This is a genomic window from Coleofasciculus sp. D1-CHI-01, from assembly GCF_040218875.1.
Classification (GTDB): Bacteria; Cyanobacteriota; Cyanobacteriia; order Cyanobacteriales; family Coleofasciculaceae; genus Coleofasciculus.
Genome location: NZ_JAVJQP010000056.1, coordinates 1 through 57,671, shown reverse-complemented (window position 1 = coordinate 57,671; position 57,671 = coordinate 1). Strand labels below are relative to the sequence as shown.

The window sequence follows — 57,671 nt, the reverse complement described above, 5'->3', positions numbered from 1 at the left end:
AGTTAGAGAGTCTCGTATCGTCTCAATATCTTCCTGTTTAAACCCTGATTGAATTGGATTGATGGTAGTCTCAATATTTTGGAAAGAATTGATACTATTTTGAGCCTGTTCTAAATTAGAGATAGCTTGCACTAAATCAGATGTGGATAGACGCTCTGCCTTATCTTTGCGATTTTCAGCAATTTTCGCGATAGCCGAAGCTGCATTAGTACGAACGAGTTCATGCTCACTTTGTAAGGCTTCAGTCAAGCTGGGAAAAGCCAGCGAACCCATTTGACTGAGAGCAAAAGTCGCACTATAACGAGCCGATGCGTTTTCATGTTTAAGAGTTTCGATTAAGCTAGGAATAGCAGGTGAACCAATTTTGATTAAGGCAAAGGTTGCTCTGAGGCAAACCACTTCATCTTGCTCTGTTTTTAAGGCTGTAATTAACGCTGGAATAGCCGTTTCTGAACCCATTTTCCCCAAAGCTGAAGCCGCTTGACTACGCTTGCGCCAATCGTCTTCATTCTTTAACTGTTCAATATATAAGGAAGTCTCTTTATCAACAGATTCTTGTCCCCATCCCTGACTCACACTCAGCAGCGGAAATGAAAGGCTGATACAGCCAATTATGATGAAGGTAAAACAATTTCGTTTAGCTTGTGTCAGCATAGCATTGATTAAAGTTCGTTCGTAGTTGCGCTTTAGCGCTATCCGTTCCGCTTAATTCAGGGATTGATCATAATCTGGAATTCGCCGAGTGCTGTAAGTTAGAGGAAGTGCATTTTGATTTTCTATTCTTTCGGTTAACCATTCAGATTGCTCACTGAGGGAAATTGACATTGTACCCTCAGGAGACACTTGATAAACCCATTCAACACCAGGGCAAATCTCCGACTCCATCTTCGGGACTGACTGGGGCCATTTTCCAGTTTTGGCAGCTAGTGCTTTGACCTCCAATATTTTTTGAGTTAATTCTAAGTCGAGCATATAATGGGTTGCTATACGAGGTTGATTTAAAAAGTTTGGTGCTATTATTTGACTGGGAATGTTCCACCAGGCTGGAGTTGTATCAACTGTTGCTGATTCGACTGAATCCGACAAACATATATTCTGTTGCTTATATTCTGCAAAAAGTTTCCTTTGTATATTATACGTATCAACTGCAGAAAAGCGACGATAAGGTTTTAAAATAGGTGATTTGAGTAGTAACCCCAATAATATCTCTTCCGTTATCCACACCTCTTCAGGTGGATATAAATGTAAATTTTGCATGAAATTGAATCCATGGATAAATTCTGTTTCTAGAGAAGTTAACAGTGATTTATGGTAGTCATGTTCTAGCAAACGCTGCTGCCAGTATACGGGAAGATGTTCAACATTTCTGATTACACCTGTACTATATCTACCCGTAATTAAGACAACCAATTGACTAATAAAATAATAGTCGTTACGAAGTGATTGATTGAGTCTCCAGGATACCTCTAGCATTTCTTCGACTTGTTTGACTTGACCACGGTTATTTTTTTCTAAGACATCCAGTAAAATCACGTTTTGTAAATCAACCAAACTCAAAGAACTGGGCAAACCAAACGTATGATCACCCTCCACTATTGGAGTCATATCTCTCTCCCACTGTGGAACTTCATTATTTAAGGTATGCTGACTAATCGCTTCTATTTTCTTCTGATTATTCATCAAATATTGCCTTAATTTATCGGGTATTGGAGCAACATTATCATTGGGTTTGCTGATTTGAGCATTCAAATAATCTCCTAGTTCTTCCCTAATTTCTTCAAAAGCCTGTCGGTCACTTTCAGAAATAGTAAAATCTGGATGAGACTGGGTATAGGCGTCGATAGGAAACTCAGTCGTACCCCCTCCAGATATTCCCAATTTTGCCACCAAAGCTCGCAACTTCAACGCCGAATCATTGAGTTCAGTATCCGGAAACCGTTCGGCAAATTCCTGGATGTCTTGTTCAATTTCCTTTTCTTGTTGAGAAGCGAGGAAATTACCGCCAATCATCCAAATCGCTAATAAGACACTTACACTCGGTACAAACCAGCGAAGTGACTTGAGGAGAAAAGTTAAACTATGAACCGACCACTGTCTTAATTTAGTTGATGACATACCAATAACTCGGAACAGCCCTTGTTCTATACGTTTGGTTCCCGGAATAGGAGTAAATAATAGTTTAACAATTTTTTCTCGCATGGTTTTATTGCTCTGTGCATCTGTAATTAAGCTGTCATGCATTTAAATTGGGTATTAGTAGTAAGCAAGATGCAAAGCCTGCGGCATGGCTTCGCTAAACGCACTACGGCAAAGATTGCGCCATTATTGATATTAAGGTTTAAATGCCGAACAACTTAACGTATCTACACCACCTATCGTGGCAAAGGTGCGTTACGCTACACTCTCCCAACCCTACACATAGAAGACTGAGAGGCTTTGCGTAAGTCCTAACTTAATCATACCTATTTTAAGTCCTGGCTAATGCATTAAACTGTTTTTTTGTCAAATTTGTCCCTTTGCGAGTTTTGACAATTGGGTAATGTAATATATTTGTAGAGTTTAACTTTTCCCGCTGCTAGAGAGGATAAAAATACGCATTTTCAAGGCGTTTAAGCGATGGGGTTAAAAAAATTGCTACAAAAAATACCCAATACAACATTACCGTAACAACATACTACAACCTTAAACCCCCGTCAACTCAGGATTTGCCAGTGACTTTTTCTGCCAGCCCTCAATCCGGTTATCTTGAGAATATTAAAACTAAAACCTAAAATTGAAAAGTTTTCCTTATTGAACCAGACTTAATCAGCACCAAGCTTGACTGAAAGCAAAGACAGCGCCACCACAAGCCAAATTATCGGGGGTTGGTGGAATTGTGCGATCGCATCTCAAGATAGGTCTAACTTTTCACGGGAAGTCTAGAAACCTGAGTCGGGGCGGGCGCAAGTCACATCCGGTTGCAACCAAAAATATAGTCGTGAAACCCGCCCCTACAGATTTGAATTAAGCCAAGGGAATAAGGCGAGTGAGCGCATTAACCAACGGGTAGTTACTAGAAAGGGCGATCGCGTCTCTCTTGGCTTGATGATGATGGGTTTAGATAGGAGGTCTTTATGGTAAAATTAAAAAATCTTCTATCCCTAGCGACTCAAAAGGGAGAAACCGATGAGATTTATCAGCCCTAAAGTCGATTACGCCTTTAAAAAAATATTCGGTTCTGAACAGAGCAAGGAGATATTAATCAGCTTTCTCAATGCGATTATTTATGCCGGGGAGCCAGTCATTAAATCTTTAACCATCATCAATCCCTACAATCCAGGTCAGGTACTCAGTTTAAAAGACACGTATTTAGATGTGAAAGCCGTTTTAGCCGATGGCTCGATTGTCGTCATCGAAATGCAAATTGCATCTATGGCGGCGTTTAATAAACGAGTGGCTTATAACCTGGCAAAATCCTATAGCAACCAGTTGGTCAAAGGAGAAGACTACCCACTGTTGAATCCAGCGATCGCGGTAACCATTACCGACTTTATTCTGTTTACAGAAACCGAAGCGGTGATCAATAAGTTTCGGTTTAAAGAAGAAACGGAAAACTTTGAATGTATTGGTGGTGAATTGCGATTGATTTTTGTTGAATTACCAAAATTCAAGAAAACCTTATCTGAGTTAAATAGTTTGACAGACAAGTGGATTTACTTTTTGAAAGAAGCGGCTATATTGGAAGAAATCCCCAATAGTTTAGGAGAAGTTTCAGAGATAAAACTCGCTTTAAATCTAGCTAGTCAAGCGAACATGACAGTCGAAGAATTTGAAGTGATAGATAGACGAGGGATGATCTTACAAGATGAGAAGGGACGAATAACTTATGCGGAAGAACAAGGACGTATTAAAGAAGCGATCGCTCTAGTAATGCGTCAACTGAAAAAACGTTTTGGCGAAATTCCGGCGGCAATAAGTCCCAAAATTGAAGACTTGTCTTTGTCAGAGTTGGAAACGTTAACAGAGGATATTTTTGATTTCAACAGTCTCGATGATTTGTTGAGTTGGCTGGAGACAAGCAGGTAATCAGTCCGGATCGCCCCAAGCCATAAACTGTTCGTTCGCGATCGCAGGATTCGGCATTAGCCGTTTATGATCGAATAGGGTCGATCGACTTAGCTGTACAGAACAACGCGATCGCGACAAATCTGACTACCACCGACTGAGTGTAAGTATGATTGACTTTACAGTTTGGGATCAACTCCTACGCCAATACGTTGATAAAAATGGTCGCGTCAATTATCAGGATTGGTCACAGCAGTCATACCAAACCCTGATGAATTGGCTATGGACTGTAGAACAACTCGATCCCAAATCTATCTCCAATCCCGATGAACAATTAGCGCTATGGATTAACCTTTACAATGCTTCTGTTATCGCTTCCGTCTTGGCACGATACCCGATGAAATCCATCCTACCCCGGATTTTCGGTATCCCTAACTGGTTAGCCTTTCTCTGGTTCTTCACCCATCCTTTGCCACCCAATCGCCGTTACAGCCTCAACCAAATTGAACATAAAATTCTCCGCCGCGAGTTCAACGAACCCCGCATCCATTTTGCCTTGGTTTGTGCAGCGATTGGCTGTCCTTTGCTGCGTCCAGGTGCGTATTGGGCAGAATCGGTACGCAACCAATTAGAGGAAGACGCCAGCCGCTTTATTAATAATCCTGATAAAGTTCGATACGATCAATCGAATCAAACCCTTTATTGTAGTCGCATCTTCAAATGGTACGGGGAGGATTTTCTCAAAATTGCTGACTCTATCCCTGATTATATCCGCGCTTACCTGAAAACTGAGCGTGCGATCGCGTCTAATACTCCTATTATTTATCTGGACTACGACTGGACACTTAACGATCAGCGAATATCCTCGTAAAATTTCTTTAAATAAGATGCGGGCATCCCTAACCCCCACAAGACACCCACATAAACGTAAATCGCTGTCGCTTTCAGTGATCCCCAACGTGCCACGCGGCGATCAGAACTCTGAACCACCCGATTCACCAAACGAATTCGTCCTCGCTTGACTAACTTCAGACACAAATCCGCCTCTTCCATAATCGGTAACGTGCAATCAAATCCACCACATTCCCAGAAATCGAGGCGGCGAACAAACATCACTTGATCCCCAAACAACAGGCGCAATCCTCGACTAAATAAATGAGGTCGAAACAGTAGAGGCGCGTAGTAGGTTTTCAGGTAATTATGCAACGATATTCCCCAGCGCGTCGTTCTTGAACCCGCCATCAGGGAGATAAATCCGCCACAGACAACAGTGGGGTCAATTAAAGTCTGTTGAATGAGTGATATTAAATCATCTGGCACTAATGTGTCAGCATGAAGAAAACAGAGAATCTCTCCCTTTGCCTGTTGTGCGCCTTGGTTCATCTGGATCGAACGTCCAGCGTCCTGAGAGAGGATAACCTGTACTCCGGCGGATGACGCGATCGCGACTGTCTCGTCTTCACTTCCACCATCCACCACAACCACATCCAGAGGAGGAGGTGTCAGTACATTGAGATGGCGCAAGGTGCGTTCTAAACAACTTGCCTCATTCAGGGTGGGAATGATAATAGACACAGAAGATGACATGATTGATCGATAGTGTTGGTCTAGATCCTTCAAAATAGGATAAATATATAGATTTTGCCTTTAAATGATGAAAAATCAACCCCGAAAACGAAATGATTTAGAGTTTTATGATCGCATGGCTGAACGATGGTGGCAGCCGGATGAAAAAATCTATACCCTTTCTTATCTCAATTTACCTCGCTTTACCTTCTTTGATTCTTATATCAAAGACTGGCAAGGATTGAAGGTTTTAGATGTTGGCTGTGGCGGCGGGTATTCTTGTGAGTTTATGGCGGCAAAAGGGGCAATTGTCTCCGGAATTGACCGCTCTTCTCCATGCATCATCAGCGCTCAAAACCATGCAGCGAATCAGGGCTGGGAAATTGACTACAGAGTTGGGCAAGCCGAAACTTTACCTTGGCAAAATGATACCTTTGATGCTGTCATTTGTGTGGATGTCTTAGAACATGTTGTCGATTGGCAAAAGGCAGTGGCAGAAATTTATCGAGTTTTGCGACCGCAGGGATACTTCTTTTTTGATACCATTAACCGAACCGTCAAGTCAAAACTAATATTTATAGTAGTATTGGAAGAGATTTTACAAGAAATCCCCCGTGGTGTGCATGATTGGCACAAATTCATTCAACCACAAGAACTGCAAAACTGTTTAATTAAAGTTGGTTTTAGTGATATAGATATTAAAGGATTTGACTTGTTTGGGATTTCTTTATATCAAAATATTCGTGCCTATATTCACTATAAAAAGACTGGAGGATTTCAAGCTAAAATCAGTGATAACACATCCCTGATGTATATTGGCAAAGCAACGAAAGGGAAAGAGAAAAACGCAGAATGAAATCCGTAAAATTACTAAGGGCTTGCTGAATAACTTTTTGAGTAAGGGGAACTTCAGCTTAACAGGGAATAGAGAAGAGGAAAAATTGTTGTAGTGCGAGCGTCTCGCTCGCTACTGCGTCTGCGTCTCGCTCGCTACTGCGTCTTTTTACGTTTTACTTATTTAGAGGATGAGTTTTCGCCGGATAAGCTGACCATTCCCACATCGAACCGGCATAGTTTTTCACACAGGTATACCCTAACTCAGTTAGCACCGCAACAATAAAGGCAGAGCGCACACCCCCTGTACAATAGGTAGCAATGGGAGTCTCGCGATCGCATCCCCGTTGATGTAGCTGGGCAATAATTTCCTCTGGGGAAAGTAAGTACCCTTTTTTATCCATTAAATCCCGGAAGTGGAAATGCACAGCCCCAGGAATATGTCCACCCCGTTTTTCACAGTAGGGCGTAGCGCCAGCAAATTCTTCGGGTGAACGGCTATCCAGGACAAAATACGCTTGGGTTGTCAAATTGTCTTGCAGTTGATGGCGCTGAATCGTCCATAATGGTGTAGATTTGACCACAAAGTCTCCGGGTTCTGCACGAGTCAATCCCCAAACCGTGGGAACTCCCACAGACACCAACGCCGCCTGTCCACCATTGACGAAAGCCGCTTGCGGGTGTCCTAGAGTCCGCAACATCCACACCACTCGCCCCTCTTCGCCAAAGTTATTAGGGGGATTGCCAATCACGATAACAGGTTTACGGTTACAGATACCTAACCGCCGCAGTTTTTGTTCGAGTATCTTTGAGTCTTTGAGCAGTTTTCCGTTAGGGGGTAACAGTTGCTGCAAGAATTGCCACCATCCCAACCAAACTGCACCAGGAACATGACTGAAAAACCAGGACATCGGCTGGCGAACATCTAGCACAGTTGCGGCTTCTTGTTTGAGGAGTCTTTTGGCTTCGGCTGCATTGATGACCCAGCGATGTTGCAGTTGGTTCATGATTGGATTGCTTATGGGAAGATGCATAAGAGCGGGTTTTGTTTTTCCGTTATCGGTGAGGAGGGCGGGTTTTGTTTTTCCGTTATCGGTGAGGAGGGCGGGTTTTGTTTTTCCGTTATCGGTGAGGAGGGCGGGTTTTGTTTTTCCGTTATCGGTGAGGAGGGCGGGTTTTGTTTTTCCGTTATCGGTGAATATCTGAATGTAGTCCCTAAACCCGCCCCTACAGTGGCTAAAGGGAAACTCGACAATTGACTTTTTAAATCTCCAGAATAGAATGGTGGTCGGTTGTACGGATCAACCTACAGTAAGATTCCCACTCAGGAGACCTATACTATGCTCGTCGATCTATTGAGCCGCAAGCAGACTCATTTCGTCTTGTGGCGTCCGGGTATATCCCAAACACCCCCCAGCGTTTACATTGCTAAACCTATAGCCAAGGCTTCAGATCGATTTGAGAAAGTTGGGGAATACCCCCTCAGCCAATCTCCAGAGTTCCCGGAATTGTGGGAAGTCTCGGCTCAAGCCTGTGGTCTGACAGAAGGGCAAGTTTATCTGTACTGGTTTAAAATCCACAACACTGAACCCTATAACCCAGATAATATTAACAAAGTTCTCTATTGCACCGATCCAACCGCCACAACTGTAGACCGCCGGATAATCGCACCCATCCCTGACGAGGAAGGCGGTATTGCCAGTCATGATCCGGCTAGTGTTATTTTGTATCAGAATGGCACATTAATACCCTGTGATCCGGGGGGACAAACCGTTAACTGGGAAGGAGAACCCCCATTAGACACCCTACCCGCGAACAATCAACTGGTTATCTATGAACTACCAACCCGTTGGACTCAAGGGAAAACAGAGGACAATCGGGAGGTCGGAATCGGTACGTTTCAGGATGTGCTGTCTTTGTTGCAACCTCAAGCCACGTCTCCTAATTTTTGCCATGTTGAGGCGTTAACAGCAGAGAAAGCGCATCTGATGGAATTAGGGGTCAATGCCTTAGAATTATTGCCCCCAGCCGATAGCGATGACAAGCTGGAATGGGGATATGGTACGGCTAACTTTTTTGCGGCTGATTTTGATTTAGGATATCCAGAAGGTCAAGATGCGCCAACCGCATCCACGGATTTAGCCAATTTAATTAAAGTGTGTCACCAATTGGGGATACGTTTCTTTGTTGATATGGTGATGGCGTTTTCCCGGAATAATCCATATCAAAACATCAACTTTCTGGATTTTTACGTTCAATGGCGACCACCGGGCGATCCCCAACGTGATCCTGAACAAGCGGGTCGTGACGGCTTTGGCGGTGATTTATTTAAGTACAACTATTGGAACGAAGGGTATCATCCAATTCTGGGCAAAAAATCCTGGTTTGTGCCAGCCCGGGAATATATGAAAGCGTATATGGCTCATTGGCTGAACTACTATCGGGTGGATGGTTTGCGACTGGATAGCGTTAATAATGTAGGAAATTATGACTTTTTAGAAAAGTTCCGAGAGTTAGCCCGCACCCTTTGGGAAAAACGGGGCGGTTCAAGTAAGCATTTTTTAGTTGTGGGCGAAGAATTAAGTGTTCCTTTAGCCTTAGTTCATCAAAATCGCTTAGATGGACTGTGGAATGAAAAATTTAAGCAAATTATTCGACAAGTAATTTTAGGCAAGAATGCCTTTAATGACTCTAGCTTTGAATGGAGTGTTCGCAAACTGATTGATTGTCGTTTCCTTGGATTTACCGATAGCGCCCAAGCGGTGAATTATCTCACATCCCATGATGTGGGTGGCTTGGGAAATGAGCGATTCTATAACTACCTAATTAATAATGGAGTTTATGATACTGAACCTCGGATTAAGCTAGCATTTGTCTGTCTGTTAACCGCCGTTGGTATTCCGATGATTTTGGCAGGGGATGAATTTGGGGATCAGCAGGATCTCGATATTACTGATGAACATGCGGATCATAAACAAGTTGACCCAGTGAATTATAGTCGAGTCCAAGAAGATTGGCGACAACGCATATTTCAGTATGTGGCGCGGTTAGTTCGTTTCCGCACCTCATCTCAGGCGTTAGCGGTGAATGATAATGAGTTTATTCATGCCGATTTCCATGAAGATAAACGGGTTTTAGTCTGGCGGCGCGGCAAAAAAGCAGATGAATGCGTGATTGTCGTGGCGAATTTCTCAGACTATGGAACGCCTGTCGGTTCTGAATATAAAGTCCCGAATTGGTCGCCCACTCCAGACGGTAAGCAGTGGAAAGAAATTACCCAAGACCGCATTGTTCCTCCTGAATGGGTGGGCAGAGAACCGATTTTTCCCTGGGAAGCAAAAGTTTATGCTCTGGTTTAATTTTTTTTAATGGTAACATCAGCTACAACATTATCTATTGTTTAACCTTGTAGAGACGTTCCGGTGGAACGTCTCTTTCCTTTGCGGTGGTTGCTCCTATTTTTCTATAAACTGATATAATCTCAAACTATAGCCATTTTTGGTTGCATGGAATACACTCCCAGGCTCAGGATTTATCATTCATCGTTAATGGCAGCCTTACTAGGCAATAAACTCTGTATGTAGCATTTCCATAGTAAATGCGAAAACCTGACCCCTGCCAAACCCTGACTTTTCACGGGAAGTCTTAAAACCTGAGTCGGGGCGGGTTTAGTTAAATCCGGTTGCAACCGAAAAGATAGTGGTGAAACCCGCCCCTACACAATTCACACTCACGTTGCACCACATACCGTGAAACGTTAGCTCCCAAACCTTTCTATTAGCCAGGACAGGGGTAGCGTTAACCACTTATTTTTCTTTGCCAAAAAAGTATCCTGAACAACTTTATTTCGCCACTCATTCACAACTAATGAATACTCCAGCAGAAAAAGACTTAATCAACCGCTTCAAGTTAGAGTTTGATTCTCATACATATCGCCGCATCGAAGCCAAAGAACCCCAATGTTTTACGTTAACGGGTGTCGCGGCGGGAATTATGGCATTGCTGCATGGCGAAGGTACGGTTGAGGAACGGGTAGGAACTTATGCTTCGGAAGAAAGCCACTGTATTTGTTGTCAAGAAACATCTTGTAAATTTCAGGTTGAATTACTTTGAACTATTGTTTTAATGACTACGTTTATTAATTTGAAAAACCACTATTTAATAACTAACGTTTTAAACAGGAGCTAATATCATGAAGGATTGTCCTTTATATGCCGTTTATACAGGAGGGATGCTCATCTTAGATGACTCCCTAAAAATATTTTGAGAAAGCGAAAACTAGCAAACGCAAGTCTTACCAAGAGATTCAGCATTTATCATATTATCTACGTTATTTAAAAGTGGAGTGGGAGTAAGTCGGTAGAATAAAAGTTAACGGCTGAGAACTCGCTGCCATTGAGAAGCAAGCTACGATATTTGTTTATGTAAGGGTTTGAGCTTTATTTACATAACTTAATATAGTTGGGTTTATTTCCATCAACCTACTGAGTGAAGATGAACTCAATATACCTGAATTGACCTGAATTGACCTGAATTAGAACTAAAAATACTCAAACCATAAACCTCAGTTTTAATGAAATAAGTGATTTGAACTAAAGTATAATATTACTACTCCTGGTTGCCACTCAATTGCCTTGAAAAGGACTAGCTATAGATTCCTCATACACTCTGTATAAAATAACCGTAGGCTTTAATCATGTTGCCTTTAAACCAACCATCCTCTGCATCTGGAGTGCGAGTTGGTATCTTGCATTCCCAAACTGGCACAATGGCTCTGAGTGAGAGACCATTAATTGATGCAGCACTGATGGCGATCGCACAAATCAATCAAGCTGGAGGCGTGTTGGGTCAAACCATTGAGCCGCTTGTGGTTGACGGTGCGTCTGATCCAGCTGAATTTGCCCGCCAAGCCCAACAACTGATTCAATTTGAGGGCGTAACCACCGTTTTTGGCTGTTGGACTTCGGCTACCCGCAAAGCGGTTAAACCCGTAGTTGAGACGTTAAATGCTCTCCTCTGGTATCCTTTACAGTACGAGGGGTTAGAACAGTCTCCTAACATCTTTTATACAGGCGCTTGTCCGAATCAACAAGTGGAACCCGCCGTCAGTTGGTTACTATCTCACAAAGGAAAACGATTCTATCTGCTGGGTTCCGATTATGTGTTTCCCCGTACTTTAAATAAGATTATCACCTGCCAACTCAAGCAACAGGGTGGGGAAGTTGTTGGGGAAGACTATGTGGATTTGGCGGAGAAGGATTTTAGTGGCGCGATCGCACGCATTCAACAAACCCAGCCGGATGTTGTTTTCAATACCCTTAATGGACAAAGCAATCAATTTTTCTATCGTCAATACCGAGATGCTGGGATCACTGCTGATGACATTCCAATTCTGGCAGTAAGTGTGGCAGAAGTGGAACTGCAAACGATGGAGGATGCGGCGGTTGGACATTATGCCAGTTGGAGTTATTTCCAGAGTTTAAATACGCCGGAAAATAATCGGTTTATGCAGGAATTTCAGGCGCGATATGGCACAAATCGAGTTACGTCTGATCCAATTGAAGCAGCTTATAGTCAAGTTTTTCTGTGGAAATTAGCCGTCGAATCTGCCCAATCCTTTGCCGTCGATCAGGTGCGGTTAGCCGCATACAATCAAAGTTTTGCCGCACCGGGGGGATTGATTCAAATTCAACCCAATCATCATCTGGGTAAACATTCCTATATTGGACAAGTTTTACCCGGTGGACAATTTCAGGTGATCCACAGGAGTCAAACACCGATTAAACCGCTTCCTTGGTTAGGAGTTGAAGAACTTAACTTTAATCAATCAGACTTGGTGATTGAAATGTTATCTCAAGTCAGCCAAGGGATTCAAGAAACCTGGCTGTCGGAGCAAAAATCCCGCCAACTTGAAGCCTTGACGCAAAAATTACAGCAAGTCGAACAAGCCTTACGGGAAAGTGCGATCGCGCTGCGGAATCATAACCGAGTCTTAACCCAATTAGCCAAAAGTCCCGCTATTCATCAAGGGGATTTAAACGCCGCTTTCGCTGAAATTACTCAAGCGGGTGTACAAAGTCTGGGCGTTGAACGCACGGGGATTTGGTTATTTGACAAAACCGGGACTAAACTCCAATGTCTCGATCTCTTTGACAAGAATCAAAACCACCATAGTCAAGGAATTGAACTTGCTGTAGCGGACTATCCGACCTATTTTAATGCCTTACAAGAGGATCAAGTTATTGCCGCCGATTATGCCCAAACTGACCCCAGAACTCAAGAATTGGCAGCATCTTATTTAATTCCCTGTAACATCACCTCGGTTCTAGATGTACCAATTCAAATCCGAGGCGAAATCGCCGGAATCGTCTGTTTAGGACAAGTGGGAATGATTCGCCTCTGGACACCAGAAGACCAGAATTTCGCCCGATCACTGGCTGATTTAGTGTCTTTGGCAATGGAAGCGCGAGAACGCAAACAAACGGAGTTTGATTTAGCGGAAAGCCAACGCAGTCTGGCAACGTTAATGAGTAATATACCCGGTATTGCTTACCGTTGTCTGAATGACTCAGACTGGACGATGCTTTTTATCAGTGAAGGCTGCTATGATCTCACGGGTTATCCGGTTGAAGCATTCACCCAGGAAAAAATACTCACCTACAATCAACTAATTCATCCTGATGACCAAAACGCTGTATTTGATCAGGTGCAAGCGGCTATAGATAATCACCGTTCTTACCAAATCACTTATCGAATTATCACCGCAACTGGCGAATTAAAGTGGGTTTGGGAACAAGGTCAGGGGATTTTTTACCCCGATGGTAGAGTATTTTATCTAGAAGGTTTAATTACGGATATTACCGCACAAAAACAAACTGAAGCGGCGTTACGTAAAAGTGAAGACCGTTGGCAATTAGTGCTAAATAGTACTCAGGATGGCATCTTTGAGTGGAATATCGCCACTGGAAAAGTATTTTCTTCCCCTCACTTGGGAGGGATGCTAGGTTACACCGCTCCAACCGTACTGGAAAGCTTTGATCGTTGGCGTAATCTCGTCCATCCAGAAGATATTGATCAAGTTTTAGCCACATTGCAAGACCATTTAACCCAAAAAACTCCCCCCTACAAGTTTGAGTACAGGATGCGCTGCAAAGATGGTAGTTATAAATGGATTTTGGCACGGGGACAAGTGCAATGGAATGAAAACGGACAGCCTGTGCGGGTTGTCGGTTCTCAGCAGGATATCAGCGATCGCAAACAAGCGGAAGAAGAGGTAAAACTCTTATTAAACCTCTCTCAGGCAATTAATGCAGCGCCCGATTTTGATACAGCTTTAGAGGTAGCATTGCAGCAGTTATGTGAAATCACGGGTTGGATTTATGGCGAAGCTTGGATTCCCTCCACCGATGAGTCAATTTTAATATCTAGCCGCCGTTGGCATTGTCAACGCCAAGGACTTGAGCCGAATTTGTCTGTAGCCATTGAAGGTTTCCGAGAGTATAGTAAATTACTCACGTTTTATCCAGGAGAAGAGATTCCGGGACAGGTTTGGTTAACTCAAAAGTCTCAATGGATCAGCGATTTGAGTCAGATCGATGATGTTCTGATGCGATTGGAATCAGCCACAGCCTGTGGTTTTAAAGTGGGCTTTGGCGTACCAATTATTGCCAATGTTAAGCCAGAGCAACCGACACGCCAAGGCAACAGTTGTTTATTGAGTTCTCCCTCTTCTGTATTAGCAATCCTGGTGTTTTTTACCCAGTCTAACGGTTCGGAGGACAAACGGTTAAGTGATTTGGTGAATGGGGTGGCGGCTCAATTGGGAACGGTGCTGCAACAGAAGAAAGTGCAAGCCGAAATGAAAGCGCTATTTGCCGCCATGACTGATATGGTTACAGTGAGAGATGTTTCGGGACGCTGTCTAAATATGATTCCTACCAAGATGTCAAATGTTTACAAATTACCGGAGGCGATGATCGGCAGAAAACTCGATGAGGATTTGCCACGTCCCCAAGCGGATCTGATTCTCCAGGCGATTCTCCAGGCAATATCAACCCAGGAAACGGTTTCGATTGAATATTCCCTGCCGATTGATGGCAAGGAGATTTGGTTGGCGGAAACGATTTCTCCCTTGTCTACAGAAACGGCTATTTTAGTGGCACGAGATATTAGCGATCGCAAGCAAGCAGAAGCAGAGCTTTATTTAGAGAAACAAAAGTCAGAACAGTTATTATTGAATATTCTACCTCAGCCGATTGTTGATCAGCTTAGAAATAATCCTGATGTTATTGCTGAACAGTTTAACGATGTGACCATTTTGTTTGCGGATTTAGTGGGATTTACTCCCCTAGCGGCACGGTTAAAACCGATTGAGTTAGTTAAGTTACTCAATCAGATTTTTTCCCGGTTTGATCAGTTGGTCGATCAATTAGGATTAGAGAAGATAAAAACTATTGGTGATGCCTATATGGTGGCGGCTGGTTTACCGATTCCCCGAGCCGATCATGCCGAGGCGATCGCGCAAATGGCACTGGCAATGCAAGCGGCGATGAAACGCTTTCAAGTTGAACTGGGTGAGGATATTAAAATCCGCATTGGGATTAATACAGGCGTTGTAGTGGCTGGGGTGATTGGAACGAAGAAGTTTATCTATGATTTGTGGGGAGATGCGGTGAATATTGCCTCACGCATGGAATCCTCTGGTGAAGCGGGACAGATTCAAGTGACTGAAGCAACATATCAGCAACTTAAGTATAACTATCAGTTGGAAAAACGAGGAGCAATTAATGTTAGGGGGAGAGGCGAAATGGTGACATATTGGCTTCTGGGTAATCAATAATTGTCTAGCTAAACTCTAAAATTATGGCATATACAGTATTAGTAACGAGTAAGATGCAAAGCCTGCGGCATGGCTTCGCTAAACGCACTACAAGGATTGCGCCCTTATTGACATTACGGTTTAAATGCCGAACAGCTTAACCCGGATTTGGTATAACACGGTGTAGTACAGGAACGATGAAACAGTGCTTTTCTACTCTTGGAAATGGTATATCATATCGAGTCTGAAAACGCTGTAAATGAATAATCTAAATCCCCGCATGACCTAACGCTAAACCTGCAACCAGCATCCCCAGAACCAAAAACGGTTGAGCGCTGGCTTGATATTTCACATCATTTTCCAGGGGCGATCGCAGAAAATACATATCCTGAAATGTAATCTGAGGCACAATTAACAGCAACAGTATCGCTGCATAGAGATTTTGATGAATGCTAATCAAATACCCCGCAATCCCGGCTTGAAAGATATCAATCATCAGCACACAAATCCAAGCCGCTGTCCCCACGCCAAACATCACCGGAATAGACTTCAGCCCCAATTGGCGATCGCCTTCCACACTCTTAAAGTCATTCACCACAGCAATTCCTAAACCTGCCAGACTATAAATCAGGGTGAGAATCACAATCGTCCAATTCAGATTACCAAATAAAGCATGACCCGCCCACCAGGGAAGGGCAATATAACTAGAACCCAGGGCGTAGTTTCCCAGCCAACCATTCTTTTTTAGCTTCAATGGCGGTGCCGAATAGATATAGGCGATAAACGCCCCAAAAAGTGTTAAACAGGTTAACGTGGGAAACTCATGACCTGCCCATTGATCCAACCCATACGCCACACCGATACCCGCCAGCAACAGCACGACAATCTGAGTCACCACTTGGGACACCGAAATTGCCCCAGAGGGAATTGGGCGGTAGGGTTCATTAATCGCATCCAGTTCGCGATCATAAAAGTCATTCATGGTTTGGGTATACCCCGCCATCAACGGACCCGACAGTAACATACACGTCACCGCTCTCAGGATATCTTCCGGCGTCCAGGTATATCCACCGCCCGATGCGGCACCACAGACAACCCCCCAGATCAAGGGAATCCAGGTAATCGGTTTCATTAACTGGAGACGAATTTTCCAAATAGATTTTTCACCGGGGGCGGCACCTTTCATGCCTAGAAGTTGCCGAGTTTTACCCGTTTTATCGGTTTGTTCGGTTGAGGGAGAGTTAGACATTTTAGTATTAAGTGTTGAGTGTTGAATTTTAAATTTGTAGGGGCGGGTTTAGGGATTTCCTGATTGGTATTGATGATAACCTTTGTACAAAACCCGCCCTAACCGATACGTAGAGGCAGGTTTAACTATTATCCTTTGAAATGGTGCGTTACGCTCCTTTGAAATGGTGCGTTACGCTCCGCTAACGCACCCTACACCCACCCCGACATAAGACATAAGACATAAGACAATCAGAACGAAATGATTAAACGCTGATCTTGGAACTTTGCCCCTTTCACCGCTTGACCACTCAATTGGGGCGGAAGCCAAATATTACGCCGCTGATCCCCGGCTTCAATTGTCACCTCTGGACCATATTGGGTGAGTTTCACCTGCTTTTTGTCAAAGCCCGGTAAAAATAAACTGACTTGACGATTCGCCACATCTATGCTAATAGATTTAGGCGATTGCATCGCTTGTTTAAAATCAGGTAGGGCATCCATCAACGGTTGCCAATCAGCCACCTGAGATAACTGGGGCAATGCGCTAACCGTTAACGGGGCAAATTCAGCCGCTAAGGTGTCCGTTGCCGGAATTTGGTTCAACAGAACCCCTCCCACCGTCAGATTAACCTGCTGGGCGCTACCCCAGAAATATTTGGCAGTCGCCAGTGCAGCCGTGTCTCCCGTTGTCACCAAATACGCCGCCACCCGATTCGGATCAGCCACAGCGGTTTTACCCTGTTCCAGCATTTGGTTAGTTTGCTGAGTTGGTTTGTTGGCAAAATCGTCGGGTGTCCAGGTCACATTAAGAATGGCACTGGTAACGGGTTGGATAAACGGGGAAATCGCCTTACCCAGATCCGACTCGGTAAAAATTTGGCGAAAGCGGCGAAAATACCAACTGAGAATTTCTGGCATCCCCAGCATCCTCAATGTGGTTTGATCGCCGCTGCCATCGTAGATAATCACATCATACTCACCACTGGCGTCATATTCGCGAATCGCATTCAGGGCTAAAGCACTATCCATCCCTGGTAAAATGCCCAATTCTTGACCATAGACATTTTTCAACGTTGGCGATCGCAAATACTCCGCCTCTAGCTTTTTCACCTCATCCCAACTCCGTTCCAGGAGGAGGGTAGACTGAAGCTGAACCGCTTTCAGATTCGGTTCCACCTCCGTCGGATCAGCCCTAGGGAATGTTCCCAATAAAAGTCCAAACGCCGGGGTGGGATCTTGCCCGACTAAAAGGACACGCTGACCAAGATTTGCGAACTTTTTAGCCGCCGCGATCGCAATGGTGGTGCGACCGGTGCCGCCTTTGCCTAAAAAGGTGAGAATAAAAGCCATAATTTTGCTGGACGCTGCTGGGGAAGTCGTCACTAACTGACGGGTTTGAGTTCATCTTCAAAAAACCAGGTTGCCGTGTTGTCGTCAAACTCGACGATCGCACCGACACCGCTGCCATCTGTCATTTTAAAGTCTTTGACGATGCCAACTTTCCCTAGTTTATTCACGATATCGCCCGATACCCGGTCTCTGAGACGACAGACTTGAACTTTTTGACCAATCTCCATTATTGCTGCTAGTACTTTTAATAGGATGAACCATTCCAAAGTGTAGCCGAATCTGAGACGTTGGGTTAGATCTGGTGCTGACTTTTCGCGGAAGGTTCGTTCGTAGTCGGCACGAAGAGTGCCAGACAGCGCTAAAGCGCTTACTACATACTACTAACTTGCCATCCGCTCCTGGGTTCGTAGTCGGCACGAAGAGTGCCATCTAGCGCTAAAGCGCTTACTACAAACCTACCATTCGCTCCTGAGCCTCCACCAAGGCGCGTCGGACTTGCTCAAATCCTGTCCCCCCATAACTATTGCGGGCAGAAACCACCTGAGTCGGTGCGATCGCGTCGTAAATATCCTCCTCAAAGGCAGGATGGATTTCTTTCCACTCTGGCACCGTTAAGTCTTTCAGCAGTTTACCCGCCCCTAGACAAGTTCTCACCACTTTACCCACCAAGTTATAGGCTTCTCGGAAGGGAACCCCTTTACTTGCCAAATAATCCGCCACATCGGTAGCATTGGAGAAATCTTCCGCCACAGCTGAGGCGAGACGCCCAGGACAAAACTCTAGCCCCTCCCGTAACAAAATTGTCATGGCTTCCAGACATCCTTTAACCGTTTTCACACTGTCAAATAGCGCCTCTTTATCCTCCTGCAAATCCTTGTTATACGCCAACGGTAATCCCTTCATTAGTACCAGCATGGCTTGTAAATGCCCAAACACCCGCCCCGTTTTACCCCGTACCAATTCCGGCACATCCGGGTTCTTCTTTTGCGGCATAATACTCGAACCCGTCGAGCAATTGTCCTTGAGGGTAACAAAGCCAAATTCCTGAGATGCCCAGAGAATAATTTCTTCCGACAGTCGGCTCAAGTGAACCATAATCAGACTCGCCGCCGTCAAAAACTCAATGGCAAAGTCGCGATCGCTCACACCATCTAAACTGTTGCGATAAACATCACCAAAATCTAGCAGTGAGGCGCTGTAGTGCCGATCAATCGGGAATGTCGTCCCCGCTAGCGCCCCACACCCTAAAGGAGAAATATTCACCCGCTGGTAAATTTCCCCCAATCGTTGCCAATCTCGCTGCACCATTTCCCAATACGCCAGCAAATGATGGGCTAAACTCAACGGCTGGGCGCGTTGGAGATGGGTGTAGCCAGGGATTAAGGTTTCGACATGGGATTCAGCCAGAGTCAGCAAAACCCCTTGCATATCTCGCAACTGAGTCCGAATTTGGCTAATTTGATCCCGCAAATAGAGTCGCGTATCTGTACCCACTTGGTCATTTCGCGATCGCGCCGTATGTAGCTTTTTCCCCACATCGCCAACCAGTTCCGTGAGGCGTCGTTCCACGGCAAAATGAACGTCCTCAGCGTCAATACCGGGATTAAATTTTCCCTGGCGGTATTCTGAACGAATTTGTTCTAACCCGTTCACCAGTTGCTCCGCTTCAGCGGCTGAAATAATGCCAGTGTGTGCCAGCATCTTCCCATGAGCCACCGAACCCGTCAGATCATACTCAATCAGCTCGATATCGAACCCAATACTGGCATTGAACTGTGCGATCGCCGGATGTAGTGCCGATTCAAATCGCTGACTCCACGTTGTTTGTTCCGTCACAATACCGATTCACCAATGACAAAGGACAAATGACAAAGGACAAATCACCCAAACGAACTCATCCCCCGAAAAATATAACCGATAACTAAACCAATCAAAAATGCCCAGACTTGACCCGATTCAATGAAATTATTGAACGCCTGTTGAATTTGACCCAAAATATCCGGCTCTTCAAATTGCTGGGCTAACACCAGTCCATCGGTTAGCCATGGACTCACCAGGTCAATCAGGGAATGAAAACCAGTGACAACAGACATTAGAGCTTGTACTTCCACAACAGCCATGGCGATGATTGCCTTTAAATAGGTTACTCGGAAGATTTTACCTGCAACACGACCAAGGTCATATCATCTCCGTTACGGTTTTTCCCGCCCATAAACTCTCCCACCCGCTCAAATAGATAATCTAGGATGGGTTGAGAGCCTTGGCGATGTTCGCACGCCCACCGAAAGGCTTCAATCAGATTTTCCTCATCAAAACGATCACCGTGTTGATTGGCGACATCAGTAAATCCATCCGTGTAATAGATAATCGTGTCTCCTACATCGAGTTGGATTTGATCATCTTCATACGGAGAATCTGCCTCTAAGCCAATCAACATCCCATCCGTATCAAGACGTTCAATGGAATGGGTGGATGCTTTCCATAAGAAAGGGGGGTTATGAGCCGCATTGCTATAGGACAACGTGCGGGTTTGAGGATTGTACTCCGAATAAAACAGGGTGACAAATCGATTGGAATTTTCTAAGTCAGCATACATCACCCGATTTAGATGTTCCAGGATGCGGGCTGGGGAGTGACGGTTTAGCACTTCTGCTCGCAACATACCCCGCGTCATGGTCATAATCAAGCCGGCTGGTACACCTTTACCCATGACATCACCAATGACAACGCTCCAAGGAACAGAGGCTTTGTGCTGATCAAGGGCTTGATTATCACCCGGCTGGGTTGGGCGAAGCTGATCGTAGTTGGTGGGAATAAAATCATAGTAGTCTCCACCGACTCGACTTGCCGTCTGACACCGAGCCGCCAGTTCAATTCCTTTAATCGAGGGACATTGACGGGGGAGGAGGCGTAATTGGATTTCTGCGCCAATTTCTAACTCTCGATCTAAGCGTTCTTTTTTGCGAAGTTCTACAGTCAGTTCATCATTCGCGATCGCGACGGCTGTTTGATCGGCTACTAAACGCACTAACTTCTGTCGAGTTGGCGTCCAGCTATAATTCAGGTCATCAGTAAACACATACAAACGCCCGCGTTCGACATTTTTAATTAAAATGGGTGTGCCAAATAACTGAATATCTGTGTCTAAATAGCGATCGACCTGATCGTCAAACGATGACCAAATTGCGTCCAACTGTTCTGGACTCATTACCGATTTTCCATCCTCATTGCCTTGAGTCGTGATCGTCTGAGTTGCCCGTTCAAGTGCTGGACGCAAGGTTTGACACTCTTGATTATCTTGGCAATGCATCTGTTCTAGCCGGAGTTGACCATTTGGTTTTAACAAAACCAATGCGCCTCCCTCCGTATCGGTTACCCTTGCTGACATCAAGGGAATTAATTCTAAAAATTGATTCAAATTGTTGAAGCTGCGTAAGGCAAATCCCAGCGAACTTAACAAATCTTGGATTTTGTGTTGTTCTCGGTGTAGGCAAGCCACAAGTTCTTTCAGGGCGGAAACGGGTGTTCTGTCAGAAGCAGCGATATAGGGTGTGCCATTCGTTGAATTAGGGGGTTGGCTGGGGAAGGGGCGTGCTGTCATTACATCAGGGTTGGGGAGCATCACTTTTTACTAAAGATATAGTCCAATCGGAGGTAGTCTCTACACTTATGGTCTTCAAGTAGCTATTGAAACACTTTTGACCATCCATGCTTCCATAAGTAAGTTGAAGTAAGTTGCAAACGTCCGGACAGCCTTCTTGCAGGCATGAATAGGACAATATAAAAAGCGTGGGAAAATCCCGATGACATCCTATCTTAGCGCTGTTGGTCTTTGGCGCTGTACTGAAGTCTGTTCCGGTTATTGTATAAGTATTTCACTGATTTTAGGTGTCAATCATAGCGCCAATTGAGTATTCTGCCAACGTCCATCTGGAGGATGAGTTAAACTCTGTCTTGTTTTTAGTCTTCAATCAAGCCTCCAAAATCACGATTAGCTCTTTAGGAATCCCCCATTTTTTCTATCGATTGGAAAATAAAAGGTACATTTACCCTTTTCTTCGACCAGGATAATAGAGCAACCGCTGATATCGGACAAAACCCATAAGAATTTAGTAGAGACGTTGCATGCAACGTCTCTACCAATGATCTGTCCTCACCGCTATAGCGGTTGCTATATTACAGCTAGGTGAAATTTGGGCTATTCAATCTGTGCTAACCTTTATGGCGACCGCTATATATTGAATCCATGTACTGCCCAAGCGGATAAAGAGAAAGCTCTTTTGGCTTAATTATTCAACACTTCTACATCATGACGGAAGGCAATTAAGGCATGACTATTCTCCATTTCGGTTAAGGCTTGGAAGATCTCGTCAGAGACTTCTGCGGAGACAACGCTTTTCATCTCAATATTGGTGTTATACCCAACAATATCTCCCATGCGTCTGCCATGACCCCCTTCACCGAGGACATCGTTGATGGTAAATCCCGTTACCCCTTTGCTTTTGAGCAGTTTGATTAAACGCTCTTTGAGTACAGATTCACTGATAATCGTAATTAAGACAGCGGGTTTGATGGGAATGGCTTCAGTAGACATAAGAAACTCCTAAAATGTTTGTTTAGGGAAAGATGACAGGCAAAGAATAACTCAATTCCTGTACCAATTCGAGATTTTCCCGAAAAGTTCACCGTCTCAGACTTCTGTTTGGCAAGCGGGCAGTCGTTTTAATCCACTCCCGCAGTCGCTGTCGCAGCTCATCGATATTCGGCGTTTGTTTACCATAACGCCAGCGTACATAAGCTTGAGAAATGTCATCAATCACGGTAGCTGATTCAGAGGATTGCTGCTGACGCATGACCCTAGCATATTCTAACGGCGTCTGGGCGGGGTGCTTAATATATCCTCTAGCCTTCAAAACCTTTAACATTTGCTGGTAAAGCCGTTCCATGGGTGGTAATTTCCCTAACCAGCGACGGTAACGCCAGGTTTGCCACTGTACCCAGCTTAACCAACCGACGAACCCCAGTGCGATCGCGAAAATTAATCCGCCAAACAATCCCATCCAACCACTGGAGAATATCGCCCACAGTCGCACGATTAGCCGCAGCAGCGAACCAATAATTAGATTCCACAATTCTCCGATAAAATTGCTTACGGGTGTGGGTAGCCATCCAGCAACCCACTGCCAAAACTGACGCAGCACGCTAAAGGTTTCTGTATCTTCTACACTTTGGGGAACTATTTCATGTCCAGGAATGGGGTCAAAGGCAAACCAGCCATAGTTGGGGAAATAAACTTCCGTCATGGCGTAAGCATCGGTATTTTTGACCACATATAAGCCAGTGAAAGGATTAAATTGACCGGTACCAAATCCCACAACTAACCGCGCTGGAATCCCAATTGAACGCAGCATGATAGTTAAGGCTGTGGAAAAGTGATCCGGATAACCGCCTTCATGTTTAAACAGAAACGCTTCGACTAAATCCTCATCGTCTTGTAAATAGGGAAGTTCAAAGGGATTATCGGGAATACGATACCGTTGCTTTACGGCTTGAGCCAAATACAGGGCTTTTTCGTAGGATGAGGTGAGGGGTTGGGGGGAGGTGGCTAAGAGTTGTTCGGTTTTTTCACGAATCTTATCCGCGATGTCTGGCGGAACATCAAGATAGTATTTTTGGATGTTGTCTGGGTATGTTTCCGGGGCTTGTTGGAGTCGGGTGCGATCGCGCACGGGTACTTCGGATATTACCGTATAGGTTAATCCTTCCAGTAACGCTAGAGGCGATCGCAAACTGCCTTCTGTGTCAATAGCTACTTCCCGCGTGGGAAAATAGAGTCGCTTGGGATAACTTAGTGCCGGAATAATATTCGGCAGTTCCGATACAGCGGTATAACTTTGAATCACCGTTTTAGTCCGACCCAAATTAAAGCTAGTGGGATAGAGTTGGAATCGATAAGACCAAGTCGGGCGAGTCACCTCCACCACCTGATCTTCGCGAGACAACTCCCATCCTTGACCCGTATACTGGTCATAAGCCTGTACTCGCCAAAATCCAGGGGCTTGGGAACGCACCCGCAAGACGACTTTTGGCTTTAAAGCACCTCGGAGATTCTGGTTAATTTGGTTGCCAAAGCCATAGTAAAACGTTTCATCCATTTCACCCGCACCCTGACTAGGAGAGGTTCCCTCACCACCAGAACCATCCCCTTCACCCTGATATCCGGGATTATTCACGCCCCGATTGTTCCCCTCAAACGAGCGCTCATCCAAATCCATCGGCGCACTCACCGGAAAGGTTTGCAGTTGATAACCGGGAAATCGAGGCATTAGGGCAAAAATCCCTAACCCCAGGGCGATAACTACTAACAAAAAAATACTTAACCGTCGTAGTGACAGCGGCGAAGAACGTTTAGCTTTTTTCCTAGACGTTTTCCGTTTTGGTGATAAACCGATGCGGGATTGGTAATCGAGGATGAGTGTGGGTAACGCGATCGCTAAAAATATCAACAATAGCGGGGCAAACGCTAAGGTTTGGCTCAGGGTTCCTGCTACCCCCAGCAAAATCAGCCCGATTACCATGGAATAGCCTAAATCCTTGCGCCGGGGCAAGTCAAAGCTGTGGAGGACTTGTACTTGAATCAATAATTCTGCGAGAACGAGGCGGGTATCATTGAGGCTGGCTAATAAATTATTAAAGAATACCCCCATAGCGATTAGCATCCCAATCGCCAAAAAAAACTTAACCGCAATGTTGCGATGGCGGCGACGATACCAACTCCAGGTTGCTCCTCCAATAGAGAGCGGTACAGCCCAGACACTCATCTGGGTTTCAGCAGCAATATCGGTGGCGATAATTCCGACAATCACTAATCCCTGGACTAAGACTCGTAATCCTATCGAGTCTTCGGTTTGAGGCAGTGGCATTGTGCCAAGACGCTGCCACACCTGATTTAGACCAGGTAGACGCCGGATTCGCTGCATCCCTGAAGGGTTCGACATAACAATTGACTCTCTTGTGCGCGAGATGGCTGTTAGATTAAATTCACGGGTTCAATCTATTGTATCTAAGTCCACAGTCGGGAGTGAGAGAAGCTCCCCAGTCTAACAGCTAGCACTTAACCCTTACCCCTTACATCGTTGGGTAAATCGCAAAAACCAAGGGGTTTTGGTCTGAGTCTTGGAACCGAATTTCCAGGGGATAGGTTTGATTCGGCGGCAAATCAAAGGCTTCAACACTCACATAGCCGGGATAGGTGCGCTCTGATACGGCTGAACCTTCAGGTGTACGCAAGGTCAAACTGCCACTTTCAGGCAGATTGCTGATCACCCGCAGGGTAGGAACACCTTCTTGGATCTGGTACTCTGCCTGGACGGTGATCACGCCGACAGCGGTTTGCCATTGACGTTCAACCGGATGCTGGCTGGGTGAAATGGATACAGTCAACGTGCTAATAATCTCTTTAGCCGCTAACAATGCCAGAATCATTTGTTGCTCTGGAGTTGCCTCGTCATAGGATGGGGATGGAAGTTCCTTGAGCAACAGTTGCAGTTGTTCAGGGTCACGACCCGATCCCGAAGACAACAGTACCATTTGCGCTTGATTATTCAGCAACTGGAATTGGGCGGGGAATAAGTTTTCCACAGCCTTGACCATTTTTCGCCCCAATTGATAGGGGGAATAGACGGACTCCGAACAAGCGTTAAATAGGGTGACTAAAACGTTTTCCGGGATGGGGACAGGTAGCGGTAGGTTCAAGAGTTGGGGTGTCCATACCTGAACCGATGGAACCCCAGTCGAGGCTACGCTGTCTGAGATATCAGGTTCGTATTCATGAATATTCGTCTCCCAGGGGAATAAGGGGGGATGACGCTCAATTTCTACTTGCAGTTTGCGCTTAATTAGCGCCTCAAAACGATTTTGCACGATCGGCATATCTCCCAAGTTGTAGGGGCGGGTTGTACCGCCCGGTTCAATGTCCTCACGAGTAGGAATGTCTTCTGAACTCACTCGCGTGTGGTCATTAGCGGTTTCGCCAGTTATAGTGGGTGCAATGTTCACGTCTTCAACATCCAGTGGATCTAACTCATCAAATTGAAAATTTGCTGCTTCTAGCTCATCGATAGGGTCTAACCCGTCGGGTTGCCCATGGACTGATGGTGTAGCAGCAGGAACGGACTCTTGTAGCAGCCAAGCCATTAAGCGGCTGTATAGGGTGTCCGAGTTATTGTTTATGTCACTATTCATCTTCAGATGCACCTGATCCGGATACTGAACGATTGCGAATATCCCAGGCAATTTCGAGCAATTTAAACCATCGCTTGTCAACCTGAGTCACTGTACAACCTAGGGCTTGGGCTATTTCTTGGGTGGAATGACCCTGCTGCTTGTGGTGCAGCAATTCCCGCTGTTGGGGATCAATTTTATTCTGAAATAGCTGCCACTGGTGGGGGGTTAACCCCAGATTTTTCTCTAAATCGGCTTCTAGCCATTGATGAACCAGTTCCCAACGGTGAGAAAGGGCAAACCGAATTAAATGATACTTAAATCGTTGCTGTAAGTAATCCCTCTGACGGGGGGTTAATCCTAATATCTCCTCAATTTCGCTCGTCGGCAAGTCTTGTAGGCGCAGGGTGAAGTAGTCGGCACAATCGTGTTGTTGCCGTTCTTCGAGATAGGCGAACAATTCCTCAACCACCTTATCCCGCAGGTTCGCTTCCAGGGGTTCAGGTTCAGACGCCACCATCACCTCTCGCACCTGCTGAATCGCGGCATCGTTCCAGGTATTTTCTGAATCGGGAGTACCCCCTTCGGCGGCGGTATCCATGTCTACCGAGGTTTCTGGGGGTTGCTGTTGAGAAAAGGTTTGCGCCCGCAAGATTAGCAGTTGTTGGGATCGCCGTCCGGGTAACGGAATACGGCGCTTGGCATACCGTTCGGTAAACGCCATGTACTCCGACAACTCCAACAGCGATCGCGGACGATAATTTTCTTCAATAGACGTCTCACGCCGAAAGGCATTTAAGGATTCGACATAAAATCCCTGTAAGAAATCTTCAATCAGAATAACGCGGGCTTGATAGCTCGCGGGGGTTTTAGACGGGGTAATATAGCGGTAGACGATCGCACTCAACGTACTCTGAAGGTCGATTCGTCCTCGATGAGATCCAAGGCGGTAATATTTTAAGACTTGTTTGAGGCGATGGTTGGCTAGGGTCTTTGCCCAGCTTTCAACATCTCCAGACGTCTTAATTCGATGGCTTTCATTACAAATTCGAGTGACTTCATTTGCTAAACGCGCTGCTACATCCCGGCAGTTCTGCTCGGATGCAGTCGTAGACTGCCGAAGTTGGTTAAATAGCAGTTGAAAAATAGCCTCCACGCCCTGGCAGACTTCCCTCATGATGTTCATTCTTTCACAAAGACCCTAACACACATAATCAACAACCGTTTTAATCTGGGTTTAGACTCATACATAGCAGTAAGAGGTACTCGAAAAGAGGATCGCTCTATGGATTTAACCCAACAAATTCAAGCCCTGATTGACAATGCCCCGGCTGACGGGACGACGCCAAAAATAGTTGAGGCGATTGCCCCTGTCCTAACCACGCTTGCCAGTCAGTTACACCACTCGGACTATCATATTCTCCAAACCCTAGATCAAGGTTGGGTGGTAACGACCCTGAGTAATCGTGCCCAGCCTGAGGTCGAAAAAAATGTTGTCTATGCTTTTCCTACACTCAAAGACGCGGCTGATTTTCAGTCCAATTGGGACCCTCAAATCATGGCGATGCCCGTGCCAGTCACTCACATTTTGTTCCAGATGTTAGCCCTTGACACGGTAAATAGCACCGTTTTCTTTGATACACCTGGTAATTTAACAGCCGGAACCGAGGTGCGTCGAGAGGATCTGCAACGCTTGGTTCAAACTCAGCTCCAGCATACTCAATCAGCACCTCGGTCATATCCTAGCAACCTCCCCCCAGACATTGCTTAATTTAAACTAACCTACAGCCGCTAAAATGCTAGAGACTTGAGGGGAGAGCGATCGACTCGTTCGCCAATTCGGTGCTGCAGGTTTCTCTAACCTTAACCTTTTGGTCAGCTTTGCCCCTGTTATTTCTCCTGAAAACCCTGGCTTTTCTATCTATTGTAAGCGGTTATAGTCGTTATCCAGTGTCAACGCCTGTAATTTATATCACAGAGGATAACAACAGATAGAGGATATGGTACTATATGCTCATGTAAGCTTATTCTTGCTCACATGGGCTACATTCCTTTAAGAGAAGCCGTTAAGCGACTGGGATTACACAAAAACACGTTAAGGAAGTACGCGGATAATGGCATCATTCCCTCTATACGCAATCCTGCAGGACAACGTATGTTTGACGTTGAAGCCTATTTGGGAGCAAGTGCTGGAAGTGCCACTATTTGTTATTGTCGAGTATCGAGTCCCAAGCAGCGAGATGATCTCGCCCGACAAGTCGCCTATATGCAGTCTCTCTACCCACGAGCCGAAATCGTTAAAGATATTGGAAGTGGACTCAACTTCAAAAGGAAAGGATTGCGTTCCCTACTGGACAGACTTCTTAAAGGGGATAAGCTCACAATTGTTGTTGCCTGCAAAGACAGACTGTGCCGATTTGGATTCGAGCTTATACAGTATCTGGTCGAGCAAAACGGTGGCAACATCGTGGTTCTCGACCAGACTGTATACTGTCCTCAATCAGAGCTTACCCAAGATTTACTCTCCATTATCCATGTCTTCTCTTGTCGGATGCATGGACTCCGAAAGTACAGCAAGAAAATCAAAGAAGATACGGATTTACTTGAGTCCTGACCAGAGGAATTTGGTGAACAGATGGATGGGAGTGTCAAGGTTTGTATTCAACAAGACTGTTGAATACTTACAACAACCCGACACCAAGCCGAACTGGAAAGCTATCAAGAAAGGCAGACTAGATGCTTTACCGGAGTGGTGCAAAGAAGTCCCTTATCAAATTAAGTCAATAGCGATTAAGGACGCTTGTACAGCCGTAAGAGAATCCCATAAAAAGTACAAGCTCACGGGAAAAATTCAGAAAGTCAAATTCCGTTCCCGTAAAAATAAAATTCAGTCTTGTTACATCCCCAAATCAGCCGTAACTGAACAAGGGATATATTACACAATATTGGGCAAAATACGCTACACAGAACAGTTGCCCGACAATATTGGGGATTGCCGATTGGTGTTCCATCACGGTCAACACTACATCTGCGTTCCCCATGATGTGCCACGACAAGCGTCCGAGAACCAAGGGCGGGTCGTGGCACTAGACCCTGGTGTTCGGTCGTTCCTAACTCTGTTTACTGAAGATAGCTTTGGTTGGATAGGGACAGGAGATATCGGACGCATTCAACGACTCTGTTATTACCTAGATGATGTAATTTCCCGACTGACTAGAGCCAAAGCCAAACAACGTCGAAGACTAAAAAAGGCGGCTGACCGATTAAGATTGAGAATTCGCCATTTAATTGACGAGATGCATCACAAGGTAGCTCGGTTTTTAGTCGATAACTTGGTGGTGATGGATTTCGGATGGACAGGGACATCAATGGCGCTCGTGGGATTTTCCTGCGGGCTTTGGGAGATATCCCCTCTCTAAGAGCTTGTCTTTTCGAGTGCATTGTTAGCAAATGTTAGCAAAAATATATCGGATAACCATGTCTGAATGTCCTGTTTGTCAAACCCAATATATCCCAGGTAATGTGCATCGTTGCTCTGTCTGTGGGTGGGATTTGACCCCCTATTCACCTGCTTTGGCGCAGTCTGTACCCTCAGAAGTTTGGCAGCAGCAGTCCGTTCAATTAGATTGGGCGAGACAGATGTGGGCGAAATGGTCATTTTCCCAAGAGGTTTGGCAAACCCTTTCTCCCCTGAAAGAACAGTTAGCCCAGATTCAACAGCAGCTTCAGCAGGCACAACAGGAACGGCAGGATTTACGGGAGCAACTCCAACAACTGCTGCCGCAACTGGATCAGCCCTTACCCACACTAAACACCGAAAGTCATCAAGAGTCACCACCATTACCTCCCCTAGAAGTCGCCGTTTTAAATTATGAATCAATTGAACATCAATTCACGCTTAATGATTTTTCTGACTCGGTATTATCGGTTGCCATTAGTCCAGACGGCGAAACCTTAGTTAGCGGCGGTTATGACAATATGATTAAAGTGTGGAATCTCCAAACTAGGGAGATCATTCACACACTTGCCGGACATGCCGACTCCGTTGTTTCTGTTGCCATTAGTCCAGATGGTAAAACTTTCGTCAGTGGCAGTGCTGATAATACTCTGAAAATGTGGAACTTAAACACTGGCACAGAAATAATGACGGCTGATGAACATTTGGACTCAGTGTTATCGGTCGCGATTAGCCCCAATCGTAGAACCGTAGCCAGTGCCAGTTCTGACGGTACGATTAAGCTGTGGGATTTGATCACAGGCTATGAGATCCGCACCTTATTTGGTCATACAGACGCCGTATTGTCAGTGGCGATTAGTCCAGATGGACAGAATCTAGTCAGTGGCAGTTCTGATGATACGATTAAAGTTTGGAATCTGAAAACTGGGAAAGAAATCCGCACCTTAACTGGGCATACAAATTCAGTTTTGTCGGTGGCAATTAATCCCGATGGAAAAACAGTCGTCAGTGGGGGATATGACGATACGATTAAAGTGTGGAATCTGAAAACCGGGGAAGAAATCCGCACAATTACAGGTCATGAAGATTCCGTCTTATCGGTTGCTGTCAGTCCAGGGGGACAAATGTTAGTTAGTGGCAGTTCGGATAATACCGTTAAGGTTTGGCATCTGAAAACAGGTGAAGAAATCCACACATTAAGCGGTCACTCTAGCTCGGTTATTTCCGTGGCGTTGAGCCGAGATGGTAAAACAATCGCCAGTTGCAGTTCTGATAAAACGATCAAGGTTTGGCACGTTTTGAGCTGATGTCTTATGTCTTATGTCTTATGTCTTATGTCATTGGTAAGGGGCTAACTTTACCTAACGTAATATCGTTCAGTTTATTCTCACCATGACTGGATAAGCGTTTTAGTCCATTTTAATGGACTTAAGCTATTAGCCCGGAGTTTGAACTCCGGGCGGATGTCGGGATTGACTGAAAAATCTAAAATTCTCTACAAAATTGATTTAGAAAATCTTATAATTGTCAGAATACTCTAACAACTATCTCATTATAACAAGCTGACTTGTATCACTGTTCAATAAGACTTGAATCACATTTAAAGTTGAACGATATCACAGACGTTTCTGTCTAGCATCACGGTATTCCTTGACCAGATTATTTATACTAGGTAATGTCGAGTTCTGACTTGTCCTATGCAAGTCCCCGTTAGACTTTTACCCGGCGCGATCGCCGATTTATTTGCCCAAGTTAGTATGTGTAGGAAAATTACTCTGGCAGACCGATATGGACTCATGGCAGCTTTATTGGAGGATAGTCTTACCGAAGAAGAAAGAAATTCCATCGATAGGTTACTCCATGCAATCTGTCGTGGACGTATGCAGATCGTCAATGAACTTTCAAAAATTTAGTGATAGTCCTTACTCTCACTTAATTGTCTAACTAAGATACATATCTTAGAAAATTTTAAATGGTTCCCCTCACCTGTGGAGACGTTTCTTAATATTAAGGAACGTCTCTTAATTTAGGGCTTGCTGCACAAAGCCAAAACCGCAAAGCCCATCAATACTTTGAGCTTTATTGACAGAGGGTTAGATTCAAGGAAATCGGGTAGTATTCTTTAAATGTATGGCATCACCTTGCTCAGGAAAAATGTACCCTTGCTCCCCCAGCTTCCCCAGCTTCCCCAGCTTCCCCCGCTCCCCCTCACCACAACACTTATTCAGCCGCCCCTAATTTATAGGTTCCTGTTGCCAGTCAACCCGGATTTAGTCTTATAGTTACCCTTATTTTTTTTGTGATCTATCTCACTCGATCAAACGAATTTCAATCACAAAGTTATAGCGTTTTGGTTACACTAAAATCCGAACGTAGTCACGTTACTAAAGAGACTTAAATTACCTTAATATTTGACGCATATCACTAATCAGATAAAATGTCAATCACTTTAGAACGAGAACAACTATCTCATAGTAGAAGGGTTGAATTTATGCGGAGTAACATGAAACTTCAAGTCCAACTTATACCGGGTGCGATCGCGGATTTATTTGCTCAAGTCAGTTGTTCGGGCAAAATTACGCTGGCTGATCGATATGGACTCATGGCAGCCATGTTAGAAGACTCGATCACAGAGGAAGAGAGAGAGTCCATTGATAGACTGCTACGTGCGTTTCGCAAGGGACGAATGCAAATGGTTAATGAGATTTCAGCACAGCCGTATTGTTCTTGTTCAGAGTCACCTTTAACCATCCCTAACTTCACGCTGAACCATTAGACGCCATCCACTGGCGAGTGCCAAAAAATTGACAAGAATGGGCTGCAACGTTTGCTGAAGCGGCTAGGGCGTCAGTAAAGGTATGCTTAAGGATAGAGTGACAGAATGCCCCATGAAAAACATCACCAGCTCCCAATGTATCAACCGCATCAATACAAGGTACTGATAATTGACCCGATGTTCCACTAGAGAAATACTCAATTGGTTTTTCCCCATGGGTAATTGCAATGTGGGGAATTCCAGCGGCGCGAAGATAAGCGATCGCATCTTGGTGAGTATCACAATCTGGGGGATAAAAATTCGCCGAGCAAACGGCATAATCAACAAAGGACAAAAGATTCTCTAATCCAGGTTTCCAACTCCCCCCATCGAGGACAACTGGAATCTGACGAGATTTTGCCGATTGCGCGATCGCACGACTCACTTCCATTTGATGACCATCAATCATCACAATGTTAATATCTTGGTCAATATCCGGCGGTACTTGCTCAATCCCGGCTTGAATCTTCGCCGCATTAATCGAAACCACCGCGCGATCGCCACTCCCTTGGGTGACAATAATCGAAGAAATGGGTGGAGGATTGGTTGCTGTCGGATCTAAATCCGCAATAGTTACCCCCTGATCGTGCAAATCGGAACGGATCAGGGGTGTAATCGGGTGAGTTCCCACCACCCCTAAGATTGTCGCGCGATCGCCTAAATAACTAAACGTAACCGCCGCGTTTGTTGCTGGACCCCCAGCCGCCACGGTATAGTCAGAAGCAGCAATTTTTTCATTTTGACCGGGTAGCTTGGGGCTAAGGTAAACCAGATCTAATGTTACCATGCCAACAAAAAGCCCATTGTTTGCCATTGACTATCTTTTGAGAACTATTGAGTAACCAGATAATCATAAGGGGTGACTTAAGATCCCATCAATCGAATCATCCTTTAGTGTAAGTATTTAACCGGACATGATATCATCTTCCCTTCAGGGAATTCGTTGGACAGGTAAACCCGCAGGTCCCAAACCCTCAAATATCAAGACCTCACAAGAGGGTAGTCCTGAAGTCGTATAATCACAAGTATAGGTAGCTAAGGGTTCGGCTCGGTCATTGAAGACTCTGACATTATAGTTATAGTCTCTAGCAACCGTTCCGAAATGATTAATAAAGCTGTATCGTTCTAAATAGTTGAGCAGTGTCCAAGGTTGACGGCTAACCACCAAATCCACCCGTTGTTTATCTTGGTAAGCGAGCCAGTTCACGAGCAGTTTACCGCCAAATTCATCAAACTGCTCTTCTGCCCACCAAAGGCTAGGAATTGTAATGTTTTGCTGGGATATTGTATTAGCTGTAACTATGTTGGGAGGTAGGATAGTATCGGGTTCTAAGAATTCTGTTTCTAGAGGAACTAAGGACGGTATTGGTGCAGAATTGCGTTGAGCCGTTGCTGTTGGTGTAATGAACAGAAGTGAAGAAATCCCGATGAAGCAAATTTTAAATAGCCCTAATTGACTGAACATAGCTTTGATACTATTCACAGAACCCTATGTTTGTAGTTACGCTGTCTTCGCTAGAAACTTAAGTCGAATGCCACTGACTGGTATGCTGGTGGGTTGAGCGAAGTCGAGTGGGTTGAGCGAAGTCGAAACCCACCCTACGGTATATCAAAGGTTTCGGCGATTCCCTAAGGCTTTTGGCACTCACCCGCGTTTTAACCGGGTGATTCTTGAGCTGATTCTGCCTCTGGTTATCCGCTTCAACAATTGAATTTGGTAAGCAGCGTTTGTTTCCCCAATTATGTTACGTTATGTAAAACTAGATCAAATCCTGACGAGACTTAACTGGATGATGCAATACTTTTAACCCAAACACCCATGCTAAGTCAATTTATTGAGCAACGTTTTGGTCTTTCGATTTGGAAGGTACAACGGCTGGCTCATTTATTATTTCTGGGGGTGACGATTCTCACCTATAACATTTTGGCGATGACGATCGCCAATTCCCTGTTTCTGAGTCATGCGGGATCAGAGAATCTGCCCCTGTTTTATGTGCTGATTGGGTTAGTCTCCATGCCCGCTTATGCGGTGTTTTCCCAGGTGATTGACCGTTTTAGTCGTCCCCAGCTTTTCCGCTATATGCTGGTCTTTGCCATCGCTATGGCGCTGGGAATGCGACTGTTGATCACCCTGGATACGTTATGGGTCTATTATCTTATCTTTATCGCGATTTTCTTCCAATGGGATTTGTATAACAATATCTTATTGCCCAACCTATTAATGGATTATTTCACAGCGTTGGAGTATAAGCGTTATGCGCCATTTATGGGGATGGCTCAGGCGGTGGGTATCTTGTTGGGCGGCGGTTTGACCAGTTTGCTGTCCCAGTTTTTCACCACGGAGGATATGCTGCTGAGTTTGCCGCTTGTCTGTGGGGTGGCGATCGCGCAACTGATTTATCTGGAACGCTCTCAACGGCGCATCGAGACAAATCGGAGTCAAACTCCGGTGAACTTAGTTGAAGCGTTAAGGACGTTTCCGGATTTGGTGAAGCGCTACCCCATTATCCTATTTTTGGCAAGTAGTAGCTTTCTGTTAGTCATTATTTATATTACGTCAGAGTTTGAATATTTAAGCATTTATGCCCAAACCTTCACCAATGACCGAGAATTAACCAGCTTTCTGGGATTGCTGAGAGTGGCGAATAGTATCCTACAGATGGTGATCCTCTACTGTTTCACTCGCCCTCTGTTGCAACGATTAGGCGTGGGACGAATGAATCTGGTTTATCCAGTGACAACGTTAGCCAGTTTACTGGGACTCGCGTTTAACTTTAATTTGAAAGCCGCGATCGCGGCGAATGTAAATAGTGATGGATTATATAAAGGGATTAACTTACCCATCCATCAATTAAACTATAATGCCGTCCCTCCAGAATTTATGGGACGAGTGCGATCGCTCAGTGATGGCTTATTTTATGCGATCGGGTTGACGTTAGCGGGTGGGCTGTTGTGGATTGTTCAATCCTTTCTCAGCCTAGAGCAGATTATCTGGATTGGCATTAGTTTAACGGTGCTATTGCTGGTGGTGCGCTTGTTTATGGGCAATAGCTATGTCCAATGCTTGGAAGTCATGTTACGCTCCGATGCGGTGAATCTGGATGAGATTGGTGAGGGATTGATGCAATTACCGCCCCAGTCGAGTCCAATGATTCACGACTTGCTCAACAGTGATGAGCGGTACACGCGAATTAAAGGGTTAGAATTAGCCGCAGGTTTGGGACAACCGAGCCAATTTTTATCCGATGTGCAGCCCCTTTTACCGGAAACTGATCCGGGTATCCGACGCGGGATTGTGAAACTGTTTAGCCATAAATCGGATTTAGATACCATCCATCACTTTGAGCGGCTCTTAGACGCCCCCAATCCCCAGGTTCGAGCCACGGCGTTAGAGGTGTTAATTGCCAATCAGCAGCCCTTGGAACAGGAACAACTCCGCTCTCGCTTGGGGGATATTAGTCAGGAAGTCAGCCTATTAGCCTCAGTCGCAGCGACTCAAATGGGAGTGATTAATAATCCCCAAATCAAAACCACCTGCGAACAGTTATGGCAATCGGATTTAGAGAGTACCACGGGACAGGCAATTGTACGGGTGGTGTCTTGTAGTGGCAATCCGGAATTAATTCCCCCCTTAACGCAGATTCTCACCCATGCTACTCCAGAGGTGAAACGGGAGGGATTAGAAACCTTGGCAACCTTGGCGCATCCGGGGGATTGGGAACTGGCGGAATTGGCTGTCTCGGAATTGGAACATCCCGATCCCTGGGTACGGGCGGCGGCGTTTAATTTGTTGGGGATTACTCGCTGTAAAGGGATGTTGCGCTATGTGGCAATTGGTTTAGGCGATCATCATCCCCAAGTGCGTCGTTGTGCGGCGGTGGCGCTGGCGATGTATGGGGAACCGGGATTGACGTTAGCCCAAGATAGTTTATCCTCGTCTAATCCGGATATTGTAGACGCGGCGATTGCGGCAATTGGTCAAGTGCGGACAAAACAAGCAAGTGATATCCTCTTCAAGTATCTGAGTCCGGATTTTCAGCAGGTGACACACAGCCGCCAATGGCAACAACAGATTCCCCCGACTAATCCCAGTTGGCAACCTCTAGCCATTGCGATCGCGGATTATCATCAACGCCTGATTCAGCGTGTTTTGTATATTCTCTCCTGTCTGGGTCATTCCCGTACTGTCAACGTAGTGCAACGGCTGCTCTATTCCACAGATTCTAGGGATTTAGCTAATGCGATTGAAACCTTGGCGTCGTTGAGTCATCGCCGCTTTGTGCTTCCTCTGATGCCTGTTTTGGAACAATTGATTAGTGATGATCAACCTGGAACTCGGATTCGGGTGAATTCTCAGTGGATGCGAACCAAGGGATATCAGCTACTCCTAGAAGCCCTAGAATCGCGCGATCGCTGGATTAAGATTGGTGCGTTGATTGCCTTAGCTGGGGTACCTTCTGCTTTAATGAAAGATCCAGACCCTTTGGTTAAAGCCGTTGTCCAGCAAGTTTTCCAGCCCCTTGATCAGCAGCCGTCACTCAAGGATTTCTTTATGAGTCGTCTACTCTTGCTCAAAAATGTTGCTCTGTTTAAAAATTTATCCCTCGATGAACTGCTTCTGATTGACCAAGCCCTAGTACAACAGTATGTTCTGGCGGGTGAAACCATTTATACTGAAGGGAGTTGGGGCAACCACTTCTATATTATTGGGGAAGGAAGTGTCCGCTTGGTCAAAGATATGGACGAGGTGCAATGTGATCTGAAATACTTATCAGCAGGGCAGCATTTTGGGGAGGTAACGCTATTTGATAATGCGCCGCACTGGGATGGTGCGATCGCGGTGAAGGATTGTACGCTGCTCAAGTTAGAGAAAAACCGTTTCATCAGTTTGATCACCCAACGTCCTCATATTGTATTAGAGATTTGTCGATTTTTGAGTCAGCGCCTGCGGGAAACCGATAAGTATCGGCTGGCTAGAAAATTACCCTCATCGTTCGAGGTTCCTGTAGAAAGCCGATAATCATCAACGGCGATCGGGCTATGCAGGGTGATGAACCCGAACAGGTAATGATGAGCGATCGCCGATTGTCGTCAGACAACTGATTTGTCATGAAAAAACAACCGTTAAATTTTTGGCAGCTCTGGAATATGAGCGTTGGATTCTTCGGCATTCAATTTGGCTGGGGACTCCAAATGGCAAATATGAGCGCCATTTTCGAGTATCTGGGTGCCAATGCCCATCAAATTCCCATTCTCTGGTTAGCCGCCCCCCTGACGGGATTAATCGTGCAGCCAATTATTGGCAATATGAGCGATAATACCTGGGGATCTCTGGGTAGGCGACGACCCTATTTTTTAGTTGGCGCAATTTTGAGTACGATCGCGCTGATTCTCATGCCTCATTCATCGGCATTGTGGATGGCAGCCGGATTACTCTGGATTCTAGATACCTCAGTCAACATTAGCATGGAGCCGTTCCGGGCGTTTGTGGGGGATTTAGTGCCGAGAAGCCAACGGACGATGGGATTTGCCATGCAAAGTCTGTTTATCGGCTTAGGCGCGGTTAGTGCGTCGGCATTACCTTGGATTTTAAATAACATCTTTAATATTCCCTCCCTCAGTGGCAATGAAGGGGCAATTCCCCTGACGGTGAAATTCTCCTTTTACATTGGGGCTGCCTTTTTCTTTGGTACCGTACTGTGGACAGTTCTTTCCACAGAAGAATATCCACCGAAAAACTTAGAAGCCTTTGAGAAGCAAAAACAGAAAAAAGGCGGTGTAATCAACAGTATCCGCGAAGCCTGGATCGCGCTGCAAGAGATACCCCCAGTGATGAAACAATTAGCTTGGGTGCAGTGTTTTACCTGGTTAGGAATGTTCTGTTTCTTCCTATACTTTCCCCCCGCCGTCGCCTGGAATATTTTTGGTGCGACGAACCAGCAATCATTACTTTATAACGATGGGATTGAATGGGCAGGAATTTGCATTGCCTTCTATAATGCTGTTTGTTTTGGTGTCTCTTTGTTATTACCGAGAATGGCACAAATTACCAGTCGCCAACTCACCCATGGCTTTTGTCTCCTCTGCGGTGGCGTAGGGTTTATGTCATTGATGGTGATTGACAATCAATATCTGCTATTCCTATCGATGGTAGGCGTTGGTATTGCGTGGGCAAGTATTTTGACTCTGCCCTATTCGATGCTCATTGGTGGTTTACCTCCCAAGCGCACAGGCATTTTCATGGGCATTTTTAACTTCTTTATTGTCCTACCTCAGATTGCCGTATCTCTAGGGTTTGGTTGGGTAATGGATAACTTTCTGGATAATAATCGCCTCTTAGCCGTAGTGATTGGCGGTGTGTTTATGGTGATTGCAGCGTTTTTGACCCAACGGGTAGAAACGATTCCCGCACAAGATTTACCGAAACCAGAGGTGCAGTTGTCAGAAGAAACCGCCGTTTAACCGTAGGGGCTTGGTTTCCAAGCCCTTGGTTTCCAAGCCCTTGGTTTCCAAGCCCCTAGAACAGATATACCGTAGGGTGCGTTAGCGTAGCGTAACGCACCTTAACCAATAGATAAGGTGGTATTATTTAACTGAGAAAGGAATCAAGTCTTCGGTTTTCTGGCTATCGGTTTGAGTCAGTCAATTTGGCTTAGTACCTGGACATAAATCAAAAGCATCGCATCACCGAATCAGGGACAATGTACCCTTCCTCAGCGTCTCGCAAGGCGAGTAAGACGAATGACGAATGACGAATGACGATCCCCACCGTTAACTTTAATTATCCCTACCTACTTACACCGATTAGCTAAATAGAATATGCAAATCACCATTGAAATTCCTGATGAAATTGCCCAACGACTCGACCAAACAAAGGGGAGTCTCTCCCGTCGGCTGCTAGAATTTATTATTGCCGATGCTTACCACTGTGGCAAAATAAACACGGCTGAAGTGCGTCAAATACTCCAGTTACCATCTCGTCTTGAAACTCACGCCTTTTTGAAGCGGATGGGAGTTTATCTGAACTATGACGAATCTGAATTAGAACAGGATCTTCAAACTCTTAAGGAGTTCAGATCTAAATGATTGTTGTCTCTGACACTTCTCCAATTTGTTATTTGTTGCTAATTAACCAAATTGAAATATTACCAGTCCTGTACAATGTTGTCACGATTCCTCAGACTGTTGCGGATGAACTGAGTGCGTCTGAGTCACCTCCTGTAGTGAAACGTTGGATAACTCATCCTCCCAAGTGGCTTCAGATACAGCTACTCAACACTTCTCAAAGTATTGAACTGGAAAAACTTGATCCGGGTGAACGAGAGGCAATTTTACTAGCAGAAGAACTTAAAGCTAATCTGGTTATTTTGGATGATAAAGCAGCAAGACGAATTGCGTTGGAACGCGGATTAAGAATTATTGGACTTTTGGGTATTTTGAAAGATGCTGCTAGGTCTGGCTTACTAAATTTAGAGATAACTTTTGAACAGTTGCGAGAAGTGGGCTTTTGGGTTGCACCAGGTTTGTTGGATGGCTATTTTTTCACAAGGTCTTCGCTCCCTATTACAGAAATTCATTTTAGCTATTTTTTGAAAGAATGCTAACCAAATAGCTTTTAATTGCTTGAATAATTTCTTCAAGCAATTCATTCCAGAAGTCTGTTTTACTATCAATAAAATCCTTCCACGAAAATACTTGTCTGCTCCATTTTATAGAATCCCAATCAACTGCAAAGCTTCGCCAACCATTCTTTACCATTTTTCCTTTATGAAAAAGAGTCATAATATGTGTTTCAGAATGGATGAGCGCGATTATACCCACAAATGGTTCTATAGATAGCTTATCAATGGGGTGAAATTCAATCCAAATTACCTCATAGGGAAGCGAATGTAAAGTATTTAATGATGCAGGTTTTTCTACTGTCCTATAAGAAGGAAATCCTAGTAAGTTAATAGTAGAAGGCTCTTGTATTGTTTTTGTTTCAATTTCAATCAAGTATTGCTGCGACCATGTCTCTCGATCAGCAGTTTTTAGAAGACTATCACTCTCGTCAAGATGCCGTAATTGCTTATCCCAGTTTGAATCAATTTTATAAAAACGACTTACTACATGATCATTAATTTCATAACGCAAAATGAGATCTTTCATATTATTTAATGTTTCCTCAATAAGGTCTTCTTCTATAAACATAGAATCTTTTTCTTCTAAAATATTCTCAATTTTATCCACTAAATCATTTTCATCTGAAGCTGATATGTCTGATTCAATATTATCCTGCATTTGATTTGACGATTCTTCAACTCTTGAATACCATTCCTCTTTCAAATGCTTCATGTCTTCAGTGTACGACGCAAATATTTCAGTTCCAGTGTTTTGACCTGTGAACAAAGGATTTTGTGTTTTCATTTTTCTAAACTCATCAGCAATAAACGCTTGAATATCTCGATATAAAACTTTTCCATCAATTTTTGCTGATAAAGCTCCCTCAACAAATTTTTCAGTAAAATAGCTTTGTCCCATCATCATCTGAGATTGTTGATCATCATGGGACGATGCCATAAAAATAAGATGATCAAAATTATTTTTGTAAAAATTATTATTAGAATTAATGAAATTATTCTCTTTTAGATATCGATATCCTGAATAACATGCATCTATAACTTTAACCGTCAATTTAGGTGACACGATACGGAGAAAATCATCAATTTCAGAATTAGGCAATGACGTCATATTTAGTTTTTGTTCTTCATAGTCAGAACAGAGCATATAAAATTCCTGGTCTTCAAATTTCCCATGTCCTGAAAAGTAATAAAAAACTTCTTCTATATTTTGCTCATTATCATTCTTTTGAAAATCAATAAAAGAACGTATTTTATCTTTAACAGTTTCCGATTCAGTATTTTCATTTATAAATAGTATTTCTTTATATTTTCCAGTTGCATCCAGAAGTTGCTTGACACGAATAGCATCTTCTTTAGAGGCAATAATTTCCTGGTATGCATTATACTTAGAAATACCTATCACAATAGCAATATTCATAAAAACACTCACAAAGAACTGTATTATAATTTTTATATTTCAGTTTTTCCACAAAGTTATGTTATTCGGTTATTTGACTATTGTAGCACTGTATAATTTTGTATTCAGTTGAAAGTCTGCCTATTATATTGAATCCCTAAACCCGCTCCTACATTATCCGGATGCGATCGCGTTTAAGATAGTAAGCAACCTCAACCTATTTTTTCCAAAGATTTACCCAACCGCAAACCCATCATATTGGCGCATTATGGGAGCATGATAAGCCAGTACAATATCCTGCTTAGGTACACCGAAGTCCACTAATTCATTCGCCACACCCACCTCTGTTCCATCATACTGAATCCAGATCTTGCCATCAATAATGTCAATATGAATCAGTGAACCAAACACTCGACGATATTGATTCCATCCTGCATGAAAAACCTGATAGTGGTCATTTTGACGATCAAAGAATTTATAGACTTCAATTTCTCCATTTGCAGGTTTAACTTAACTATATTTCTCTAAAACTCGTTGAATCCAATCACGATATTGAGTTAACTTATCCATGTCTAAGGATAGTGGATCATGGGTAATCGTCCATCCGTCCTTAATCAATCCAGTCTTGACAGCTTGGTGAAATCGATCTTTGGCAGACATAGAACGATGATAGACGCTCAATACATTGTATCCTTTTTAGTTTGCGATCGCGTCAATTCAAATTCTGTAAATAGTCCTCAACCCTTTACGAATGACAAAGGATAAATGACAAATGACAATTTAAGCTCTAGAACGATTAGGAACCTGGCGATCGCTCTCATCATAGATTTCACCTACCAATTCCTCTAAAATGTCTTCTAATGTTACCAATCCCACCGTACCGCCGTATTCATCCACAATGATGACAATATGAAAACGCTGTCGTAACATATCCTTAAGTAAATTCGCCACTCGATTTGTTTCTGGCACATAAATCGGTGGGTCCATAGCGGCTGTAACTGAAATATCACCGTCTTCCGGTTGAGCAACTCTTAAATACTGAAGTGCTTTCTTCAGGTGAACGATGCCGACAATTTCATCTTTGGATTCTTCCTGAACTGGAATCCGAGAATATCCAGTTTCTAAACAGAAATTCACCAAATTTTGTAACGTTTCCTCGTGGGAAATTGTCCGCATTTCAATCCGTGGTTTCACCACATCGCGAGCGCTTAAATTATCTAACATCAACGCTTTACTCAACAGTTGATGCTTATCCAGATCCAGAATACCTTTCCCCCCTAACACCTCAATCATTAACTTCAGATCCCGCACCGATTCCCCCTCTTGGACAATCCCGCCCTGGAAAAAGCGAATCGCTGCCTGGGCAATGGTTTCCAAAAAATAGATAATGCCAAAAAAGGATAAAAATCGCGAGAGCCAATAGATCGGGCGAACCACAGCCTGGAACACAGGCAAAACATTATTAATTGCCAAGGATTTAGGCGTAATTTCGCCAAAAATCAAGACAACAAACGTGACAACGGCAGTTGCAATTCCTAACCCCGCATTTCCCAGCCACAAGGCGAACAGATTACTGGTGAGAATCGCCGAAAAATTATTGATTAAATTATTGCCCACCAGCAGCGTCGTAATAAACCGCGATCGCTTCTCCAAAACCAGGCGAAATATACCAGTGGGATCACCTTGGTCTTTAATCAGCGCTCTCAGTTTAAGATTATCTAATGCCGTGATTGCTGTCTCTGAACCCGAAAACATACCCGACAGCACGAACATCACAATCAGTACGGCAACATCAAGCCAAACATTGCCCAAAAGAGGACCGATGTCTGACGCCGCAAGTAGATAAATCGGGATTGGTAAGGCGATCATGGTGACATCCTCCTACACTGACCCTACGGGTACAGTGTAGGCTTCCTTTGTCGTAGTCTTACGACTACGCTTGGGGCGTTTTATAGTGGGGAATATGCCCAGCCCCACTTTCTTGATGTTAATCGCGGCATTCCAGTCTCTGTCCAAAATCAATCCGCATAAACATTCGTGTATTCGGACAGATAAATCTTTTTCTTGATCACGATTACAACAAGAACATATCTGGCTTGTATCATGGGGTTTAACTTTCACCACCGACTTACCAGCTTTCGCAGCTTTGTAAGTGAGAATTGAAAGGAATTGACTCCAGCCAGCATCATTGATCGACTTGTTTAAGCCTGATTTGGCACTCTGACCATTGGGTAAATATTTTCCATTTTCATCCTGCTTGGGTTTGTTTTTCCGGGACAGGTTTCCCGGCTTGATGTCCTCGACAAAGAATACCTGCTCGTCCCGACTCACCAGTTTTGTAGCCGACTCATAATGAAACTGCTTCCGCTTACGCTGCAACCTCTGGTGGTGTTTCGATATCTTTTTCGCCAGCTTTCGTCGTGATGCTGATTGGTGAGGTTTACTATCTTTACGGTTAGCCAACTTTGTCAGCTTTGACTCAGACTTACGGTAGTGTTGCTGAATTGGTTCAACCTCACCATCTGAGGCTGTCCAGAACTTCTCTAGCCCCACATCTAAGCCAAGGGAATTCTCTTCCGTTGCTTCTATCTCTGGTGATTTCAGACTAGGAACGGTCTTGTCCTCTAAGGTTAAGCAGATATACCAACCATCGGCACGACGCGACACCAGTGCCGCTTTAATAGTGAACCCTTCTGGGATTGGGCGATGATAGATAAGCTTAACCTGACCGATTTTGGGCAGGTTTATATAAGCAATATCGCGCCGCGTGCTACCATTTTTGCGCCGATGAGGATTAGGAACAACGGTGAGACAATCTGGTTTTAATTGGGGAATCGAAAATATCCGGTATCGCCGCAGCGATTTAAACCGAGGTTTTCCACTTCGTTTCCCATTTGAATCTCCTGCAACAAAACGATTAAACGCATCCTCTACTCGCTTAATCGCCTCTTGAATTACCTGTGAGTGAATTCCCTTGTATAGGTGTTTAAAAGCTTCCCTTGACCAATGGGGAACCCGTTTCTGTGAGTAATAGGTTGGCGGGTCTTTAAGTTCTGGTAAATGGGTGACAAAAATTGAGCAAGCATTGACTGGGCGGCGGTTACACTCCCACCAGTTAAACCTTTCCTCTAGCATCAGATTATGTATCCGGCATAGTTTGTGCAGCCAGTTGTTTAGCTGGCAAGCCTGTTGTTTGTCCGGCACAATCCGATACTGGTAATTCAACTTGAACGTATCTTTGGTTCGCTTCAATTTTTATCACCTCACTTGCATTTTATTATAACACCTGCAAACCCAATAATCAGGTACAAATTAACTTTTAATACTGGCGATTCATCCCACGCAAGGGTCAAAGATTAGAGCGTGGGGCTTCTCGCCGGGTTAGCTAAAATGGCGAAACTTTGGCGAAGGCTATCTTACCAAACCCTTAGGGAAAATCGGGCAGGGGAAATGGGGCAAAGAAGAGAACAGAGGGTAGAAGGGAAGCGGGTTTTAGTCCCTTAACGTTTGTTGACATACCGGAATGGATTGGTGCGTATTCGCGATCGCGAGGAACCTCGGCGGCAATGTTTGGGTTGGAAAACAGACAGAGAGTAGGATGTGACGTGATCAGTATCCTACTCCCTATGCCATAGATTGACACTTAACCCACATTGTAAGCCGTCTGTAATGCCCACCAAAGTAGGAACCCAATACCCCCCAGAACTAACACCGTCGAAATCACGATCGCCAGAGGACTATCTGCTCCCTTAAACTTCATGATGCCACGATTTAGGTCTGACATATCCTGTTACACACTCCTATTCTGATTGAAGGGATTTCCCAACTTGAATATATCTTGCCTTAACCATTTTGATCACAAAATTCCATTTAGGGGTTGCTGAATTTTAATCTGTGTCTATCTACTTCTCGACATTTTCCCCCTCATCCCCTAACCCCAACTCCGGTCCCCCCTCGTTCCCCCCTTTGAATCCCCCTCCCGTCCCCCTTCAGATCCCCCTCCCGTCCCCCTATTAGATCCCCCTTCCGTCCCCCTATTAGATCCCCCTCCCGTCCCCCTTATAGATCCCCCTCCCGTCCCCCTTCAAAAGGGGGAAGCCAAAGGATGCGGGAGCTTTTTGTTCCATGGGGGAGACCAGAGGATGCGGGAGCTTTTTGTTCCATGGGGAAGCCAGAGGATGCGGGAGCTTTTTGTTCCATGGGGAAGCCAGAGGATGCGGGAGCTTTTTGTTCCATGGGGAAGCCAGAGGATGCGGGAGCTTTTTGTTCCATGGGAGAAGGAGGATCGGATGCTCTGCTCTTGCTCCCCTCTCCCAAGCTTGGGAGAGGGGCTGGGGGTGAGGGCTGGCTTGGGATGAGGGTGAGGGTTGAGCTTAAGCACGATAATATCGTGCCCCTACACCCTGCTCAGGCTAAATTAGGGTCAATAGTGGTCATTTTTGATCATGGGCGATCAGAAAAGGAGAGGATTGGGTGAAAGCGTTATTAATCATTCTCGGAGTGTTGCTGGGATTGGTGGTGATAGTGGAAGTCGGCTTGCGTTTACTCTTGGGCTTGGGGAAACCGCCGATTTATATCGCCGATGAGCAAATTGGCTATTTATTAGCCCCCAACCAAAAGACGACTCGCATGGGTAATCGGATTGCCATTAACGCCTATTCCATGCGGAGTGATGCGATTACACCCGAGCGATCGCCCTCTACGCTGCGAGTTTTACTGTTAGGGGATTCTATCGTAAATGGGGGCTGGTGGACAGACCAAGACGAAACCCTGTCCGCCCTGCTGACCACTCAATTGACAGCGTTAACCTCTCAACCCGCGTTTGAGCAAATCGAAGTTCTCAACGCCTCTGCCAATTCCTGGGGACCTCGGAATGAATTGGCGTATATGCAAAAGTTTGGCACGTTCAATGCTCAAGCTGTCGTATTGGTGATTAATACCGATGACCTCTTTGCCACAGCCCCCACCTCGATCCCCGTGGGACGCGATCGCAATTACCCCAGTCATCGACCCCCGTTAGCCCTGATTGAGGCAATCAATCGTTTTTTGCCCTACGAATCTCCCCCCGAAATGGCGGCTGTCCGCGCTGAAGGGGGCGATCGCGTTGGGTTTAACTTAGATGCCATTAGTCACGCTTACAGGCTTTCTCAGGAAGCAGGGGCGGAGTTTCTGCTAGTCATGACCCCCCTATTAAGGGAAATTGGCGAACCCGGACCCCGTGATTATGAAATCAAAGCCCGAAATCGCCTCAAAGGGTTTACCGAAGACCAGCAAATTCCCTATATCGATGGTTTACCCCTGTTCAACAACGCGCCAACCCCAGAAACCTGGTATCGGGATCACATCCATTTAAGTCCCCAGGGTAATCAGCAGGTGAGTGAAGTCATTGCGCGATCGCTTGAGCGTCATTTGTCAATAGTCAAAACCACAGACAAATGACACTAAAATAAGCCATTTGAAATCGCCGAAACCCTTGTTATACAGTAGGGTGGGTTGAGCGCAGTCGAGCGGGTTGAGCGCAGTCGAAACCCACCCGCCTCAATTCAGTACCATTCCAATTAAGACACAGCAATCATGGGAGACTTGAATTCATGAGGCTCTCGGTCTAAATGATGCCAAACTTGACCATCCAGAGCCATCTGCTCAACCAAACTGGCTAAACGGAGGGCTTTCAGCGCCTGTTCACCGCCGACAGAGGGTTGATTTCCGCCACGCACACAGTTGACAAAATGTTCTAACTCGGCGTATAGCGGTTCGATATTACTGGTGTAAACCTTTTCAATTAATCCATCTTGGCGATAGAGAACCTGACCATAGTCGGTTTCACAATTAGCCGTCGTTTGCCGATGAATCAGAATTTCATTATTGAGAAAATCGGCTTCTGTGAGGGAATTTTTACAATGGGCGGCAATGCGACGGATTTTACGATGGGTTACTTTACTAGAAGTAAGTGTTGCCACAATGCCATTAGCAAAAACTAAATTAGCGGTGACATAATCTAAATGCCCCGACTCCGAGGCATTGCTACCACTCGCCGTCAATTGGATCACGGGCGCATCCGCTAATTCCATCAGCAGGTCAATATCGTGGATCATTAAATCCAGAACCACAGAAACATCATTAGCTCTGTGGGAATAGGGACTCATGCGATGCGCCTCTAGTGCCAGCAATTTCTCAGTCTTCAAGACTTTGCTAAGTTCTTGAAAGGCAGGATTAAACCGTTCAATGTGACCCACTTGCAGAATACATTGATACTCAGCCGCCGCGTTGACTAGGGATTCTGCCTCAGCGATACTGGCGGCAATCGGTTTTTCGATTAAGGCATGAACCCCTGATCGCAAACAGGTCATTCCCACTTCATAATGTAGTCGGGTGGGTACGGCAATACAAACCGCATCCACATAAGGGAGTAAATCGCGATAATCCTCAAAGAAGCGAACACGGTATTTACTTGCCGTGTCCAAACCCCGTTCTACGTTAATGTCTGATACGCCTACCATTTCCACGTCTTTCAAAAGACTCAAAACGCGGGCATGATGCTGTCCCATGTTACCAACGCCAATCACGCCAATTCGGATTGGCTGCGGCAGGCTACGTTGGACATGAGTATCCAGATGTCTTTGATACATGCTATCTTGCACTCTTATATGCTCCTCCACCACGGGAACTAAGTCAATTTACTTATGTTGAGCCGCCTTAAACCATCCAGATAGTACCACAGCACCTTTAAATGTGAAGAATTCCAAAGATTGCCCCAATTTGCCAGATAACGGAAGTCTTTCGGACGGCTATTCTGTTTTCATTGTGGGTTTACGGTTACTTTAGGTGTAGGTAAATGTGTCAGTTTTTGGGTTGTCCATTTTGGGCTGAGGGGTTCCGGGTGCGGGGGGAGCTGAGGGAGCTGAGGGAGCTGAGGGAGCTGGGGGAGCTGGGGAAGCTGGGGAAGCTGGAGGGGATGGGAGGAGACAAGGGAATTGTAGGGGCGGGTTTTACCGCTAACGTTTGCTTTGCACCCTGATATAACTAAACCCGCCCCCACCTAACCGTTCAATTATCACAAATGACGAATGACAAATAACAGATGACGGGGGTAAAGATGTCGAAAGCTGTAGTTTTATTGTCCGGTGGATTGGATTCGTCTACAGTTCTCTATCAAGCTAAGGCAGAGGGCTATGAGTGTTATGCTATATCCTTTAATTATCAACAGCGACATCAACGGGAACTCGAATCCGCGATCGCAATTGCTAAAGGTGCAGGTGTCAAAGACCATCAGGTGGTACGCTTTGACTTAAGCCAGTGGGGAGGTTCAGCCTTAACGGATGATACCCTCGATTTGCCCCAGACGCGATCGCTCCAGCAGATGTCCCAGAGTATTCCCATTACTTACGTCCCCGCACGTAATACCATTTTTCTCAGTTTTGGGCTATCCTACGCAGAAGCGATCGGTGCTACAGCCCTCTATCTGGGTGTTAATGCGTTAGATTATTCCGGTTACCCCGATTGCCGTCCTGATTATATCCAAGCCATGCAGGAAGTCTTTCGCCTCGGCACAAAACAGGGGCGCGAGGGAGAACCGATTCAAATTATTACCCCGCTAATTCAGCTAAAAAAAACAGAAATTATCGAGTTAGGCAATAAACTGGGAGTGCCTTGGCACGAAACTTGGTCTTGCTATGCTGGGGGTGAGGTGGCTTGTGGTGTCTGTGATTCTTGTCGCTTGCGGCTTGCTGCTTTTGCTGAACTCGGACTACAAGATCCCTTGTCTTATGAAAAAGTTTGACCCGTCACCTTGTTCAAGGACAGGTTATGAAAACTAAGCAGATTGTACAAAGACTTGGACAATTCAGCCGACGACTTAATTCCCGTTCCATCTGGGTATTCGTTGCCGTTATCCAAGTTTTACTATTATTACTGATCTATTTAACGTGGTCCCCCACGCATTTAACCTTATTTGTTCCGGCTGATGAAGCCTCGGCTTGGCAGTCGTTAATCACGGACTTTCACCAGAGCCATCCCAAAATCCGGATTAATTTGAGAACGAGAACCAACCTAGCAGGTGACATAACCTATCGGCTGAAAGAGGATTTTGTTCGCGAGTGTCAAGCGGGAAATTCACTTTATGATTTAGTCTATACAGATATTATCTGGATGCCGGAGTTTGCTGCTAAGGGGTGTCTGGTTAATCTATATGAATGGACGGCTAAAGATACCCTGATAAACGAAGGATTTTTACCAAGTGCGATTGATGCAGGAGAATATAAGGGTAAGCTCTATCGGATGCCTTTGCGTTCAGATATTGGTCTCTTATACTACCGCAAAAATTTACTGGGTAATACTCAGCCACCTGCCACCTTACAACAATTGACAGCCTTTGCTAAAACTTGGCAAAACCAAGGGAACTCTCAAGGCGTTTATTTATGGCAGGGATGGCGGTATGAAGGATTGGTGGCTACCTTTGTCGAGGTATTAGAAAGCTATGGTGGATTCTGGATTGAGTCGGAAAGTTTAGAGGTAGGATTGGATCAACCTGCGGCTGAACAAGCTGTCCAGTTTTTACTCAATACAATTCGAGATAAAATTTCGTCGCCAGAAGTTATCTTATACAGCGAAGAAGAATCATTGGAAACGTTTAACCAAGAGCAAAATACGATATTCCTACGGCAGTGGCCCTATGTATGGAACCAATTTACTGATCCCGCTAATATCGGCGTACAAGTCTTGAATCTTTCAAGCAATCCAACTAATAATAGTTTACGTCCAAGTGCCTGTAATGGGAGTTGGGGCTTAGGCATAGCGAAGAATTCAAAACATCAAGATAAAGCCTGGAAAGCGATTCAATATTTTACCAGTCAAGCGGCTCAGAAAAAGTTAATTTTAGAGAAAGGATATTTACCCAGTCGAGAAGCGTTATTTGATGACCCAGAAATTACCGCTAAATATCCCTATTTACCGTCCTTGAAAGAGGCAGTCAAAAATTCAATAGTGCGCCCTCCCATTCCTCAGTATGCTCAAGCCTCTTTTATCTTACAGAAATATCTGAGTAAATTAATTACCAGAACCGCTCTTGCTCAACGAGTTGATAATAACGAGATAACCAGGTTGATGCAGGAAGCCGCCGATGAAACGCGCCAACTGTTAAATTTAGAGGCAATCTCGGTTGAACGTTGAGCTAATCAAGAAAGCACTATGACTCGCAAACGCTTAATTATTGAAATGGGTATGGGGGTAGACCAACATGGACAAGAACCCACTGTAGCTGCATCTAGGGCTGTGCGGAACGCGATCGCGCACAACGCCTTACCTGGTGTCTGGGAAGTTGCAGGTTTGAGCGATCCCAATCAAATGATTGTAGAGGTGCAAGTCGCCGTACCTTATCCGGAACAAGTGCGACAGGAAGAGGTTCTCGCTGTATTACCATTTGGACAAAAATCACTCACCGTGCAATCCGGGGGAATGGTGGTTCAAGGTCGAGCCATTCCTGAACTCAATGATAAAAATGACGAAATGCTAATTGCTGTTGCCGCCGTTACCGTTTTCGTGGAAACTGAATAGTTGAATTAACCCAATCAAAATTAGGGAGTGAATATCTCCAGGACTTGCCAACTCAATTTAGAGTCATTCATAAAGACAATATTAATTCTTTGTAGGGTGGGTTAGGCGGAAGTTTAATCTGGGTAAATAATACCTTAATTGAGATATCCGCCGTAACCCACTAATAAAAACTAAAATTGTGGATTAAAATTGACTTTATCAATTATACCTGAGTATCAGCAGTCCAATAATACCAATTTGACTCTAGACGTATTCAGCAATGGAGAATAAAACAATGTCAACAAAACCGATGGAAACACTGGTCAGGACTTATTTTACCAAAGTGGCAGCGATGAATCCCGACGGTTGGCTGGACGACTTTGCCGAAGATGCTGTCAGTTATGATCCGGTAGGACAACCTCCCACAAAAGTTCATGAAGGATTTGAGGAATTTTTTGCTCAGCTACAGGGAGTATTTAAACAACTGGAATCGACAATCGAGCATATTTTTGTAGCGGGGAATGAAGCGGCGGTTAAGTGGACAATGCAGGGACTCAGTAAGAGTGACAAAACTATAACGTTTGAAGGAATCACCGTTTTTGAGGTGAATGAAGCGGGTAAAATTCAAAGCACTCGTGCTTACTGGAATCCCGCCGATATGATAGCGCAACTTAAGGGAGGATGACTTGAGGGAATGGTTACGGCTGTAATGGATAGGATATTGTTGGTAATAAGTAACTCTATTGAAAGAACACAAATCATGAATTGAAAAGAACGGCAATGGGATAAGTTATTTGGTAATCTAACAACTAATGGAAGTGGTTAAATCTAACATGGTAAAAAAAAATTACAGCCGTTCAGAAAGTTAACTGCTAAAATCAAAATTCGTTTAATTCATCGCAAAATCCAGTGGACTCTGACTATTCAGGGATGGATAGTGACACTGATTTGTATACTTTCTCTCATGCTATTCACCCTCAACATTATCTATCCATTCCTGGCGGTTAACTCTCCCGTGGCGGCTGATGTCATGGTGGTGGAAGGCTGGATACCAGATTACGCCATTAAAGACGCGATCGCACTTTTCCAACGCGGGTCTTATAATTACCTAATTACCACCGGTTTACCTGTCTCCAAGGGATATTATTTAGCCGAATACAAAAATTTTGCCGAACTCACCGCCGCTACATTTATCACCTTGGGATTTAACCCAGAACAACTGGTGGCTGTTCCCGCCCCCAATGTAATTAAACATCGGACTCAAGCAAGCGCCATCGCCCTACGGGAATGGTTATCGACATCCGAATTAGAGGTAAAATCGATTAATCTCTATTCGTTGGGACCTCATGCCCGTCGAAGCTGGATTATATTTAAAGCCGTATTGGAACCAAAAATCCGAGTTGGTGTGATTGCGGCTGAACCTCAAGAGTATGATCCGCAACAATGGTGGCAATCTAGCGAAGGAGTACGAACCCTGATTGGGGAAGCAATCGCCTATCTCTATGCTCTGTTTGTCGATTGGCACACTTGAGTTATGGTGTACATTTTACTCAAAAAATTGGATGAGGATTCCAGCAGATATTACCAAACAGACTATTCAAATCCTTCTAAATACGGGGCAATATATTTTTGTCCCCGTCCAATGTAGTAAGGCGAAAAAAGAGTTTCATAATCTTGCTTGACTAATGCCATGGCTTGCTGTACCCGTTCATGACCATAGACAATAAACTGGGCTGTGGATGCCGCATAATATTTTCGTTCTGATTCCTTATTATTTTCCTTAAATGCGTTTTTGTAGAGCGATCGTGCTTCTTGAATAAATGCTTTTTGTTCGTCGTCAAATTCAAGTTGCCCTTCACTCGGAAAATATAATTCTGTTCGTTTTATAAAACCCATCAGTAGATTCATACATTCACGGGTTTGTTCTACCGATAAAGCTTCTTTATCGCCGCGACGAAATGCCCATTGAGTACAACCATTGGTTACTTCTAAAACCCGCAGTTTGGCAAACTTATCTAGCGCTTCATCAGCAAATTCTTCAAATTCTTCAATATGCTTTTCTATGAGATTTTTGAATGTCTGAAAATCCTCTGCAAAAAACTCTTTTAATTCTTGAATTTCGGCTAGCTTGTTCCAGTGAATAGTACGTTTTGCTTTCATAATCAAAAACTAGATAAAAACACTAAATAACTACTGCGCTACATTTGTAGGATAGCATCAGTGTAACGAAAGCCATATCTGGCTCTGTTTCCAACGCTAACCCCAAATTGCATAAGTCCCGAAGCCTTGAGAGATAAGTGCATACGCTATATCATTGAAAATTGTAACCCGTTTGGAACCCCGGAATCTTCTGGACTAATCGCCTATGTTACAGTTTTAGCAACCAGGGGGTCTAATTCTAAGCCTTAATAGTAAAACGGAGATGTTACAACCGCAAATGGTTAGTTGTTAAACTTTGTTATAGAACAGACTGAGGCTCAGTCTGAAGGGGAAATCATGAAAACCAGACAGAGAGCGATCGCAACTTTAGGACTAGCTGCTGTATTGGGAGCGCTTACCGTTGCTTGCGAAGGGGGAGAAGGAGGAAACTATACGTCTGAAGCTCCTAGCGAACAGGCTCCAATGAAAGTCTCACCCGAGGCAGCTTCCCTCCCAGAGACTCAATCAGATGCAGAGAACTTGCCGGGGACTAAATTCGCGCCGCAAGCCCAGCAATCACAGAGTTTAGATCGCCTCCAGGGTCTACGTCCAGATCCCGAAGCATCTAACCGCGAAACCTACAGCACTATCCCCGAAAATCCCTTTTTAAACGCTAGCAGCAATCCCCTCTCTACGTTTTCCATTGATGTCGATGCTGCTTCGTATAGTAACATGCGGCGCTTTATCAATGAAGGTCAACTTCCACCCCCCGATGCGGTGCGGGTTGAAGAATTAATTAACTATTTTACTTACGATTATCCCCAACCTAAAGCGGATCAACCTTTTTCTATCACCACAGAAGTTGCCGAAGCACCTTGGAATCCAAAACACAAATTAGTTCACATTGGTTTGCAAGGTAAAAGTATTTCGACCGAAAATTTACCGCCCAGTAATCTGGTCTTTTTGTTGGATGTTTCCGGGTCTATGTCGGACGCCAATAAACTCCCTTTACTCAAAGAAGCATTCCGATTACTAGTTGACCAATTACGCGACGAAGATAAGGTTAGTATTGTTGTCTATGCGGGGGCGGCGGGGACAGTGCTACCGCCAACACCCGGAAACCAAAAGGATACTATATTAGCAGCAATTGATAAACTCGATGCCGGAGGATCAACGGCTGGAGGTCAGGGAATCAAGCTGGCATATAAACTGGCTCAAGATAACTTTATCGAATCGGGTAATAACCGCGTGATTCTCGCCACTGATGGAGATTTCAATGTCGGTATCTCTAGCGATGAGCAATTGGTTAACCTGATTGAAGAGAAACGAGAGCAAGACATTTTCCTTACCGTGTTAGGATTTGGCACAGGCAATCTCCAAGATGCCAAGATGGAAAAAATCGCCAATAAAGGCAATGGCAATTATGCATATATTGACAATATCCTAGAAGCGAATAAAGTCCTAGTGAATGAAATTGGCGGAACTCTACTCACCATCGCCAAGGATATGAAAATTCAAGTGGGATTTAACCCGGAAAAAGTACAAGGCTATCGGCTAATCGGTTATGAAAATCGGCGGCTGCAAAATGAAGCGTTTCAGGATGATAAAAAAGACGCTGGCGAGTTAGGTGCGGGTCATTCTGTTACCGCCCTCTATGAAATTATTCCCGTGGGAGTGAAGAGTGATGTCTCGTTATCGGATGTTGATATTGTAGACTCTCAACAAAAAACCGATGAATCGATGACATTTTCCGGGAATGAGTTAATGCAGGTGAAGTTACGATATAAGCAACCGGATCAGGATACTTCTCAACTGATTACCGCACCCGTTGTGGATCAGGGATTAACTTTAGTGCAAGCCTCGAATAACTTTAAATTCTCGGCATCTGTTGCTGAATTTGGTATGGTATTGAGAGAATCGCAGTACAAAGGCAATGGTAATCTTGATCATGTTTTACAGCTTGCTAGTCAATCTCAGGGGGCAGATTTAGATGGATACCGAGCCGAGTTTATTCGGTTAGTGAAGCGGGCAAAATCGCTGTAGAGATAATCAGTAGGGGTAACGCATTTACCCTTAGTTTCAACTTAAGCAGAATGGCGCTGACTGAAGCAGAATGTCGCTAACTCAGACGCTAGGAAATAAATTTACGGCTGAAAGTGGGCAAGCCTTTGAACCCGTTTCAACGGGTTTAAGCTTTTAGCCCCAACTTTAGTTGAGGGATTAAGTATTTTATCAAAACCTAAAAAAACGCATTATTGTGATTATTGCCATGAATTATATTATTCAAAACTCAAATAATAACTACCCCGAATTTTTCCAGCAAGGTTATCATATTCAGCGGGAATTGGGACACAACCGCAGTAGTGGACGAGTCACTTATTTAGCCACTCATCACTCCACAGAACAATCGGTGGTGATTAAACAATTTCAATTTGCCAAAACGGGTGCGAATTGGTCAGATTTTGACGCCCATGAACGGGAAATTACTCTGCTGCAACAACTGGATTGTCCTAGTATTCCTCAGTACCTGGATGCATTTGAAACGCCGGATGGCTTTTGCTTAATTCAGGAATACAAACAAGCCCCCTCTTTAGCCGTTCCCCAATCCTTTACCCCAGAGGAGGTTAAACAAATTGCGATCGCACTCTTGGAGGTGTTGGTTTACCTACAACAGCAAGTTCCGCCGATTATCCATCGAGATATTAAGCCGGAAAATATTTTAGTCGAACGTTCCCCCCAGATTAAGGTTTATTTAATCGATTTTGGTTTAGCGCGTGCGTTTGGGGATGATTTGGCGGCGAGTAGTGTGGTGAAGGGAACGTTAGGATTTATGCCACCAGAACAGATGTTTAATCGTCAACTCACCGAAGCGTCTGATTTATATGGTTTAGGGGTAACGTTGATTTGTTTACTGACTCAAACTAAATCGGCTGATATTGGCAATTTAATGGATGAGGACTGTCGAATTAACTATAAATCTCTGGTATCGGGTCTGAATCCTCAGTTTATCACCTGGCTGGATAAAATGGTCGCACCTAAATTGCGCGATCGCTTCCCCAATGCGGCGACGGCGCTGGCGGAATTGTTACCGATTGATGTGGTGGGAAATTCGCCAACCTTGGATCAGTTTCAGTTACTCCAGTCTGGAATTACGCCGATGTTGGTATTGAAACTGGGGGTGTTGGCGGTGATGGGTACAGGTTTCGCGATCGCGTCTCGGATTACCAATCCTGTGCGGTTAGTAGAGACGCGCCATGGCGCGTCTCTACCTGAAATCCAGCAATTGCAGCAAACGGGTGAATGTGCTGGATGTGATTTGAGTGGCGCTGACTTGAGGGAAATGAATCTAAGAACCGTTGACTTGAGAGAGGCTAATTTGAGTGAAGCTAACCTTCAGGGGGCGAATTTGCAAAGTGCTAATTTAGAGAATGCCAATTTGAGAGAGGCGAATTTGATTGATGCAGATCTTAAGGGCGCTTACCTAAGAAACGCTGATTTAACGGCGGCAAATCTGACAGATACTCAGCTTGAGAGTACGGATCTCAGAGGTGCGATTATGCCTGGTAATTTTACCCCATAGATAAGCCCCCCCGTGAGGTTGTTCAGTTATTTCACCCATGGCTGAATTTAGTCCCTAAACGCGCCCCTACAACTGGGGATAAATCCATTGAATTTTTCTGCCTTTTTTCTGTCATTGTTTAGCCGGGAGTGGACGGTTCTCAAAGTTAGGATATTTGGCATCAACTTGATCCGCTTTTTTAGCAATCCAGTTAAAGAAAAAATGAGCCTGTTTTAACTGCCTAAAAATTTGCTGCGGATCAGATAAATGCGTCGTGGGTAACTCTTGTCCCATTTCTTTAAACACCAACCCTAGCGGCACATTAATTTGATCCTGGAGTTGCAGACAACGGGTAAAATAGGGACCGTAAGCCGCTATCAATGAGCCAACTCCGCCCCGCGCTTGTCCCCAGCCAATGTAATAGACTCCCTTGTAATCCTCAATAAATGAGCTACCATAACATTTAACCACAGATCCTTCAACGCGCTGAAGTTCCTCCGGTAAGAAGGGGTAGGCAACATGATAGCCAGTAGCACAAACAATTAAATCAAATTCTTGCTCACTCCCATCGACAAACTCGACTTTTTTTCCCTGAAGCCGACGCACCCCAGGCTTGGCAATAATTCGACCATGTTTAATATAGTAGGGGACTTCATTATTTAACGTGGGGTGTTTCTCAAAAATGCGATGGTTCGGTTTAGATAAACCATAGTCTTGATGAGTTCCAAATGTCAGACGAATGATGCCGTACATCACCATCCGTTGAAACCATTCTGGCATCCACCATCGCACTATATCAGCTATCGGGACTCCAGCAAATGTTTTAGGAATAAACCAGACGGATTCACGCATACTTAAAACACTCTTACGGCTTACCCGCGCGGCTTCGGCGGCAATATCACAGGCTGAGAATACACCGACAATCACTAGCACTCGTGTATCCCGGAGTTGCTCTGGTTTTTTGAAATCTTTAGAAAGAATAAATTCCCCGTGAAATTGTCCATCAAATTCTGGAAACCGTTTGCACAAATCATGTCCGTTACACAGTAGTACGCCTTTATAAATCCGTTGTTCTCCATTGACAACG

The 57,671-nt window shown here is 44.7% G+C and carries 48 protein-coding genes and 1 pseudogene (1 of these 49 running past the window's edge); 25 read left to right on the top strand and 24 right to left on the bottom strand.

The window, feature by feature from the left end:
• Positions 1 to 654 carry the 5' end (the start) of a HEAT repeat domain-containing protein gene (locus RIB93_RS10935; protein ID WP_446372809.1) on the bottom strand. It extends 1,857 nt beyond the left edge of the window, so 654 of the gene's 2,511 nt are visible here — the first part of the coding sequence; it begins with the start codon at positions 652 to 654; its stop codon lies off the left edge, out of view.
• A 51-nt stretch (positions 655 to 705) separates the two neighbouring features.
• A complete protein-coding gene (locus tag RIB93_RS10930; RefSeq protein WP_446372808.1) occupies positions 706 to 2,199 on the bottom strand; it encodes a hypothetical protein in 1,494 nt (497 codons plus the stop codon).
• A 966-nt stretch (positions 2,200 to 3,165) separates the two neighbouring features.
• Here RIB93_RS10930 and RIB93_RS10925 point away from each other — a divergent pair.
• Together RIB93_RS10925 and RIB93_RS10920 are read left to right on the top strand one after the other, a co-directional pair.
• Positions 3,166 to 4,065 carry an Rpn family recombination-promoting nuclease/putative transposase gene (locus tag RIB93_RS10925; RefSeq protein WP_446372807.1) on the top strand — a complete coding sequence of 300 codons (900 nt, stop codon included), beginning with the start codon at positions 3,166 to 3,168 and terminating at the stop codon, positions 4,063 to 4,065.
• A gap of 148 nt (positions 4,066 to 4,213) precedes the next feature.
• A complete protein-coding gene (locus RIB93_RS10920; RefSeq protein ID WP_446372806.1) occupies positions 4,214 to 4,915 on the top strand; it encodes a DUF547 domain-containing protein in 702 nt (233 codons plus the stop codon).
• Here RIB93_RS10920 and RIB93_RS10915 read toward each other — a convergent pair.
• Positions 4,897 to 5,631, bottom strand: a complete 735-nt coding sequence (locus tag RIB93_RS10915) for a TIGR04283 family arsenosugar biosynthesis glycosyltransferase (protein WP_446372805.1) — start codon at positions 5,629 to 5,631, stop codon at positions 4,897 to 4,899. The genes RIB93_RS10920 and RIB93_RS10915 overlap by 19 nt on opposite strands.
• 64 nt (positions 5,632 to 5,695) lie before the next feature.
• Here RIB93_RS10915 and ubiG point away from each other — a divergent pair, with 64 nt between their 5' ends.
• Positions 5,696 to 6,466 (top strand): bifunctional 2-polyprenyl-6-hydroxyphenol methylase/3-demethylubiquinol 3-O-methyltransferase UbiG, encoded by a 771-nt coding sequence (gene ubiG, locus RIB93_RS10910; RefSeq protein WP_446372804.1) that lies wholly within the window; start codon positions 5,696 to 5,698, stop codon positions 6,464 to 6,466.
• A gap of 154 nt (positions 6,467 to 6,620) precedes the next feature.
• Here ubiG and RIB93_RS10905 read toward each other — a convergent pair whose 3' ends face one another.
• The gene (locus tag RIB93_RS10905) at positions 6,621 to 7,451 is read right to left on the bottom strand and encodes a sulfurtransferase (RefSeq protein ID WP_446372803.1); all 831 of its coding nucleotides are present in this window, start codon (positions 7,449 to 7,451) and stop codon (positions 6,621 to 6,623) included.
• On the opposite strand from RIB93_RS10905, the gene RIB93_RS10900 reads away from it, so the two are divergent.
• From RIB93_RS10900 to RIB93_RS10885, 4 genes are all read left to right on the top strand, one after another.
• Positions 7,434 to 7,703, top strand: a complete 270-nt coding sequence (locus tag RIB93_RS10900) for a hypothetical protein (RefSeq protein WP_446372802.1) — start codon at positions 7,434 to 7,436, stop codon at positions 7,701 to 7,703. The genes RIB93_RS10905 and RIB93_RS10900 overlap by 18 nt on opposite strands.
• Before the next feature lie 81 nt (positions 7,704 to 7,784).
• Positions 7,785 to 9,803 (top strand): alpha-amylase family glycosyl hydrolase, encoded by a 2,019-nt coding sequence (locus tag RIB93_RS10895; RefSeq protein ID WP_446372801.1) that lies wholly within the window; start codon positions 7,785 to 7,787, stop codon positions 9,801 to 9,803.
• Positions 9,804 to 10,311: 508 nt separating this feature from the next.
• Positions 10,312 to 10,557, top strand: coding sequence for a hypothetical protein (locus RIB93_RS10890; RefSeq protein WP_446372800.1), 246 nt, complete (start codon positions 10,312 to 10,314; stop codon positions 10,555 to 10,557).
• 583 nt (positions 10,558 to 11,140) lie between these two features.
• Entirely contained in the window at positions 11,141 to 15,283 is a 4,143-nt protein-coding gene (locus RIB93_RS10885; RefSeq protein WP_446372799.1) for a transporter substrate-binding protein, read from the top strand.
• A gap of 247 nt (positions 15,284 to 15,530) precedes the next feature.
• Here RIB93_RS10885 and chlG read toward each other — a convergent pair whose 3' ends face one another.
• The 10 genes from chlG to hetZ form a co-directional block, all read right to left on the bottom strand.
• Complete coding sequence (chlG, locus tag RIB93_RS10880) at positions 15,531 to 16,511, bottom strand: chlorophyll synthase ChlG (RefSeq protein WP_446372798.1); 981 nt, start codon at positions 16,509 to 16,511, stop codon at positions 15,531 to 15,533.
• 230 nt (positions 16,512 to 16,741) lie between these two features.
• On the bottom strand, positions 16,742 to 17,842 hold the full coding sequence (locus tag RIB93_RS10875; RefSeq protein WP_446372797.1) for a Get3/ArsA fold putative tail anchor-mediating ATPase NosAFP: 1,101 nt from the start codon (positions 17,840 to 17,842) through the stop codon (positions 16,742 to 16,744).
• Between the two features lie 32 nt (positions 17,843 to 17,874).
• Positions 17,875 to 18,069 carry a cytochrome b6f subunit PetP gene (gene petP, locus RIB93_RS10870; protein ID WP_446372796.1) on the bottom strand — a complete coding sequence of 65 codons (195 nt, stop codon included), beginning with the start codon at positions 18,067 to 18,069 and terminating at the stop codon, positions 17,875 to 17,877.
• Positions 18,070 to 18,289: 220 nt separating this feature from the next.
• Positions 18,290 to 19,678 (bottom strand): argininosuccinate lyase, encoded by a 1,389-nt coding sequence (gene argH, locus RIB93_RS10865; RefSeq protein WP_446372795.1) that lies wholly within the window; start codon positions 19,676 to 19,678, stop codon positions 18,290 to 18,292.
• A 44-nt stretch (positions 19,679 to 19,722) separates the two neighbouring features.
• A complete protein-coding gene (locus tag RIB93_RS10860) occupies positions 19,723 to 19,962 on the bottom strand; it encodes a hypothetical protein (RefSeq protein WP_446372794.1) in 240 nt (79 codons plus the stop codon).
• A 23-nt stretch (positions 19,963 to 19,985) separates the two neighbouring features.
• Positions 19,986 to 21,443 (bottom strand): GAF domain-containing SpoIIE family protein phosphatase, encoded by a 1,458-nt coding sequence (locus tag RIB93_RS10855; RefSeq protein WP_446372829.1) that lies wholly within the window; start codon positions 21,441 to 21,443, stop codon positions 19,986 to 19,988.
• 684 nt (positions 21,444 to 22,127) lie between these two features.
• A complete protein-coding gene (locus RIB93_RS10850) occupies positions 22,128 to 22,436 on the bottom strand; it encodes a P-II family nitrogen regulator (protein ID WP_446372793.1) in 309 nt (102 codons plus the stop codon).
• An 88-nt stretch (positions 22,437 to 22,524) separates the two neighbouring features.
• Positions 22,525 to 24,840 carry a transglutaminase TgpA family protein gene (locus tag RIB93_RS10845; RefSeq protein WP_446372792.1) on the bottom strand — a complete coding sequence of 772 codons (2,316 nt, stop codon included), beginning with the start codon at positions 24,838 to 24,840 and terminating at the stop codon, positions 22,525 to 22,527.
• A 130-nt stretch (positions 24,841 to 24,970) separates the two neighbouring features.
• Positions 24,971 to 26,086 carry a hypothetical protein gene (locus tag RIB93_RS10840; RefSeq protein WP_446372791.1) on the bottom strand — a complete coding sequence of 372 codons (1,116 nt, stop codon included), beginning with the start codon at positions 26,084 to 26,086 and terminating at the stop codon, positions 24,971 to 24,973.
• Positions 26,079 to 27,242 (bottom strand): heterocyst differentiation protein HetZ, encoded by a 1,164-nt coding sequence (gene hetZ, locus RIB93_RS10835; protein WP_446372790.1) that lies wholly within the window; start codon positions 27,240 to 27,242, stop codon positions 26,079 to 26,081. The genes RIB93_RS10840 and hetZ overlap by 8 nt, the downstream gene beginning before the upstream one ends.
• 108 nt (positions 27,243 to 27,350) lie before the next feature.
• On the opposite strand from hetZ, the gene RIB93_RS10830 reads away from it, so the two are divergent.
• The 6 genes from RIB93_RS10830 (at position 27,351) to RIB93_RS10805 (ending at position 32,298) form a co-directional block, all read left to right on the top strand.
• Entirely contained in the window at positions 27,351 to 27,836 is a 486-nt protein-coding gene (locus tag RIB93_RS10830) for a hypothetical protein (RefSeq protein WP_446372789.1), read from the top strand.
• Between the two features lie 267 nt (positions 27,837 to 28,103).
• On the top strand, positions 28,104 to 28,679 hold the full coding sequence (locus RIB93_RS10825) for an IS607 family transposase (RefSeq protein ID WP_446372788.1): 576 nt from the start codon (positions 28,104 to 28,106) through the stop codon (positions 28,677 to 28,679).
• Positions 28,680 to 28,710: 31 nt separating this feature from the next.
• Positions 28,711 to 29,484, top strand: a complete 774-nt coding sequence (locus RIB93_RS10820) for a transposase (protein WP_446372828.1) — start codon at positions 28,711 to 28,713, stop codon at positions 29,482 to 29,484.
• A gap of 58 nt (positions 29,485 to 29,542) precedes the next feature.
• Positions 29,543 to 30,829: a WD40 repeat domain-containing protein gene (locus tag RIB93_RS10815; protein ID WP_446372787.1), complete on the top strand. Its 1,287-nt coding sequence runs from the start codon at positions 29,543 to 29,545 to the stop codon at positions 30,827 to 30,829.
• Positions 30,830 to 31,219: 390 nt separating this feature from the next.
• Positions 31,220 to 31,435 carry a hypothetical protein gene (locus tag RIB93_RS10810; protein WP_446372786.1) on the top strand — a complete coding sequence of 72 codons (216 nt, stop codon included), beginning with the start codon at positions 31,220 to 31,222 and terminating at the stop codon, positions 31,433 to 31,435.
• A gap of 590 nt (positions 31,436 to 32,025) precedes the next feature.
• Positions 32,026 to 32,298, top strand: a complete 273-nt coding sequence (locus RIB93_RS10805; RefSeq protein ID WP_446372827.1) for a hypothetical protein — start codon at positions 32,026 to 32,028, stop codon at positions 32,296 to 32,298.
• Here RIB93_RS10805 and RIB93_RS10800 read toward each other — a convergent pair.
• Entirely contained in the window at positions 32,282 to 33,151 is an 870-nt protein-coding gene (locus tag RIB93_RS10800; protein ID WP_446372785.1) for a sugar kinase, read from the bottom strand. The two genes, RIB93_RS10805 and RIB93_RS10800, sit on opposite strands and share 17 nt — an antisense overlap.
• Positions 33,152 to 33,268: 117 nt before the next feature.
• Positions 33,269 to 33,802 (bottom strand): hypothetical protein, encoded by a 534-nt coding sequence (locus RIB93_RS10795; protein WP_446372784.1) that lies wholly within the window; start codon positions 33,800 to 33,802, stop codon positions 33,269 to 33,271.
• A gap of 354 nt (positions 33,803 to 34,156) precedes the next feature.
• Here RIB93_RS10795 and RIB93_RS10790 point away from each other — a divergent pair, with 354 nt between their 5' ends.
• From RIB93_RS10790 to RIB93_RS10775, 4 genes are all read left to right on the top strand, one after another.
• A complete protein-coding gene (locus RIB93_RS10790) occupies positions 34,157 to 37,357 on the top strand; it encodes a cyclic nucleotide-binding domain-containing protein (RefSeq protein WP_446372783.1) in 3,201 nt (1,066 codons plus the stop codon).
• A gap of 89 nt (positions 37,358 to 37,446) precedes the next feature.
• Positions 37,447 to 38,799 (top strand): MFS transporter, encoded by a 1,353-nt coding sequence (locus RIB93_RS10785; protein ID WP_446372782.1) that lies wholly within the window; start codon positions 37,447 to 37,449, stop codon positions 38,797 to 38,799.
• A 357-nt stretch (positions 38,800 to 39,156) separates the two neighbouring features.
• A complete protein-coding gene (locus tag RIB93_RS10780; protein WP_006103353.1) occupies positions 39,157 to 39,423 on the top strand; it encodes a UPF0175 family protein in 267 nt (88 codons plus the stop codon).
• Positions 39,420 to 39,941: a DUF3368 domain-containing protein gene (locus RIB93_RS10775; RefSeq protein WP_446372781.1), complete on the top strand. Its 522-nt coding sequence runs from the start codon at positions 39,420 to 39,422 to the stop codon at positions 39,939 to 39,941. The genes RIB93_RS10780 and RIB93_RS10775 overlap by 4 nt, the downstream gene beginning before the upstream one ends.
• Here RIB93_RS10775 and RIB93_RS10770 read toward each other — a convergent pair.
• The 5 genes and pseudogenes from RIB93_RS10770 to RIB93_RS10750 all read right to left on the bottom strand — a co-directional run bounded on the left by RIB93_RS10770 (position 39,916) and on the right by RIB93_RS10750 (position 45,139).
• Positions 39,916 to 41,376: a caspase family protein gene (locus RIB93_RS10770; RefSeq protein WP_446372780.1), complete on the bottom strand. Its 1,461-nt coding sequence runs from the start codon at positions 41,374 to 41,376 to the stop codon at positions 39,916 to 39,918. The genes RIB93_RS10775 and RIB93_RS10770 overlap by 26 nt on opposite strands.
• 213 nt (positions 41,377 to 41,589) lie before the next feature.
• Positions 41,590 to 42,015 (bottom strand): annotated as a pseudogene (locus RIB93_RS10765) (element excision factor XisI family protein).
• Between the two features lie 120 nt (positions 42,016 to 42,135).
• Positions 42,136 to 43,224 (bottom strand): hemolysin family protein, encoded by a 1,089-nt coding sequence (locus tag RIB93_RS10760; protein WP_446372779.1) that lies wholly within the window; start codon positions 43,222 to 43,224, stop codon positions 42,136 to 42,138.
• Positions 43,225 to 43,236: 12 nt separating this feature from the next.
• Positions 43,237 to 44,607 (bottom strand): RNA-guided endonuclease InsQ/TnpB family protein, encoded by a 1,371-nt coding sequence (locus RIB93_RS10755; RefSeq protein ID WP_446372778.1) that lies wholly within the window; start codon positions 44,605 to 44,607, stop codon positions 43,237 to 43,239.
• Between the two features lie 391 nt (positions 44,608 to 44,998).
• A complete protein-coding gene (locus tag RIB93_RS10750) occupies positions 44,999 to 45,139 on the bottom strand; it encodes a hypothetical protein (protein WP_446372777.1) in 141 nt (46 codons plus the stop codon).
• Positions 45,140 to 45,828: 689 nt separating this feature from the next.
• On the opposite strand from RIB93_RS10750, the gene RIB93_RS10745 reads away from it, so the two are divergent.
• Positions 45,829 to 46,794 carry a GDSL-type esterase/lipase family protein gene (locus RIB93_RS10745; RefSeq protein ID WP_446372776.1) on the top strand — a complete coding sequence of 322 codons (966 nt, stop codon included), beginning with the start codon at positions 45,829 to 45,831 and terminating at the stop codon, positions 46,792 to 46,794.
• Between the two features lie 119 nt (positions 46,795 to 46,913).
• On the opposite strand, the gene RIB93_RS10740 is transcribed toward RIB93_RS10745, so the two are convergent.
• The gene (locus tag RIB93_RS10740; RefSeq protein ID WP_446372775.1) at positions 46,914 to 47,984 is read right to left on the bottom strand and encodes a Gfo/Idh/MocA family oxidoreductase; all 1,071 of its coding nucleotides are present in this window, start codon (positions 47,982 to 47,984) and stop codon (positions 46,914 to 46,916) included.
• A gap of 467 nt (positions 47,985 to 48,451) precedes the next feature.
• Here RIB93_RS10740 and queC point away from each other — a divergent pair, with 467 nt between their 5' ends.
• The 5 genes from queC to RIB93_RS10715 all read left to right on the top strand — a co-directional run bounded on the left by queC (position 48,452) and on the right by RIB93_RS10715 (position 52,417).
• Positions 48,452 to 49,135: a 7-cyano-7-deazaguanine synthase QueC gene (gene queC / locus RIB93_RS10735; RefSeq protein ID WP_446372774.1), complete on the top strand. Its 684-nt coding sequence runs from the start codon at positions 48,452 to 48,454 to the stop codon at positions 49,133 to 49,135.
• A gap of 26 nt (positions 49,136 to 49,161) precedes the next feature.
• Positions 49,162 to 50,523 (top strand): extracellular solute-binding protein, encoded by a 1,362-nt coding sequence (locus RIB93_RS10730; protein ID WP_446372773.1) that lies wholly within the window; start codon positions 49,162 to 49,164, stop codon positions 50,521 to 50,523.
• Positions 50,524 to 50,541: 18 nt separating this feature from the next.
• Positions 50,542 to 50,907 carry a Lin0512 family protein gene (locus tag RIB93_RS10725; protein WP_446372772.1) on the top strand — a complete coding sequence of 122 codons (366 nt, stop codon included), beginning with the start codon at positions 50,542 to 50,544 and terminating at the stop codon, positions 50,905 to 50,907.
• 274 nt (positions 50,908 to 51,181) lie between these two features.
• Positions 51,182 to 51,571 (top strand): nuclear transport factor 2 family protein, encoded by a 390-nt coding sequence (locus tag RIB93_RS10720; RefSeq protein WP_446372771.1) that lies wholly within the window; start codon positions 51,182 to 51,184, stop codon positions 51,569 to 51,571.
• A 279-nt stretch (positions 51,572 to 51,850) separates the two neighbouring features.
• Positions 51,851 to 52,417 (top strand): cytosine deaminase, encoded by a 567-nt coding sequence (locus tag RIB93_RS10715; RefSeq protein WP_446372826.1) that lies wholly within the window; start codon positions 51,851 to 51,853, stop codon positions 52,415 to 52,417.
• 62 nt (positions 52,418 to 52,479) lie between these two features.
• Here RIB93_RS10715 and RIB93_RS10710 read toward each other — a convergent pair whose 3' ends face one another.
• On the bottom strand, positions 52,480 to 53,046 hold the full coding sequence (locus RIB93_RS10710) for a hypothetical protein (protein WP_446372770.1): 567 nt from the start codon (positions 53,044 to 53,046) through the stop codon (positions 52,480 to 52,482).
• A 336-nt stretch (positions 53,047 to 53,382) separates the two neighbouring features.
• On the opposite strand from RIB93_RS10710, the gene RIB93_RS10705 reads away from it, so the two are divergent.
• Together RIB93_RS10705 and RIB93_RS10700 are read left to right on the top strand one after the other, a co-directional pair.
• Positions 53,383 to 55,068 carry a vWA domain-containing protein gene (locus tag RIB93_RS10705; protein WP_446372769.1) on the top strand — a complete coding sequence of 562 codons (1,686 nt, stop codon included), beginning with the start codon at positions 53,383 to 53,385 and terminating at the stop codon, positions 55,066 to 55,068.
• Between the two features lie 226 nt (positions 55,069 to 55,294).
• Complete coding sequence (locus RIB93_RS10700; RefSeq protein ID WP_446372768.1) at positions 55,295 to 56,605, top strand: serine/threonine protein kinase; 1,311 nt, start codon at positions 55,295 to 55,297, stop codon at positions 56,603 to 56,605.
• A 111-nt stretch (positions 56,606 to 56,716) separates the two neighbouring features.
• On the opposite strand, the gene RIB93_RS10695 is transcribed toward RIB93_RS10700, so the two are convergent.
• On the bottom strand, positions 56,717 to 57,671 hold a 955-nt coding region (locus RIB93_RS10695; RefSeq protein ID WP_446372767.1), incomplete at its 5' end, for a flavin-containing monooxygenase.

What these genes read in the sequence shown, in the direction of transcription:
- RIB93_RS10930 (WP_446372808.1), bottom strand. Translation starts at nt 2,199, where the DNA reads ATGCGAGAAAAAATTGTTAAACTATTATTTACTCCTATTCCGGGAACC.
- RIB93_RS10925 (WP_446372807.1), top strand. Translation starts at nt 3,166, where the DNA reads ATGAGATTTATCAGCCCTAAAGTCGATTACGCCTTTAAAAAAATATTC.
- RIB93_RS10920 (WP_446372806.1), top strand. Translation starts at nt 4,214, where the DNA reads ATGATTGACTTTACAGTTTGGGATCAACTCCTACGCCAATACGTTGAT.
- RIB93_RS10915 (WP_446372805.1), bottom strand. Translation starts at nt 5,631, where the DNA reads ATGTCATCTTCTGTGTCTATTATCATTCCCACCCTGAATGAGGCAAGT.
- ubiG (WP_446372804.1), top strand. Translation starts at nt 5,696, where the DNA reads ATGATGAAAAATCAACCCCGAAAACGAAATGATTTAGAGTTTTATGAT.
- RIB93_RS10900 (WP_446372802.1), top strand. Translation starts at nt 7,434, where the DNA reads ATGTTGCAGTTGGTTCATGATTGGATTGCTTATGGGAAGATGCATAAG.
- RIB93_RS10905 (WP_446372803.1), bottom strand. Translation starts at nt 7,451, where the DNA reads ATGAACCAACTGCAACATCGCTGGGTCATCAATGCAGCCGAAGCCAAA.
- RIB93_RS10895 (WP_446372801.1), top strand. Translation starts at nt 7,785, where the DNA reads ATGCTCGTCGATCTATTGAGCCGCAAGCAGACTCATTTCGTCTTGTGG.
- RIB93_RS10890 (WP_446372800.1), top strand. Translation starts at nt 10,312, where the DNA reads ATGAATACTCCAGCAGAAAAAGACTTAATCAACCGCTTCAAGTTAGAG.
- RIB93_RS10885 (WP_446372799.1), top strand. Translation starts at nt 11,141, where the DNA reads ATGTTGCCTTTAAACCAACCATCCTCTGCATCTGGAGTGCGAGTTGGT.
- chlG (WP_446372798.1), bottom strand. Translation starts at nt 16,511, where the DNA reads ATGTCTAACTCTCCCTCAACCGAACAAACCGATAAAACGGGTAAAACT.
- RIB93_RS10875 (WP_446372797.1), bottom strand. Translation starts at nt 17,842, where the DNA reads ATGGCTTTTATTCTCACCTTTTTAGGCAAAGGCGGCACCGGTCGCACC.
- petP (WP_446372796.1), bottom strand. Translation starts at nt 18,069, where the DNA reads ATGGAGATTGGTCAAAAAGTTCAAGTCTGTCGTCTCAGAGACCGGGTA.
- RIB93_RS10860 (WP_446372794.1), bottom strand. Translation starts at nt 19,962, where the DNA reads ATGGCTGTTGTGGAAGTACAAGCTCTAATGTCTGTTGTCACTGGTTTT.
- RIB93_RS10855 (WP_446372829.1), bottom strand. Translation starts at nt 21,443, where the DNA reads ATGACAGCACGCCCCTTCCCCAGCCAACCCCCTAATTCAACGAATGGC.
- RIB93_RS10850 (WP_446372793.1), bottom strand. Translation starts at nt 22,436, where the DNA reads ATGTCTACTGAAGCCATTCCCATCAAACCCGCTGTCTTAATTACGATT.
- RIB93_RS10845 (WP_446372792.1), bottom strand. Translation starts at nt 24,840, where the DNA reads ATGTCGAACCCTTCAGGGATGCAGCGAATCCGGCGTCTACCTGGTCTA.
- RIB93_RS10840 (WP_446372791.1), bottom strand. Translation starts at nt 26,086, where the DNA reads ATGAATAGTGACATAAACAATAACTCGGACACCCTATACAGCCGCTTA.
- hetZ (WP_446372790.1), bottom strand. Translation starts at nt 27,242, where the DNA reads ATGAGGGAAGTCTGCCAGGGCGTGGAGGCTATTTTTCAACTGCTATTT.
- RIB93_RS10830 (WP_446372789.1), top strand. Translation starts at nt 27,351, where the DNA reads ATGGATTTAACCCAACAAATTCAAGCCCTGATTGACAATGCCCCGGCT.
- RIB93_RS10825 (WP_446372788.1), top strand. Translation starts at nt 28,104, where the DNA reads ATGGGCTACATTCCTTTAAGAGAAGCCGTTAAGCGACTGGGATTACAC.
- RIB93_RS10815 (WP_446372787.1), top strand. Translation starts at nt 29,543, where the DNA reads ATGTCTGAATGTCCTGTTTGTCAAACCCAATATATCCCAGGTAATGTG.
- RIB93_RS10810 (WP_446372786.1), top strand. Translation starts at nt 31,220, where the DNA reads ATGCAAGTCCCCGTTAGACTTTTACCCGGCGCGATCGCCGATTTATTT.
- RIB93_RS10805 (WP_446372827.1), top strand. Translation starts at nt 32,026, where the DNA reads ATGAAACTTCAAGTCCAACTTATACCGGGTGCGATCGCGGATTTATTT.
- RIB93_RS10800 (WP_446372785.1), bottom strand. Translation starts at nt 33,151, where the DNA reads ATGGCAAACAATGGGCTTTTTGTTGGCATGGTAACATTAGATCTGGTT.
- RIB93_RS10795 (WP_446372784.1), bottom strand. Translation starts at nt 33,802, where the DNA reads ATGTTCAGTCAATTAGGGCTATTTAAAATTTGCTTCATCGGGATTTCT.
- RIB93_RS10790 (WP_446372783.1), top strand. Translation starts at nt 34,157, where the DNA reads ATGCTAAGTCAATTTATTGAGCAACGTTTTGGTCTTTCGATTTGGAAG.
- RIB93_RS10785 (WP_446372782.1), top strand. Translation starts at nt 37,447, where the DNA reads ATGAAAAAACAACCGTTAAATTTTTGGCAGCTCTGGAATATGAGCGTT.
- RIB93_RS10780 (WP_006103353.1), top strand. Translation starts at nt 39,157, where the DNA reads ATGCAAATCACCATTGAAATTCCTGATGAAATTGCCCAACGACTCGAC.
- RIB93_RS10775 (WP_446372781.1), top strand. Translation starts at nt 39,420, where the DNA reads ATGATTGTTGTCTCTGACACTTCTCCAATTTGTTATTTGTTGCTAATT.
- RIB93_RS10770 (WP_446372780.1), bottom strand. Translation starts at nt 41,376, where the DNA reads ATGAATATTGCTATTGTGATAGGTATTTCTAAGTATAATGCATACCAG.
- RIB93_RS10760 (WP_446372779.1), bottom strand. Translation starts at nt 43,224, where the DNA reads ATGATCGCCTTACCAATCCCGATTTATCTACTTGCGGCGTCAGACATC.
- RIB93_RS10750 (WP_446372777.1), bottom strand. Translation starts at nt 45,139, where the DNA reads ATGTCAGACCTAAATCGTGGCATCATGAAGTTTAAGGGAGCAGATAGT.
- RIB93_RS10740 (WP_446372775.1), bottom strand. Translation starts at nt 47,984, where the DNA reads ATGTATCAAAGACATCTGGATACTCATGTCCAACGTAGCCTGCCGCAG.
- queC (WP_446372774.1), top strand. Translation starts at nt 48,452, where the DNA reads ATGTCGAAAGCTGTAGTTTTATTGTCCGGTGGATTGGATTCGTCTACA.
- RIB93_RS10730 (WP_446372773.1), top strand. Translation starts at nt 49,162, where the DNA reads ATGAAAACTAAGCAGATTGTACAAAGACTTGGACAATTCAGCCGACGA.
- RIB93_RS10725 (WP_446372772.1), top strand. Translation starts at nt 50,542, where the DNA reads ATGACTCGCAAACGCTTAATTATTGAAATGGGTATGGGGGTAGACCAA.
- RIB93_RS10720 (WP_446372771.1), top strand. Translation starts at nt 51,182, where the DNA reads ATGTCAACAAAACCGATGGAAACACTGGTCAGGACTTATTTTACCAAA.
- RIB93_RS10715 (WP_446372826.1), top strand. Translation starts at nt 51,851, where the DNA reads ATGCTATTCACCCTCAACATTATCTATCCATTCCTGGCGGTTAACTCT.
- RIB93_RS10710 (WP_446372770.1), bottom strand. Translation starts at nt 53,046, where the DNA reads ATGAAAGCAAAACGTACTATTCACTGGAACAAGCTAGCCGAAATTCAA.
- RIB93_RS10705 (WP_446372769.1), top strand. Translation starts at nt 53,383, where the DNA reads ATGAAAACCAGACAGAGAGCGATCGCAACTTTAGGACTAGCTGCTGTA.
- RIB93_RS10700 (WP_446372768.1), top strand. Translation starts at nt 55,295, where the DNA reads ATGAATTATATTATTCAAAACTCAAATAATAACTACCCCGAATTTTTC.